This is a genomic window from Rhizobium aouanii, from assembly GCF_037002925.1.
In the GTDB taxonomy this organism is placed as follows: Bacteria; Pseudomonadota; Alphaproteobacteria; order Rhizobiales; family Rhizobiaceae; genus Rhizobium; species Rhizobium aouanii.
Map to the genome: position 1 here is coordinate 55764 of NZ_JBAMYD010000019.1, position 54550 is coordinate 110313.

At 62.0% G+C, this 54550-nt stretch carries 59 protein-coding genes, 2 pseudogenes and 1 riboswitch (2 of these 62 only partly in view); of the genes and pseudogenes, 27 read left to right on the forward strand and 34 right to left on the reverse strand.

Features of this window, described 5'->3' with window-relative positions; all coding sequences use genetic code 11:
* The 4 genes from V8P77_RS28225 to V8P77_RS28240 form a co-directional block, all read right to left on the reverse strand.
* A protein-coding gene (locus V8P77_RS28225) for an ABC transporter ATP-binding protein (RefSeq protein WP_335915379.1) crosses the window boundary here: on the reverse strand, positions 1-266 show its 5' portion. 841 nt of this gene lie to the left of the window's left edge; the window shows 266 of its 1107 coding nt (coding positions 1-266); it begins with the start codon at positions 264-266; the stop codon falls past the left edge of the window.
* A gap of 2 nt (positions 267-268) precedes the next feature.
* A complete protein-coding gene (locus tag V8P77_RS28230) occupies positions 269-1186 on the reverse strand; it encodes an ABC transporter permease subunit (protein WP_335915381.1) in 918 nt (305 codons plus the stop codon).
* Between the two features lie 4 nt (positions 1187-1190).
* Positions 1191-2081: a carbohydrate ABC transporter permease gene (locus V8P77_RS28235; protein WP_017961110.1), complete on the reverse strand. Its 891-nt coding sequence runs from the start codon at positions 2079-2081 to the stop codon at positions 1191-1193.
* 133 nt (positions 2082-2214) lie between these two features.
* Entirely contained in the window at positions 2215-3522 is a 1308-nt protein-coding gene (locus tag V8P77_RS28240) for an extracellular solute-binding protein (protein ID WP_335915382.1), read from the reverse strand.
* 208 nt (positions 3523-3730) lie between these two features.
* Here V8P77_RS28240 and V8P77_RS28245 point away from each other — a divergent pair, with 208 nt between their 5' ends.
* The 6 genes and pseudogenes from V8P77_RS28245 (at position 3731) to V8P77_RS28270 (ending at position 8905) form a co-directional block, all read left to right on the forward strand.
* Positions 3731-4882, forward strand: a complete 1152-nt coding sequence (locus V8P77_RS28245; protein WP_335915384.1) for an ROK family transcriptional regulator — start codon at positions 3731-3733, stop codon at positions 4880-4882.
* Between the two features lie 279 nt (positions 4883-5161).
* Positions 5162-5875 (forward strand): DNA helicase, encoded by a 714-nt coding sequence (locus tag V8P77_RS28250; RefSeq protein WP_151517963.1) that lies wholly within the window; start codon positions 5162-5164, stop codon positions 5873-5875.
* 81 nt (positions 5876-5956) lie between these two features.
* Complete coding sequence (locus V8P77_RS28255; RefSeq protein WP_335915386.1) at positions 5957-6838, forward strand: transglutaminase-like domain-containing protein; 882 nt, start codon at positions 5957-5959, stop codon at positions 6836-6838.
* A 38-nt stretch (positions 6839-6876) separates the two neighbouring features.
* Positions 6877-7059, forward strand: a pseudogene (locus V8P77_RS28260) (IS66 family transposase); the annotation flags it as partial.
* Between the two features lie 146 nt (positions 7060-7205).
* Positions 7206-7583 (forward strand): hypothetical protein, encoded by a 378-nt coding sequence (locus V8P77_RS28265; protein ID WP_335915388.1) that lies wholly within the window; start codon positions 7206-7208, stop codon positions 7581-7583.
* 299 nt (positions 7584-7882) lie between these two features.
* Positions 7883-8905, forward strand: coding sequence for an LLM class flavin-dependent oxidoreductase (locus V8P77_RS28270; protein ID WP_335915390.1), 1023 nt, complete (start codon positions 7883-7885; stop codon positions 8903-8905).
* 40 nt (positions 8906-8945) lie between these two features.
* Here V8P77_RS28270 and V8P77_RS28275 read toward each other — a convergent pair whose 3' ends face one another.
* The 3 genes from V8P77_RS28275 to V8P77_RS28285 all read right to left on the reverse strand — a co-directional run bounded on the left by V8P77_RS28275 (position 8946) and on the right by V8P77_RS28285 (position 11520).
* The gene (locus V8P77_RS28275) at positions 8946-9395 is read right to left on the reverse strand and encodes a potassium channel family protein (RefSeq protein WP_335915391.1); all 450 of its coding nucleotides are present in this window, start codon (positions 9393-9395) and stop codon (positions 8946-8948) included.
* Positions 9392-10498, reverse strand: coding sequence for an AI-2E family transporter (locus V8P77_RS28280; RefSeq protein ID WP_335915392.1), 1107 nt, complete (start codon positions 10496-10498; stop codon positions 9392-9394). The genes V8P77_RS28275 and V8P77_RS28280 overlap by 4 nt, the downstream gene beginning before the upstream one ends.
* 197 nt (positions 10499-10695) lie before the next feature.
* The gene (locus tag V8P77_RS28285; RefSeq protein WP_335915393.1) at positions 10696-11520 is read right to left on the reverse strand and encodes a helix-turn-helix transcriptional regulator; all 825 of its coding nucleotides are present in this window, start codon (positions 11518-11520) and stop codon (positions 10696-10698) included.
* 97 nt (positions 11521-11617) lie between these two features.
* Here V8P77_RS28285 and V8P77_RS28290 point away from each other — a divergent pair, with 97 nt between their 5' ends.
* On the forward strand, positions 11618-12541 hold the full coding sequence (locus V8P77_RS28290) for a phytanoyl-CoA dioxygenase family protein (protein WP_335915394.1): 924 nt from the start codon (positions 11618-11620) through the stop codon (positions 12539-12541).
* A 276-nt stretch (positions 12542-12817) separates the two neighbouring features.
* Positions 12818-13717, forward strand: coding sequence for a LysR family transcriptional regulator (locus V8P77_RS28295; protein WP_335915395.1), 900 nt, complete (start codon positions 12818-12820; stop codon positions 13715-13717).
* Here the strand turns inward: V8P77_RS28295 and V8P77_RS28300 are convergent.
* Together V8P77_RS28300 and V8P77_RS28305 are read right to left on the reverse strand one after the other, a co-directional pair.
* The gene (locus V8P77_RS28300; RefSeq protein WP_335915397.1) at positions 13680-14954 is read right to left on the reverse strand and encodes an MFS transporter; all 1275 of its coding nucleotides are present in this window, start codon (positions 14952-14954) and stop codon (positions 13680-13682) included. The two genes, V8P77_RS28295 and V8P77_RS28300, sit on opposite strands and share 38 nt — an antisense overlap.
* Complete coding sequence (locus V8P77_RS28305; RefSeq protein WP_335915398.1) at positions 14951-15601, reverse strand: winged helix-turn-helix domain-containing protein; 651 nt, start codon at positions 15599-15601, stop codon at positions 14951-14953. The genes V8P77_RS28300 and V8P77_RS28305 overlap by 4 nt, the downstream gene beginning before the upstream one ends.
* A gap of 158 nt (positions 15602-15759) precedes the next feature.
* Between V8P77_RS28305 and V8P77_RS28310 the strand changes: the two genes are divergently transcribed.
* Entirely contained in the window at positions 15760-16443 is a 684-nt protein-coding gene (locus V8P77_RS28310) for a class I SAM-dependent methyltransferase (protein WP_335915399.1), read from the forward strand.
* On the opposite strand, the gene V8P77_RS28315 is transcribed toward V8P77_RS28310, so the two are convergent.
* From V8P77_RS28315 to V8P77_RS28335, 5 genes are all read right to left on the reverse strand, one after another.
* Positions 16424-17242, reverse strand: coding sequence for an ABC transporter ATP-binding protein (locus V8P77_RS28315; RefSeq protein ID WP_335915401.1), 819 nt, complete (start codon positions 17240-17242; stop codon positions 16424-16426). The genes V8P77_RS28310 and V8P77_RS28315 overlap by 20 nt on opposite strands.
* Positions 17243-17250: 8 nt before the next feature.
* A complete protein-coding gene (locus tag V8P77_RS28320) occupies positions 17251-18243 on the reverse strand; it encodes a FecCD family ABC transporter permease (protein ID WP_373694616.1) in 993 nt (330 codons plus the stop codon).
* Positions 18244-18284: 41 nt separating this feature from the next.
* Entirely contained in the window at positions 18285-19289 is a 1005-nt protein-coding gene (locus tag V8P77_RS28325; RefSeq protein ID WP_335915403.1) for a FecCD family ABC transporter permease, read from the reverse strand.
* A gap of 19 nt (positions 19290-19308) precedes the next feature.
* Positions 19309-20277: an ABC transporter substrate-binding protein gene (locus V8P77_RS28330; RefSeq protein ID WP_335915404.1), complete on the reverse strand. Its 969-nt coding sequence runs from the start codon at positions 20275-20277 to the stop codon at positions 19309-19311.
* Positions 20278-20433: 156 nt separating this feature from the next.
* Entirely contained in the window at positions 20434-21537 is a 1104-nt protein-coding gene (locus V8P77_RS28335; RefSeq protein ID WP_335915405.1) for an adenylate/guanylate cyclase domain-containing protein, read from the reverse strand.
* A gap of 217 nt (positions 21538-21754) precedes the next feature.
* On the opposite strand from V8P77_RS28335, the gene V8P77_RS28340 reads away from it, so the two are divergent.
* Complete coding sequence (locus tag V8P77_RS28340) at positions 21755-21979, forward strand: hypothetical protein (RefSeq protein WP_003541104.1); 225 nt, start codon at positions 21755-21757, stop codon at positions 21977-21979.
* Positions 21980-22094: 115 nt separating this feature from the next.
* Here the strand turns inward: V8P77_RS28340 and V8P77_RS28345 are convergent, their stop codons facing one another.
* Together V8P77_RS28345 and V8P77_RS28350 are read right to left on the reverse strand one after the other, a co-directional pair.
* Positions 22095-22403: a GCG_CRPN prefix-to-repeats domain-containing protein gene (locus V8P77_RS28345; protein ID WP_027668710.1), complete on the reverse strand. Its 309-nt coding sequence runs from the start codon at positions 22401-22403 to the stop codon at positions 22095-22097.
* Positions 22404-22589: 186 nt separating this feature from the next.
* Positions 22590-23036, reverse strand: coding sequence for an SRPBCC family protein (locus V8P77_RS28350; RefSeq protein ID WP_180694672.1), 447 nt, complete (start codon positions 23034-23036; stop codon positions 22590-22592).
* Positions 23037-23282: 246 nt separating this feature from the next.
* Positions 23283-23425: riboswitch (FMN riboswitch) on the forward strand.
* A gap of 81 nt (positions 23426-23506) precedes the next feature.
* On the opposite strand from V8P77_RS28350, the gene V8P77_RS28355 reads away from it, so the two are divergent.
* On the forward strand, positions 23507-23941 hold the full coding sequence (locus tag V8P77_RS28355) for a 6,7-dimethyl-8-ribityllumazine synthase (protein ID WP_077978672.1): 435 nt from the start codon (positions 23507-23509) through the stop codon (positions 23939-23941).
* A 259-nt stretch (positions 23942-24200) separates the two neighbouring features.
* Positions 24201-24890, forward strand: a complete 690-nt coding sequence (locus V8P77_RS28360; RefSeq protein WP_017961134.1) for a VOC family protein — start codon at positions 24201-24203, stop codon at positions 24888-24890.
* A 93-nt stretch (positions 24891-24983) separates the two neighbouring features.
* On the opposite strand, the gene V8P77_RS28365 is transcribed toward V8P77_RS28360, so the two are convergent.
* Both V8P77_RS28365 and V8P77_RS28370 read right to left on the reverse strand, forming a co-directional pair.
* Complete coding sequence (locus tag V8P77_RS28365) at positions 24984-25517, reverse strand: cytochrome b (protein ID WP_335915409.1); 534 nt, start codon at positions 25515-25517, stop codon at positions 24984-24986.
* Entirely contained in the window at positions 25498-25974 is a 477-nt protein-coding gene (locus V8P77_RS28370; protein ID WP_335915410.1) for a MarR family winged helix-turn-helix transcriptional regulator, read from the reverse strand. The genes V8P77_RS28365 and V8P77_RS28370 overlap by 20 nt, the downstream gene beginning before the upstream one ends.
* A gap of 98 nt (positions 25975-26072) precedes the next feature.
* On the opposite strand from V8P77_RS28370, the gene V8P77_RS28375 reads away from it, so the two are divergent.
* Positions 26073-26432 carry an antibiotic biosynthesis monooxygenase family protein gene (locus V8P77_RS28375; protein ID WP_373694614.1) on the forward strand — a complete coding sequence of 120 codons (360 nt, stop codon included), beginning with the start codon at positions 26073-26075 and terminating at the stop codon, positions 26430-26432.
* Between the two features lie 95 nt (positions 26433-26527).
* Here V8P77_RS28375 and V8P77_RS28380 read toward each other — a convergent pair whose 3' ends face one another.
* Positions 26528-27412 carry a LysR family transcriptional regulator gene (locus tag V8P77_RS28380; protein WP_222259066.1) on the reverse strand — a complete coding sequence of 295 codons (885 nt, stop codon included), beginning with the start codon at positions 27410-27412 and terminating at the stop codon, positions 26528-26530.
* A gap of 123 nt (positions 27413-27535) precedes the next feature.
* Between V8P77_RS28380 and ampC the strand changes: the two genes are divergently transcribed.
* A complete protein-coding gene (gene ampC, locus V8P77_RS28385) occupies positions 27536-28693 on the forward strand; it encodes a class C beta-lactamase (protein ID WP_335915412.1) in 1158 nt (385 codons plus the stop codon).
* Between the two features lie 123 nt (positions 28694-28816).
* On the opposite strand, the gene V8P77_RS28390 is transcribed toward ampC, so the two are convergent.
* Both V8P77_RS28390 and V8P77_RS28395 read right to left on the reverse strand, forming a co-directional pair.
* Positions 28817-29593 carry a DUF1194 domain-containing protein gene (locus tag V8P77_RS28390; protein ID WP_335915413.1) on the reverse strand — a complete coding sequence of 259 codons (777 nt, stop codon included), beginning with the start codon at positions 29591-29593 and terminating at the stop codon, positions 28817-28819.
* A 113-nt stretch (positions 29594-29706) separates the two neighbouring features.
* Positions 29707-30609 carry a LysR family transcriptional regulator gene (locus tag V8P77_RS28395; RefSeq protein ID WP_335915414.1) on the reverse strand — a complete coding sequence of 301 codons (903 nt, stop codon included), beginning with the start codon at positions 30607-30609 and terminating at the stop codon, positions 29707-29709.
* 193 nt (positions 30610-30802) lie between these two features.
* Between V8P77_RS28395 and V8P77_RS28400 the strand changes: the two genes are divergently transcribed.
* The gene (locus V8P77_RS28400) at positions 30803-31528 is read left to right on the forward strand and encodes an SDR family NAD(P)-dependent oxidoreductase (RefSeq protein WP_335915415.1); all 726 of its coding nucleotides are present in this window, start codon (positions 30803-30805) and stop codon (positions 31526-31528) included.
* The gene (locus V8P77_RS28405) at positions 31522-32010 is read left to right on the forward strand and encodes a RidA family protein (protein WP_335915416.1); all 489 of its coding nucleotides are present in this window, start codon (positions 31522-31524) and stop codon (positions 32008-32010) included. Before V8P77_RS28400 ends, V8P77_RS28405 begins: the two co-directional genes overlap by 7 nt.
* An 80-nt stretch (positions 32011-32090) precedes the next feature.
* On the opposite strand, the gene V8P77_RS28410 is transcribed toward V8P77_RS28405, so the two are convergent.
* Positions 32091-32630 (reverse strand): Pycsar system effector family protein, encoded by a 540-nt coding sequence (locus V8P77_RS28410; protein WP_335915417.1) that lies wholly within the window; start codon positions 32628-32630, stop codon positions 32091-32093.
* A gap of 130 nt (positions 32631-32760) precedes the next feature.
* On the opposite strand from V8P77_RS28410, the gene V8P77_RS28415 reads away from it, so the two are divergent.
* Entirely contained in the window at positions 32761-36477 is a 3717-nt protein-coding gene (locus V8P77_RS28415; RefSeq protein ID WP_335915418.1) for a FecR domain-containing protein, read from the forward strand.
* Complete coding sequence (locus V8P77_RS28420; protein WP_335915419.1) at positions 36477-38447, forward strand: CHASE2 domain-containing protein; 1971 nt, start codon at positions 36477-36479, stop codon at positions 38445-38447. Before V8P77_RS28415 ends, V8P77_RS28420 begins: the two co-directional genes overlap by 1 nt.
* A 48-nt stretch (positions 38448-38495) precedes the next feature.
* Here the strand turns inward: V8P77_RS28420 and V8P77_RS28425 are convergent, their stop codons facing one another.
* A complete protein-coding gene (locus V8P77_RS28425) occupies positions 38496-39035 on the reverse strand; it encodes a GNAT family N-acetyltransferase (RefSeq protein ID WP_335915421.1) in 540 nt (179 codons plus the stop codon).
* Between the two features lie 45 nt (positions 39036-39080).
* Complete coding sequence (locus V8P77_RS28430) at positions 39081-39833, reverse strand: nucleotidyltransferase domain-containing protein (RefSeq protein WP_335915422.1); 753 nt, start codon at positions 39831-39833, stop codon at positions 39081-39083.
* On the opposite strand from V8P77_RS28430, the gene V8P77_RS28435 reads away from it, so the two are divergent.
* The 3 genes from V8P77_RS28435 to V8P77_RS28445 are packed head-to-tail and all read left to right on the forward strand — an operon-like array spanning position 39813 to position 41356.
* A complete protein-coding gene (locus tag V8P77_RS28435; RefSeq protein WP_335915423.1) occupies positions 39813-40079 on the forward strand; it encodes a hypothetical protein in 267 nt (88 codons plus the stop codon). The two genes, V8P77_RS28430 and V8P77_RS28435, sit on opposite strands and share 21 nt — an antisense overlap.
* Positions 40080-40119: 40 nt before the next feature.
* Positions 40120-40815 carry a fumarylacetoacetate hydrolase family protein gene (locus tag V8P77_RS28440; RefSeq protein ID WP_335915425.1) on the forward strand — a complete coding sequence of 232 codons (696 nt, stop codon included), beginning with the start codon at positions 40120-40122 and terminating at the stop codon, positions 40813-40815.
* Positions 40816-40825: 10 nt separating this feature from the next.
* Positions 40826-41356 (forward strand): gamma carbonic anhydrase family protein, encoded by a 531-nt coding sequence (locus V8P77_RS28445; protein WP_335915426.1) that lies wholly within the window; start codon positions 40826-40828, stop codon positions 41354-41356.
* 228 nt (positions 41357-41584) lie between these two features.
* On the opposite strand, the pseudogene V8P77_RS28450 reads toward V8P77_RS28445, so the two are convergent.
* Both V8P77_RS28450 and V8P77_RS28455 read right to left on the reverse strand, forming a co-directional pair.
* Positions 41585-42291, reverse strand: a pseudogene (locus V8P77_RS28450) (isoprenylcysteine carboxylmethyltransferase family protein).
* Positions 42292-42380: 89 nt separating this feature from the next.
* Complete coding sequence (locus tag V8P77_RS28455) at positions 42381-42782, reverse strand: hypothetical protein (protein ID WP_032992104.1); 402 nt, start codon at positions 42780-42782, stop codon at positions 42381-42383.
* A 441-nt stretch (positions 42783-43223) separates the two neighbouring features.
* Here V8P77_RS28455 and V8P77_RS28460 point away from each other — a divergent pair, with 441 nt between their 5' ends.
* Entirely contained in the window at positions 43224-43595 is a 372-nt protein-coding gene (locus V8P77_RS28460) for a hypothetical protein (protein ID WP_335915427.1), read from the forward strand.
* Between the two features lie 95 nt (positions 43596-43690).
* Here the strand turns inward: V8P77_RS28460 and V8P77_RS28465 are convergent, their stop codons facing one another.
* From V8P77_RS28465 to V8P77_RS28485, 5 genes are all read right to left on the reverse strand, one after another.
* Positions 43691-44083, reverse strand: a complete 393-nt coding sequence (locus V8P77_RS28465) for a DUF5071 domain-containing protein (RefSeq protein ID WP_335915428.1) — start codon at positions 44081-44083, stop codon at positions 43691-43693.
* Between the two features lie 5 nt (positions 44084-44088).
* Positions 44089-44505, reverse strand: a complete 417-nt coding sequence (locus tag V8P77_RS28470; protein WP_335915429.1) for an ester cyclase — start codon at positions 44503-44505, stop codon at positions 44089-44091.
* Positions 44506-44817: 312 nt separating this feature from the next.
* Positions 44818-45216 carry a Fur family transcriptional regulator gene (locus V8P77_RS28475; protein ID WP_011652680.1) on the reverse strand — a complete coding sequence of 133 codons (399 nt, stop codon included), beginning with the start codon at positions 45214-45216 and terminating at the stop codon, positions 44818-44820.
* Positions 45213-46025, reverse strand: a complete 813-nt coding sequence (znuB, locus tag V8P77_RS28480; protein WP_131628601.1) for a zinc ABC transporter permease subunit ZnuB — start codon at positions 46023-46025, stop codon at positions 45213-45215. The genes V8P77_RS28475 and znuB overlap by 4 nt, the downstream gene beginning before the upstream one ends.
* Entirely contained in the window at positions 46018-46920 is a 903-nt protein-coding gene (locus tag V8P77_RS28485; RefSeq protein WP_335915430.1) for an ATP-binding cassette domain-containing protein, read from the reverse strand. The genes znuB and V8P77_RS28485 overlap by 8 nt, the downstream gene beginning before the upstream one ends.
* A 102-nt stretch (positions 46921-47022) precedes the next feature.
* Between V8P77_RS28485 and znuA the strand changes: the two genes are divergently transcribed.
* From znuA to V8P77_RS28500, 3 genes are all read left to right on the forward strand, one after another.
* Positions 47023-48108 carry a zinc ABC transporter substrate-binding protein ZnuA gene (gene znuA, locus V8P77_RS28490; RefSeq protein ID WP_335915432.1) on the forward strand — a complete coding sequence of 362 codons (1086 nt, stop codon included), beginning with the start codon at positions 47023-47025 and terminating at the stop codon, positions 48106-48108.
* A 147-nt stretch (positions 48109-48255) separates the two neighbouring features.
* Positions 48256-49461: a zinc metallochaperone GTPase ZigA gene (gene zigA, locus V8P77_RS28495; protein WP_335915433.1), complete on the forward strand. Its 1206-nt coding sequence runs from the start codon at positions 48256-48258 to the stop codon at positions 49459-49461.
* Positions 49458-49637, forward strand: coding sequence for a hypothetical protein (locus V8P77_RS28500; RefSeq protein ID WP_335915434.1), 180 nt, complete (start codon positions 49458-49460; stop codon positions 49635-49637). The genes zigA and V8P77_RS28500 overlap by 4 nt, the downstream gene beginning before the upstream one ends.
* A gap of 114 nt (positions 49638-49751) precedes the next feature.
* On the opposite strand, the gene V8P77_RS28505 is transcribed toward V8P77_RS28500, so the two are convergent.
* A complete protein-coding gene (locus V8P77_RS28505; protein WP_335915435.1) occupies positions 49752-50078 on the reverse strand; it encodes an RcnB family protein in 327 nt (108 codons plus the stop codon).
* Positions 50079-50563: 485 nt separating this feature from the next.
* Between V8P77_RS28505 and V8P77_RS28510 the strand changes: the two genes are divergently transcribed.
* Positions 50564-50947: a VOC family protein gene (locus V8P77_RS28510; RefSeq protein ID WP_335915436.1), complete on the forward strand. Its 384-nt coding sequence runs from the start codon at positions 50564-50566 to the stop codon at positions 50945-50947.
* Between the two features lie 244 nt (positions 50948-51191).
* Positions 51192-52523 (forward strand): hemolysin family protein, encoded by a 1332-nt coding sequence (locus tag V8P77_RS28515; protein ID WP_335915437.1) that lies wholly within the window; start codon positions 51192-51194, stop codon positions 52521-52523.
* Here V8P77_RS28515 and chrA read toward each other — a convergent pair.
* Positions 52520-53941 (reverse strand): chromate efflux transporter, encoded by a 1422-nt coding sequence (chrA, locus tag V8P77_RS28520; protein WP_335915438.1) that lies wholly within the window; start codon positions 53939-53941, stop codon positions 52520-52522. The genes V8P77_RS28515 and chrA overlap by 4 nt on opposite strands.
* Position 53942: 1 nt before the next feature.
* Positions 53943-54550 carry the 3' portion of a chromate resistance protein ChrB domain-containing protein gene (locus V8P77_RS28525; RefSeq protein ID WP_335915439.1) on the reverse strand. Its footprint extends 208 nt past the window's final position, so 608 of the gene's 816 nt are visible here — the last part of the coding sequence; the start codon falls outside the window, past its right edge; its stop codon occupies positions 53943-53945.

Below are 54550 nucleotides of genomic sequence, written 5' to 3' on the forward strand. Positions count from 1 at the left end.
CAGCCGCGATGTTTCGGCTCCAGATCCTGCACCTGCCGGCCGCCGATGGCGATCGTGCCGCCGCTCACCCGCTCCAGCCCGGCGATCATCTGCAGCAGCGTGGACTTGCCGCAGCCGGAGGGACCGAGCACGACGGTGAATTCGCCGGCCCTGAGCTCGACATCCATCGGCGGGATGACGACGGTCTCGGCGTCATAGGCCTTGGTGACGCCTGACAGCGCGATGTCGGCGGCAGCGGCGCGGATGGCCATGTCGATGGCGTTCATGGCTATTTCTCCGTGAGAGTAAGGCCCTGGACCAGATAGCGCTGCAGCAGCGCGATCATCGCGAGCGGAATGATGGAAACGATGACGGCGCCGGCCATGATCATCGGGAAGTCGGGGATCTCTCCCTCCGAATCCGGCACGAGCCGCGCCAAGCCGACGACGGCGGTCTGCATGTCTGACGTCGAGGCGGCGACCAGCGGCCAGAGATATTGCGTCCAACCGCTGAGGAAGGTCAGCACGAAGAGCGCGGCGAAGCTGGTGCGCGACAGCGGCAGCAGGATGTCGAAGAGGAAACGGATCGGCCCTGCCCCGTCCATGCGCGCCGCTTTGAACAGATCCCTGGGCAGGGTCAGGAAGAACTGTCGAAACAGGAAGGTGCCGGTGCCATGCGCCACAAGCGGCGCGATCAGTCCGAAATGCGTGTTCAGCACGCTCCATTCGAGCTTCACCGGCGCGCCGAAATATTCGGCGATCAGCCCGTTCAAACCGGTGATATCGAGCAGCGCGTTGACCGGCGAAAACACGTTCGACGCCACTTGGTAGGTGGTGATGACGCGGATCTCGATCGGCAGCATGATGGTCGCGAGAATCAGCGCAAAAGCCACGCCCGCCCAGCGAACCCTGAAATAGACGATGGCATAGGCCGACAGAAGCGACAGGACGCAGGTCGCCAATGCATCGCCAAAGGCGACCACCAGACTGTTGAACATCTGGATTGGGATTGATGTCTCGGTGAAGATGTGCGCCGCATTGGTGAAAAACTGGTCGCCGGGATACCAGGCGAGCCCGTTGCGCAGCATGAATTCATAGGATTGCGAGGCCGTCGCCACCGTCAAATAGAGCGGCCCGAGGATATAGACGATGCCGACCATGAGCACGAGGCCGGCTGCGATGTTTAGGGAACGTGCGTTTTCGATCATGGGGTCACCGCTCGTAGTTGATGCGCCGGCCGAGGAAGAGGAACTGGGCGGCGGTGAGGAGAACGACGAAGACCATCAGGATGGCCGTCTGGGTCGAGGCGCCGGAGAGGTCGTAGCCGCTGAAGCCGTCGGTATAGATCTTGTAGACGAGCAGCGTCGTGGCGCCGCCAGGACCGCCATCGGTGATCGTATCGATCAGCGCGAAGGCCGAGGTGACGCTTTCGGTGAACTCGAGCACCAGCGTCAGGAAGAGCTGCGGCATGATGAGCGGCAGTTGCACGTCGAAGATGCGCCGCCATGGCCCTGCCCCATCCATCGCGGCTGCCTGGTGCATGGTCTTCGGGATCGACTGCAGGCCGGCGAGCAGGATGACGAAATTGAACGGGATACCACCCCAGACATGCGCTGCAATCAGCGTGATGAAGGCGTCTGTACCGTCGATGCCGGGCGCCCAGATGCCAGGAAAGGCTGAGTTGAGTGGCGCGAGCACGCCGACGAAGGGATTGAAGATGAAGGCGAAGACGACGCCGATCGAGGCGCCGGCAACCCCCTTCGGCCACACGAGCACATTGCGCGCCGGCTGCGACATGCGGATCTTCCGGTCGGCCGCGACCGCAAGGATCAGCGGGACCGCGACCGCAAGCGCTGAGGCAGTGACCATGAAGACGATAGTGCGCCAACAGCTCTTCCAGAACTCCGGATCGGAAAACACGCGGGCAAAATTATCCCAGCCGACGAACATCGAGCCACCGCCGAAGGGGCGCTCGAGGAAGAATGACCAGTAGAAGGCCTGAAAAACAGGCACGTAGAAGAAGAGTGCGATCAGCAGCATGAGCGGCGCTACCAGCAGAAGCGGCAGCCAGCGGTGGCTGAAGAGAGAAGATTCCGACGTCATGGAGAAGCCCTGCATTGGGGAGGACCGCACTGGCGTATGGGGTCCCATGCCTGACGCACGGGAGCGCTTGGGACGCGCGCCCGTGCGTGGGACGCGCGGGACGTTCAAACGTCCCGCGCGTGAGATGTCGGGATCACTGCATCCTCACGCCCTTGTAGGTCTGCTCGAAGCGGCGCAGCAGCTCGTCGCCACGCCTCTTGGCATTGTCGAGCGCCACCTGCATGGTCTCCTGGCCTGCAAAGGCCTTCTGCGTCTCTTCCACGAAGACTTGACGGAACTGCACATAGAAGCCCAGACGGATGCCGCGGGTATCCGGGGTGCGCGGCTGGTTCATCGACTCGATGCCGACGGCGGCCGTCGCATATTTCGGCGAATTCGCCTCGCCGCTCTTGGCGATCGCATCCATCACGTCGTTGGTGACGGGGACGTAGCCGGTGGCGGCGGTCAAGAACATCTGCTGTTCGGGACGGCGCACGAAGTCGAGGAAGGCCTTGGCGCCTTCGACCTCGGCCTTGTCGTGACCCTTCATGATGTAGATCGAGGCACCGCCGACAAAGGTGTTGTGGCGCTCGTAACCCTCATACATCGGCGCCATACCGACTGACAGTTCGTATTTGCCTTCGAACGCCTTGGCCGAGGCAGTATAGGAACCCGAGGAATTCTCCATCATCGCGCATTCGCCGGTGTTGAAGGCGGCAGTGAAGTTGCCGGCCTTGGTATCGGCATTGAGCTTGACCAAGCCTTCTTTGCGCCAATCGACCAGATTCTCAAGATGCTTGGCGGCGAAGGTCGTGTTGAACACATATTCGGCGTCGAGACCATCATAGCCGTTATGCTTTGAGGCGATCGGCAGGCCATGGCGGGCGGAAAACTGTTCGAGCACGCGCCAAGTGTCGCCATCGGTGGTGAAGGGGCAGGCATGACCCGAAGCCTTCAACTTGCGGGCGGCCTCGATGATCTCCTCCCAGGTCGCCGGCGTCTTCGTGATGCCGGCTTTCTCGAGTTCGGTCTTGTTGGTGTAGAACAGCAGCGTCGAGGAATTGTAAGGCTGCGCGAAAAGCGCGCCGCCAGAGGTTTCGTAATAGGCCCGGGCGCCGGCGATATAATTGCCCCACTTGACCTCGGGCAGCGCCTCCTGGACTGGCACGACGGCATCAGACAGCATCAGGTCGAGCGTGCCGGCGTCGAAGAACTGGATGAGGACGGGATGCTTTTTAGCGCGGAAGGCGGCTATCGCCTTTTGCATCGATACTTCGTAGCTGCCTTGGCCGACGCAGGTGATGTGATGCTCGGATTGTGCGGCATTGAAAGCGGCGCACTGGTCCTGGATCGCCTTTTCGACGACGCCCGTATTGCCGTACCAGAATTCGATATTGGCGGCCTGCGCGGAACATGCGCCCGCCACCAGCGCGGCCGCAGCCGCCAGAATGGAAATCTTCATCTTGTCCTCGCCTGATTTGATCGGCCGGCTTCAAGCGCCGACGCCGTGACGGCGGATTACTACACGCTACGTGTAACAATTTAGTGACGAACGCAAGCGCTTGTAGCGCGGTGAGGCTGCTGCTATAGGCTGCATATCGGATATGCCGGCGGAGGCGACACTAATTACTACACGCCTATGGTAATTATTGACGGCAGAGGTGTTGGATATGGCCTATTTCCCGGAGCCGCTGATTGCGCCACGTTTCCTGCGCGAAGGCGGCGGCGTTGTCTCCTCTAACGAACGCGATCTCCTGCGGCTGATCTGGCGCAATCCCGGCCTCTCACGCTCCGAAGTCACCAGCCACACCGACCTCACCCAGCAATCCGTCTATCGCATCATCGACCAGTTGGAGGAGCGCGGCATCATTTCCTTCGGCTCGCCGAAACCCGGCGCCGGCCGCGGCCAGCCGAGCCCGACGCTCCGGCTCGACGGCCGCTACGCCTATTCCTGCGGCATCTCGGTCAATACCGACGTGATCGGCATCTGCCTGATGGATCTCGCCGGCAACGTACTGGCCGAGAGTAGCGTCGCCTTGCGGGAACGTTCGATGGCCCAGGCGCTCGATCTCGTTCGCCAACAGCTCATCGAACATCAAAGGATGAACAACCTCTCGGAAGAGACTTTCTTCGGGATCGGCTTTGCCATCGCCGGCTTCCACGTCAGCGGCACCCGCTACAATGCCCCGCTGCCGCTGCACGAGTGGTCGCTCATCGAACTCGGACCGCTACTGTCGGAATTTTTCGGCAAGCCGGTCTGGGCGCATAATGGCGGCAAGGCGGGAACGGTCGCCGAATCCATGTTCGGCGCCGGCCGCTACATCAGGCACTTCGCCTATCTGAGCTTCAACTACGGCTTCGGCGGCGGCCTGATCAGCAACGGCGAGCTGCTGCATAACGGCATCGGCAATGCCGGCGAATTCTCGGGCATCTACGACGTCGAGGAGAATAAGCGCCGGCCGGCTTTGCAATATCTGATCGAAAATCTCAACCGCAATGGCATCGACGTCCCCTCGATCAGCTATATGCGCAAGCATTTCGACCCGAAATGGCCGGGCGTCGTGGAATGGGTGGACGAGGTGACGCCCGCCTATAACCGCCTCATCAATGCGATCTGGGCGATCTTCGATCCGCAGGGGATCGTTTTCGGCGGCCAGATTCCGCCGGCCCTGGCGCAGATGCTGATCGATCGCACCGAGATCTACGACCGCCCCCGCTACGGCGTGCCACGCCCCCGCCCGAAGCTGATCATCTCCGAGATAGCAAGCGACGCATCGGCCATGGGGGCCGCTATCGCCCCGTTCAAATCGGCCTATTATTGATCCGAACGCCGTCCGTCGCGCGAAATCGACTGCCTCTCAGCCGCTTATGGCAATTCCCTGTGCTTCCGCTTGAGGACATCGGGCATTTTTTGCTTTGAACTACGCAGGCGATTTTCGCCCGGCCGTTCCTGCGCTATGATCTGATTCTGGCGCAGCCCACGCCTCCCCCCTCCATCGGGAAAGCAGACTTCATGTGGGGCCACCTGAAACCGAACCGACTGTTCGAGCATCTTGCATAAGGAGGGATTGCGGAAACCGCTCGCAATAGGAGGTTTATGAATGAAGATGTCTGCGCCTATCTATCACCTGAAGCGTAAAGCCAGAAAGCTTTCCCGAGCCGAGGACATACCCTTGCACCAGGCGCTCGACCGCATAGCCCAAAACGAGGGTTACAGCGGCTGGAGCCTGCTTGCGGCAAAAGCAGCGGCGGAAGCACCCGCCGGCAAGCTGTTTGCGCACTTACTGCCCGGCGACCTCCTGCTCGTCGGCGCCCGGCCCGGCCACGGCAAGACCCTGATGGGCCTCGAACTCGCCGTCGAGGCGATGAAATCAGGCCGTCCCGGTGTGTTCTTCTCGCTGGAATATACGGAAGAGGATATTGCCGATCGCTTCCGCGCCATCGGCGTCGACCGGGCGCAATTCGAGCGTCTGTTCGAATTCGATGGCTCCGACGCGATCAGCGCCGGCTATATCGCCGAGAGACTGGCCTCCGCCTCGCGCGGCACGCTCGTCGTCATCGACTATCTCCAGTTGCTCGACCAGAAGCGGGAGAACCCCGAACTCTCCGTCCAGGTCCGCACCCTGAAGGCTTTCGCACGCGAGCGCGGCCTGATCGTGGTCTTCATCTCCCAGATCGACCGATCCTACGAGCGATCGCAAAAGCCCCTGCCTGATATCGCCGATATCAGGCTGCCGAACCCGCTCGACTTGAAACTGTTCGACAAGACGTGCTTCCTGAACAACGGCCAGGTGGCGTTTCAGGCTGCGCGATAAGGACCCGTGATCCGCTCGCGGGCCTCACGCATGGCCCGCGGGACCTTGCTCCGTTGGTCTGGTTTTATCATACTGCCCGGCATGAGCGGATATGAGAGCCCTGTCGATTTCTACACGCGCCCCGGCCAGATGACATCGGCCGGGTCGCATGCCCCCACCCTTGCAGCGCTCAAGAGCGTCGAAACCGTTGCTGCGGCCGTGCAAGGCACGCTGCTGCATGAAGCCTGGGCTCCGCGCTACAATCAGCCGCTCACCCCGACGCGAAGGGCGCAGTCACACACGCGGCCGGCGCGAGAGATACTCGATACGATCATGGGGATCGATCCCGCCCCGCTCGACATGCCGCGCCCACCGGAGCAGCGCAGCATCGGCGTGTGCCGCCATTTCACCGTGCTCGCCTGCGCTGCACTCAAAGCCCAGGGCGTCCCGGCACGTGCCCGCTGCGGCTTCGGCATGTATTTCGAGGCCGGCAAGGGCATCGATCACTGGATCGCCGAATATTGGGACGGAGAGCGCTGGGTATCCGCGGATTTCCAGATCGACGATCTTCAGCGCGCCGCCTTGCAGCTCGATTTCGATCCCCTCGACCAGCCGCCGGGCAAATTCCAGAGCGCCGGCGAAACCTGGCAGCGCTGTCGCGCCGGCGCCGCCGACCCTGGGAAATTCGGCATCTTCGACGAGTCCGGTTTGTGGTTCATTGCCATGAACCTCGTGCGCGACTTCGCCGCCCTCAACAACATGGAGATGCTTCCCTGGGACAATTGGGGAGCGATGCCGCAGCCAGAGGAAGAAATATCTCCGGATGGCTTGGCGCGCTTCGATCGTCTCGCCGCGCTGACGGTCGACGTAGACCAACGCTTCGGCGAGCTGCAGGCCCTCTGCCAGGACGATGCCGGGCTGCGCGTGCCGGCGCAGGTCTTCAACGGCGTGCGGCAGCAGATGGAGAATGTTGGTGGCGCGTGATCACACTATGGGACTATCATCGGTCGGTCCATGACGCGTTCGCGCACGCGCGTCGCAAGCTGGTGGAGATCACACGCAATGGAGCAGCACCTATTGCCGAGGACGGCGTCAAACGGATCGGTGAACTGTGTCGGATCGAGGCCGACCTGCGACGCCTTGATCCGCAGGCTCGCCTCGCCGGGCGACAGGAACGATCTGCGCCACTGATCGCTTTTCAGAGGTAGATCGTTACGCCGCGCTAAACCGCTGACATAAATGCGTGTTACAGTATATTGGAGTTCGGTTCTGCACGGCTGGACGATGAGGAGTCGTTCTGTCGAGAGGAAATGTTCGCATGAATGCAGGACCGCCAGCAGTCGAGACGTCCATGGTCGAGCTGGAGATTATGGATCGCATCGCCGCTGCCAAGATTCGCCTGCGGTTTGACAAATCCGTTGTGCGGCTCATCAACAGCTTGAAAGTCGCTCTCGCTGAGGTCGTACCGGAAGGGCAGGCTGTAATCTTTACCGTCACCGCTCCCATAAAGCGCCGTGCAAAGACGGCCGCCGCATTGGAGATCCTGGTGCGCAGCGGCCTACCCAGCGGCGAGGTCCGCAACACGATTCAGGACAACCACGTTCGCGTGCGCCGGGTGACCAACGTCGCTGCGCACATGCCTAAAGTTGTCGGTTTCGTGCACAATCCAGAATCGGACTCGGATCTCATCCTCAAGCTAGCCGAGTCGCAACTGCTCGGGCGAAATTAGCGCCGCTTTCGTAAAGCAAGCTCAGCCGAGTGACCCGAGATAGCGGTTCACCAGGGGGTTTTCGATTCGCACCTGTTGTGCTTTCGGAGTTCGTCGCTACGTCATATCCATCAATCGCAAAAGCAAAGTGCGAACGTCATCCATGCTCCTCCGGTCCTGTGCCCATCACAAGATGAAGGAGGAGAGGTCGACGGGAGTTGATCCAATGCCGCACCCATCCCGTTCCGATTGTCTTCCGGGCCGAAACTGTGCGATGACCGGTCGACCCCAGACACAACGGATCAAGGTGCGGCATCAGCATGAAGAAGATCGGCTTCCTCTCGTTCGGGCACTGGACGCCCTCGCCCCAATCGCAGACGCGCTCAGCCGGCGATGCGCTGCTGCAGTCGATCGAGCTTGCGGTGGCGGCCGAGGAACTAGGGGCTGACGGAGCGTATTTCCGCGTGCATCATTTCGCCCGGCAGCTGGCCGCACCCTTCCCGCTGCTATCAGCCGTCGGTGCTAGAACCAACCGGATCGAGATCGGCACCGCCGTCATCGACATGCGCTACGAGAACCCGCTTTATATGGCCGAGGATGCCGGTGCGGCCGACCTCATCGCCGGCGGCCGCCTGCAGCTCGGCATCAGCCGCGGTTCGCCCGAACAGGTGATCGATGGCTGGCGCCATTTCGGCTATGCCCCGCCCGAAGGCCAGAGCGAGGCCGACATGGCTCGCCACCATGCCGAAGTCTTCCTGGAAGTGCTGCGCGGCGAAGGGTTTGCCAAGCCGAACCCGCGGCCGATGTTTCCCAATCCGCCCGGTCTCCTGCGCCTCGAGCCGCATTCCGAGGGCCTGCGCGAGCGGATATGGTGGGGCGCGAGCTCGAATGCCACCGCCGTCTGGGCAGCCAAGCTCGGCATGAACCTGCAGAGCTCGACGCTGAAGGATGATGAGACGGGAGAGCCCTTCCACGTCCAGCAGGCCGATCAGATCCGCGCATACCGCGAGGCGTGGAAAGAAGCCGGCCACACGCGCCAGCCGGGCATCTCGGTCAGCCGCAGCATCTTCGCGCTGGTCGACGACCGCGACCGCGCCTATTTCGGCTACGGCAACGACGGTGAGGACAAGATCGGCTTCATCGACGAGAAGACCCGGGCAATCTTTGGCCGCAGCTATGCCGCCGAGCCGGATGCCCTGATCAAGCAACTCGCCGAGGATGAGGCAATCGCCGAGGCGGATACCCTGTTGCTCACCGTCCCCAACCAGCTCGGCGTCGATTACAACGCCCACGTCATCGAAGCGATCCTCACCCATGTCGCCCCTGCGATGGGTTGGCGTTGATGTTCGTTCCCGGCGAGCTGTCTTCGCCGGCTCCAGCACACTACGGCTCATGCGTGGCTGGATTTGCCGCGGCCAATCTCCCCATGGCCTGCTGGATGGCCGAGAAGAAGAGCGCTGTCGTAATCCCGAACATCATCAGCCCATTGGCTGCCTGCAGCGGCGCAAGCAGCCGGATACGGCCATCAAGCACGACGTCGCCATAACCAAGCGACGTGAAGGTGACGCCGGAAAAATACATGGCCGTTTCGAAATCCTCGAAGGCGCCGAGCGCGCGATATAACAGCGCCCAGAAAGCGACTTGCAAGATATTGCCCAGCATGAGGACGATCATCAGGACCGAGAATTGCAGGAAGATCGTCCGCCGAGGCTTTCGGCCCAGGGGTTGTGTCCGCGCGTGAGCAAAATAACGCGCGGCCAACACTGAAGCCAGCGCCTGCAGTGCGAGGCACATCGACATCGCAAGCAGCCCGAGACCAATAACTGTAATCATTGGGTCGGACCTTCGATCTCGGGGCCGTCCTCGGCCGGGCGCTGATGCAGCCATTCCATCAGCAACACGAAGCCAACGGCCAGCAACACGGGACCGACAAATATGCCGAGAAGGCCGTCGGCTATCATCCCTCCGATGACACCGACCAAGATGACCGGCATTGGCACGTCCGATCCACGGCCGAGCATCAAGGGTTTGAGCAAATTGTCGCTCAGCCCGGCGACCAAAGACCATATGGCGAAGATGATTGCCGGTGTTGCCGCTTCCGTGGCAAAAACATAAGCCATAACGGGCAGCGTCAACAGCAGCGGCGGGATCTGCACGACTGCCAAGAGAAACGTGACGAGCGTCAGAGCACCGGCCGCCGGAAGGCCGATAGCGAAGAAGCCAAGACCAACGAGCATCGACTGGATCACCGCCACGCCGACCACGCCGACCGCCACTCCCCGGATCGTTGCGGCAGTCAGATGGATGAGCCGAGCACCCCGCGCCTTGCTGTTGGTGATGAGTTCCAGCAGACGGAGGGCAAATGCCGCAGCACCCTTGGCATAAGCGACAAGCACGGCGGCGATCGCGATGGAAAGAACGAAGGACAAGCCACCAGTAGCCAGCCCGCCGGCGAAAGATGCAAGCCACGCAGCAGGCTTGCTCAGCATCTGGCCGTATTGACTGAGCGCCAACGGCAGATTGGCGACAGTGAGCGACCAGCCCTCCGAGAGCTTCGCTCCGATCACCGGCAGGTCGGCAAGCCACGCTGGCGGCGGCGGGATCGTCAGGCTGTGGTTCTGCAAGCCGGAAACAAGCCAGTAAATGGAAGACCCAAGCGATGTGACCACGACGAACATGGGCACTAGCACCACGGCAATGCCGACCATCCCGATGAGAAATGCCGACCACCGATTGCCGATCCGATCGGACAGGCGCAGATGCAAGGGATTAAGCATGACCGCCAGGATCACAGACCAAAGCAGAATGCCGAGGAACGGCAACATGATCCTGGCGCAGACATAGACCAGAAGCGCGACGAGGCCCAATTGAACCGCCGCATGGATGATGGATGGTCTCGACGACGCAAGGTCGGCGTTCAATGCGCTGGACGTCATTTTCCCCTCCCGATCCGGAACGTTCGCGAACGAGCGAAGCCGGACGTTCCCAATCGGACAACGAAACCTTCCTGCCGGTAACTCGCCGTAATTGGTGGTTCGGCGAAAATTTTGCCGACGCCATGAAAGGTCGTCTCAACGCCCCGTCATCATACATGACTTCGTGAAAACGGGATACGGCCGCCGCTGCCGGTCTCTCAAACCCGCGGATATCTCGCACGGAATTCGCGAGGGCTGCAGCCCTCGCGTTCGTGAAAGAGCCGCGAAAAATAAAACGGGTCGTCCAGGCCGATCATGGCGGCTATCGTTTCGATCTTTTCGTCGGTGGTTGCCAATAGTTGTTTGGCATGATCCATGCGCGCCCGAAGCTGAAATGCCTTGGGAGGCAGTCCGGTTTCGAGCGTGAACCGCCTGCGCAGCGTGGCCGGAGACATGCCGTGCTCGGCGGCAAAGGCTGCGAGGTCCAACGGTTGCGTCGCCCGCCGCCGTAGCGTTTCCACGATGTCGGCCATATCTCGCCTTTCCTGACGCCGATCGGCCGCGCCGCTTGCCTGTCTGGCGGCTGATATGACGATGCGATGCAGCATCAATGCCGCCGAGGCCTGCCCGAGGTTGGTATCGTCGAGCAGATCGGCATGAAGTTTGCCGAAGAGCCGCACCACCTCGTCGAGATGATGCAGGCCGACGACCGGATGTCGCTCGGCGATGAGCCTCAGCCTCACGAAGTCCCGCGTGAACGACCCTTCGAAAAGCGCCCAGCACTCGTCCCAGCCGCCTTCCTCGGGGCCATAGGAATGCAGGCGGTTGGGAAACAGCCAGAACAGTGCAGGTCCGGTCAGGCTCATACGGCCGGTGGCGGCGGTTTCCAGCCAACCCTGCCCGCGCTCCACCAGCACGACGGCGAAACTCGGTAGTTTCCGGCCCGTCACCGCACGGCGGGCATGCTGCCTGCCGCTGCCGGTGACTGCCAGTCCACCAGCCGCGCCGAGCGGCGTTCGATAGATGGCCTCGGCGTCTCTCATGGTGAGCGAAAAGTCCAGCTATGAATTTTCTCTATGTCGGTTGGCATGCCGGATCAGGTAATTGGTGACAAGCCAACTCAAGCGACGGAGGAGTGAAATGTCAATTGCTGCGGAGGTCAGACAAGCTCGCAAGATGGAATTTCCTCTTGCCGCAAATGGCAGAACCTTACCCGCGGAGCGGATCGCTTGGCTCGCGCCGACCGATCCCGGCATCGGCATCGACGCCATCCGCCGCCGCTACCAGGACAATGGTTATGTCTGGCTGAAAGGCCTTCTGCCGCGGGCCGATGTGATCGATTTCCGCCGCTGGGTTTTCGAACGCCTCGCCGAAACCGGGCTGGTCGAGCCCGGAAGCGATTTTTCGCTAGGCTTGGCGGCTGCCGATGGCTTCGACAAAGGCCTGGCGGACAGGCGCCTGATGTCGCTTGTCCGCTCGGCCGCCTATGAAGGCTTCTGCGCGCAACCGCCGCTCGCCCGCTTCATGGATGATTTCCTGCAGGGCATCTCCTATCTCCACAAGCGCAAGATCATGCGTTTCGTGCAGCCGGGAACGCCGACGGCCACACCCGCCCACTACGATCTCGTCTATCTCCGCGGCGGCACCAGCCGCCTGGTGACGGCCTGGATTCCGATCGGCGACATCCCCACCGAGATGGGCGGCCTGGTCTATCTCGAAGGCTCGCACGCGCTGGGCGTCAGGATGGAGGCCGAGTTCCAGGCCGCAAGCGGCGATCTTTCTGCGGAAGAGCGGGTCAGTGCCTATAACCGCCATATGGCGGAAGGCGGCTGGATCTCGAAAGATCTGCCCGATATGGCGGAGCGCTTCGACACCCGCTGGCTCGCCGCCGATTATGAGGCCGGCGACGTGGTGCTCCACTCGCCCTACATGATCCACGCCTCGACCACCAACCAGGACCGCAGCCGGCGGCTGCGCCTCTCCACCGACATAAGATATCAGAATGTCGACGACGAGATCGACGTCCGCTGGAACAACCATTGGAGCCTCGGCGACATGCTGTAATCCGGCTTTCCAGGGCCTATTCGGCAGAGCCCGATCGTCTGACGTCGATGCCGGCCGCGCGTTAGCCGAGATTCGCGGCCATGTCCGTTTCCTTCCTTTTTGTCGTGCCCGGCCACCTTTGTTGACCGGCGGCCGGTCCGATGGCTGACGAAGGGATGTCGACACAGAAGCGAAGCGGTCGGACCTTACTACCGCGTTAGGCGTTGATGGTCGGAACCTTGAATCGACTCATGACTGACCGACTTATGGATGTAGCCGAACCGCTCGAGTTGCCTCATGCCGCGTACGAACCTGAACGATATTCTGATCTTCATGGCCGTCGTCGATGCCGGAAGCTTTATCGCCGGCGGCCAGGCCGTGGGCCTGTCCCGTTCGGCGGCAGGCAAGGCTGTCACGCGTCTGGAAGACCGGCTCGGCGCGCGCCTGCTCAACCGCACGACGAGGACGTTGAGCCTGACCGACGAAGGCCGGATGTTTTACGAGCGCGGGCTGCAGATCCTTGTGTCGGTCGAAGAGGCGGAAGCGAGCGTGGCGGGGCAGAACAGCACGCCGCGCGGCGTTCTCCGGCTTACCGTTCCCGATGCTTTCGGGCGGCTCGTCGTGCTGCCTTTGCTTGAAAAATATCTTCGGGCCTGGCCCGACATCCAGGTCGAAGTGAACTTCACCGATCGCCTGGCCGACATTGTCGAGGAGGGCTTCGATCTGGCGATCCGGGTCGGCGCAACGGCGACGGACACCCGCCTGGTCTCACGCGTGATCGCCACCTATAAGGCGCGGCTCTGCGCCTCGCCGTCCTATCTCGCCGAGCGCGGCGTGCCGGGCGAAATCGAAGATCTCGCGGCCCACGACTGCCTGATCTTCGCCGGCCGCAATCAAAGGCAGGGCTGGCGTTTTCGCGAGGAAGGCGGTTCCTGGATCAAGGCGCAGGGCCGCAGCCGCCTGCGACTCGACAGCGGCGAGGCGATCCGCGACGCCGCCTTGGCGGGGCTGGGCATCGCACTGCTTCCCGATTTTCTCGTCACCGACGATCTCGCCGCCGGCCGCCTCCGGCAGATCCTGGCCGACTTCGAAACCGACGACGCAAAGATCGTTACGCTCTATCCCGACAAGCGCCTGCTGGAACCACGTGTCCGCCGCTTCATCGATCTGATCGTCGAGGAGCTTGGGCGCGGCTAGAGCTGGACACTTCAGACGAGGCCCTGTCAAACCCGCGAAAGCTCTTCAGCGTCAGCGGCGCAAGCGTTGCCGCGAGATAGGCAATCCCCATCAGGAATAGCGCCGCGGCAAGGCCGAGCGTGCTGATCAGCGCGCCGCCGGCGAGGCCGCCGAAGGGGATGAGGGCGAAGCAGAGGGCGGCGTTCAATGCGGTGACGCGGCCGGTCAGCGGCTTGGGGATGCGCTCGAAGATGACCGCCGACAGGATCGGGTTGAGGAAGCCCGACGCGAAGCCTGCGATGGCGAGTGTCGCAAAGACGAGGCCGATCGGCGCATCCAGCGCGGGAACGAGAAAGCGCGGAAAACCGGTCAGGAGGAAGGCCACCGTATAGACCATCAGTCGCGGCATGCGCTCGCCGATCGCCGCGGCAATCGCCGCGCCTGCGATCGAGGCGCCGGCGAAGGTGGCGAACATCGCACCGAGCAGCTCCGGGCCATGGCCGGCATCCCGTGTCCAGACCGGCAGCAACACGGCATGATAGGCCTGATCGAAGAGATTGGTGATCGCCACCATGGAGGCGATGCTAATGAGCACGGCATCGCCGCGCAGAAAGCGCCAGCCTTCGCGCAGATCCTCGATATAGGAAGCCCGTTCGACCGGTCGAGTTTCGGGCGCAGGCGCGCGCCGCGTCCCCGGTATGCCCGCGGCAACAATCAGTGCGGCGGCGGCGAAGGTGGCGGCATTGACGAGCAGCGCCTGGCCGGGGCCGATCAGCCCGATCAAAGCGCCGGCGCCGGCCGCACCCGCCGTCGAGGCCAGCCGCTCGATGGCGCTCGCAACGCCAGTCACTCGTTCGAGCGGTACATTGGCGAGTGTTGCGATATCGGGAACCATCGCTTGCTTGGCCGCATCGGAGGGGCCGCGTAGCACGCCCATGGCAAAGACGAGCGGCAGCAGCACCGGCATACCGAGCATGCCGAAGAGATCGAGAAGCGGCACCAGAGCGACCACGAGCACCGAAGCGGTGTCGCAGATGATGGCGATGCTCTTGGCGCCGGCGCGGTCGATCAGCGGTCCGCCGAGCGCCTTGGCGACGACATAGGGCAGCATCTCCATCATCGCCGTCAGCCCCGTCAACACGGGGCTGCCCGTCGTGCTCAGCACCAGCCACGGAATGGCGATGGTCGAAAGCCGCGTGCCGGAGAGCGAAAACGTCTCGGCAGCCGCGAGCGCCAGGAACGGCCGGCCCCGTCTCACGGCTTGTCCTCCCCTTCGCGATGCGGAAGGCGCCCCGGATAGGGAAAGGCGTGCAGCATGACATAAAAGGGAACCATGCCGGCTTCCCGAGATGCCGCCTCCCCGAGCGCTGGGGCCGTCCGCATCGCCTCCATGATGATGTCACGCAGCCGTTTCGTCAGGGCCTCGGCCTGATCAGCCGTCATCGGGATGATGATGTCGTCGGCGGCCGTCGCCTTGCGCCATTCGGCCGGCAGCTCGGCATATTCCTCCAGCGCCTGCTGCATCTGGCCGACCTGCAGCGAGAGTGCGGCCTGGTTGAAGGCGATGTCGAGATCGAGCGCCTCCCCTTCGGCTTCGCTCGCCGGCACCGAGGTCAGCTCGTGGCTGGCGCGCCACCAGCGGTCGCGCCGCGAGGCATGCGGCGCCTCCTCGATGAAGCCGTATTGGGCAAGCTGGCGCAGATGATAGCTCGTCGCGCCGCTGTTCAGGCCGAGCCGCGCGGCAAGCTGCGTCGCCGTGGCAGGCCCATCGATCCTGAGCATGCCGAGCATGCGCAGCCGGACAGGATGCGCCAGCGCCTTCAGCGCGGTCGGCTCAGGCACGACCCGGCTGACGGTGCGGGCAGCGGCGGCATCTGCGGCAGGTTTAGTGTGCGGATGTTTCATGCCCGAAGCATATAATCGCAAACATATCTTTGCAAAGTTTTCTTTGCAAAATATCTGACGGTTGTGGAAGGCGCTCGAAAACCGGCTTTTGATCTAGCCAAGCATGACCACGCATCCTAGACCATCACCGTGATCGGCATGATGCGAGGGGCAAGAGGATGGCTGAGGACGCGCAGAAAAACATCGGCACGTGGTATATCGATCCCGACGCCGAAGACCGGATGGCCGATGGACATGCGCCCATCTGGCGCCACCTGATCGGCCTCATTCTCGAGCGGGACCTGACGGACAAGAGCGTGCTCGATTTCGGCTGCAATCAGGGCGGCCTGCTGCGCCATCTCTATGCGATCCGCCCCTTCCGCAAGGCGCTCGGCATCGACATCGCCGAAACCTCGATCGCCAAGGCGGAGACGCTGAAAGGCAATTTGCCGATCCAGCACCAGGTCGGCGGCCGGCTGGAAGGTTGGGCTGAGGAATTCGATCTGGCCATCAGCCACGAGGTCATCTACCTCGTTCCCGATATCGACTCCCACGCCTCCGAGATCTGGCGGGCACTGAAGCCAGGCGGCGTCTATTATGCGGTGACGGGATGCCATACCGACAACCCGCTCTGGCCGAAATGGCGCGAGCTCGTCGCCAACCGCACCAACACCGTCGTCCAGGACCGGTCGATCACCGATTATGGCCGCGCCTTCGAAAAGGCGGGCTTCGACGTCTCCGCCCGCAAGCTCGAATATGACGGCTTCATTCCCTTCGTCGCAGACGGCTGGACGCCTGATTTCGCCGATGCGCTGAATTACTACACGCAGACGAAAATCGTCTTCAGGCTGGTGAAGCGCTAATCTCCGTTTCGGATCGCTGAAGCCTCATGAGCTCGACGTCGAAATGCGGCGGGCTGTCCGGACCGACCTGGACGAAGCGGCCCCTGACGCGGAAGATTTGCTGGATCAGGTCGCATTCGGCCAACTCGTGCGGTGCGCCGTCAAATCTGAGCTGTCCCTTTTCGAGCAGCGAGATGCGGTCGCTGACGGCGATTGCCTGATTGATGTCGTGGATCGCCATGACGACGGTGACGCCCTTTTCCCGGCTCAGACGGTGCACCAGGTCAAGCACTTCGACCTGGTAGCCGATATCGAGGAAGGACGTCGGCTCATCGAGCAACAGGATCTCCGCTTCCTGCGCAAGGGCGGCTGATATCCACGCCCTTTGCCGCTCGCCCCCGGACAGTTCCCGAAGGCTGCGATCGGCAAGTCCTGTAAGTCCTGTGCTTTCGAGCGCCCATTCGATCGCCTTCTCGTCGCGGCTGTCATAGGAGCGGAACAGACCGACATGCGGATAGCGGCCTTGCCGGACGAGCTGGGCGACAGTCATCTCGTCCGGTGCGGCCGGCTGCTGCGGCAGGAATGCCAGCCTCCTCGCCAGCAATTGCCGCGACATCGAGGCGACGGCAACGCCATCCAGCAACGCCCTACCCTCCGCCGGTCTAATCAGGCCTGCCAGCGCGTGCAGCGCCGTGCTCTTGCCCGAGCCGTTCGGGCCGATCAGCGCGCGAATTTCGCCCTTCTCCAGCGAAAGCCTGAAATTGCTGAGGGCCTTTCGCTGGCCGTACGTGACCGAGAGGTCTGAACAGGACAATGGCATATTCGGCCTCACATGGTTTTGCGTAGCAGCGCGAGCAGAAGCGGCACGCCGAAAACGGCCGTGACCACTCCGATCGGAATTTCCTCGGCCTGCCCGAGCAGCCGGCCGATCAGATCGCCGAGCGTGACGATGATGGTGCCGAGCAGGATCGTCAGGGCAAGCGACAGCATGAAATTGCGCCCCGCCAGGAAACGCGCGAGGTGCGGCACGATGAGCCCGACGAAGACGATCGGGCCGACCGCCCCGACGGCGCTCGCCGCAAGCGCGCACGAGACGACGAGCACGGTCGAAAACTGCCGACGGTACGCAAGACCGAATGACCGGGCGACGGGCGCATCGAACTGCAGCAGCATCAAAGGTCGATAGATAATCGGCAGCACAGCCAGCCCGGCAATCGTGAACGGCAGCAGGAACAGGGCATGATCCCAGCTACGGGCGTAAAGGCTGCCCGACAGCCATTCGAGGATGATTTCGATGCGGGCCGACCCCCACCCGGCGATGAGGCCGATCGCCAGCGCATGCAGCACCGCGCCGACCGCCACGCCGCAAAGCGTGATGCGCAGCGCACTCAAGCCGAGACGAAAGGCCAGCAGGTAGATGACGCCGCCGGAGAGCATGCCGCCGGCGAGCCCGGCAGCGGGCAGCCAGGCGACCGGCAGCTCGGCAAGCGTGTTCGAGCCGGGCTGGAAGATATAGACGGTGAACAGCAGGAAGATCGTGACGGAGAGCGTCGCCCCTTGCGACACGCCCATCAGCGACGGATCGGCCAGCGGATTGCGGGTGATCGTCTGCAGCAGATATCCCGCCAGCGAAAAATGGATGCCGGCCAGAATGCCGGTGGCGATGCGCGGCAGCCGGATATCGAGGATGATCAGCCGCGCTTCCGCCGAGCCGCCGCCGGTCAGAACGGCCGCGACATCGGCTATAGGAATATCGGCGACGCCGAGGAATACCGCCGCCGCAAGCGAAAGGACCGCCAATACGGCAAGCGCGGCGGCCATGCCGAGGCTTGCCGAACCGGCCGATATCGACGCACGGGCGCTCATGGCGCCTCACCTGCAAGACTCAGCCGCCCGCGCTGGACGAGATAGATGAAGAGCGGACCACCAAGCAATGCGGTGACGATGCCGACCGGCAACTCACGCGGGATAGCGATGCTACGCGCAAAAACATCGGCGACCGTCACGATCAGCGCGCCGAGAGCGGCACTCAACCCGATCTCCCATCCCGTGCCGCCCGGTTTGAGCAGCCGGGCGATATGAGGAGCGGCAAGACCGACGAAAGCGACCGGTCCGGCGATCGGCGCGACGCCCGCGACCGGAATGACGGCAAGAATGAGAATGAGCGGCTTCCATAGGCCGAGCTGCAGGCCCATGCCGGCCGCCGCGTGATCGCTCAGCATGAACATGCCGATCACGCGCCGCAGAACCAGCGCCCCGACGACGCCGGCGACCGTCCAAGGCAGCATGTAAAGAAGATGCGACCAGGTGCGCCCCTGGAAGCCGCCAGCCAGCCAGAAGAGCAGCGATGCCGATTGCGGCCCGGTCAGTAAAAGCACATAGGTGGTGATCGCGCCGAGGAAGAGCGAGACGCTGACGCCGCCGAGCGCAAGCTGCAGTGGCCGCCCCTGCCCGCCGTGCGACACCCAGAATGTCACCGAGGCAGCCGCGAGCCCGCCGGCAAGGCCGATAAAGGGATAATAGGCCGGCGAAAGCCAGGGCAGAAAGACGAAACAGCAGACGATCGGCGCAACCGCCCCCGAGGTCACGCCGGTAATGCCGGGATCGGCCAGTGGATTGCGTGTCAACGTCTGCAGCACGTAGCCGGAAACGGCAAGCCCCGCCCCACCGGCCGCCGCCGCCAGACTGCGCGGCAGACGCAGCGTCCAGACGAGAATGGAGTCGATCTTGCCATCAGGCGCCAGCAGTACGCGCAGCACGGTCTCGACCGAAAGCGTCTTGGCGCCAACGAGCAGCCCGAGCATCGCCGCCAGCACAGCGGCGACGACAATGAGCCCTATGGCCAGGAAGGATTGCCGGGGGCTCATCGCAGATATTGTCCCGACTTTAGTTCTGCACTTCGGCCGGGATCAGCTTGGCGGCTTCCGCCTTGACGTCGACGGCCGGGAACGTGTCGGGATAGAGATAATGTGCGGCCTCGCGCAGCACGATTTGGCGGGCGATCGGGCCATTGGTCTCGACCCACTGGTCGCCGACATAGAAGACGCGGTTGTTCTTCACCGCAGACAGCTGCGACCAGATCGGGTTGCTCTCGTGCGGACGATCCGGGCCGGAATCGTAGACGAAGATAACCTCCGGGTCCTTTTCGAGCATCGTTTCCAGGCTGAGATCGATGCCGAACTCGCCGCCCGGGGTCTTCGGCCCAGGAACATTGTCGCCGCCAATCGCCGCCACGATCGAGGCCGACGTGTTTTCCGTGTGGAAAGCGAAAGGCGTTGCGCCGCCCCACATGATCATGAAGCGCGGATGAATATCCTTCGGCGCCTTGGCGGCAAATTCTGCCAGATGCTTGCGGAAATCGGCGTTCAGTTGCTCGCCGCGTTCAGGCTTGCCGAGCAGCTTCGAAAGGGCGGCGGTTTCGCTGTAGCTCTCTTCGAGCAGTTCCATGTTGTAGGCGACATAGGGTGCGATGTTCTGAAGCTGCGCCGCGTTGCCGACCGTGTAGCGGCGGATCGCAATGATGAGATCCGGCTTCGCCTCGGAGAGAAGCTCGAGATTGGGCTTGGCGCGCTGGCCGATCTGCTTCATCTCAGAGGTGAGGCCAAGCAGGAAGGCAGGCTCGCGGCCTGCCGTCATATAGGTGCTGGCGACCGGCTTGATACCGAGCGCCAGGGCGACGTCATCGGCGAAATAGGAAATCGAGGCGATCCGCTTCGGCTGTGCCGGGACTTCCACCGTAACGCCGCGGTCATCCACGATCGAGACTTTTTTGTCGTCATCGGCGTAAGTGGCCCCTGCCATCAGCAGTGCCGACAGCCCCAGGGCAGAGAAAAATGTGCGTTTGTATCGAGCCATATTTGAAACCTCCCGTCCAATGTGCGGACAGGCTTTAACCAAAAAAGCGGAGTGTTACAATCATGATTTTTGGATGCAATTTCCCGGATAGACAAAGTCGCGGCTGGGAGAAACCGTCACATATCCGGCACCATCGGGCAGTGTCCTTTTGACGGCTCAATCCTCCGGCAGGGTGAAGACCGTGCAAGGGTCGGCGATGCCGCGCAAGGTGTGCTCTCCGAGCGGTGTCAGTATCGTCGCCGTATTTGCTGCCACCGCGCCTGAGATCAGCACGCTTCGGCCGAGCGGCTTGCACTGCCCTTCCAGCCGGCTGACCAGATTGACCGCGGGGCCGATGGCGGTAAAGTCCAGCCGGTCGGCAGCACCAATATTCCCCCACAGGATCTCGCCGAAATGCAATGCTGCGCCGAAGGGCAGCGGCGCCAGCCCCTGCGCTTGGCGCACCTGGTCGAGATGGGCCATGCCGGCACGGCTCGCGGCAACCGCACGAAGGGCGGCCTCGCAGGCCTCGCGATCCCCTCGGGCAGCGTCTGCCTCGACCGACGCAGCCGTGACCGGAAAGATCGCCAGCACGCCGTCGCCCATGAACTTCAGCACCTCGCCGCCGAAAGCATGCACGGCGCCTGCGACGCGGTCGAACCATGCGTCGAGCGTCGCGATCATCGCGTGCGGCTCCGTCACCTCCGAAAGCGCGGTGAAATCGCGCAGATCGGCGCAGAGAAGAGCGGCACGTATGGTCTCGCCGGTGCCGCGGGCAAGCTCGCCGGCCTGCACCCGGGCGGCACTACGCCGGCCGAGATACGCTTCGAGCAGGGCTGCCCGCGCCTCCCGCGCCGCGAGCGCTGCGAGCGGCGCGGCGGCAAAACGCGCGACCTCGCGCAGCCGGTCGGCTTCAACCGGAGCGAATGCGCCCGCCCCTGCCCGGTTGTCGATACCCGCCCAGCCGAGCATGGGACTATCCTGCGAAGGCCCTATTCGCTCCTCCCATACCGGCCCGAGCCCGGTCAGCCAGTCGCGCCCGGCCTCGCTCTGCGGAGCCGCGGCAAAGGCCAGCGCCTCGATGACAGCACCGGTCTCGGCCCTCCACAACCAGGTGCGCCGCGCAATGATCGGATGCGGCACCGAAAGCGTCAGCGTGCCGCCGGAAAGCGGCAGTCCGTCGGCCAGCAGCCGGCGCCCGAGCTCGGCCAAAAACCGTTCGGGACCAGGCGAGGCTCCGGCCTCGTCAACCAACCAGGCAAGGGGAGACGGCAGATCCATCGCTTAACATCGCACGCCCACATGGACGTCCGCAAGGACATCCCCGGGGTGATCGTGGAGACGTTTCCAGCGACTCGGCCTGTCGCCTCGCAAAAGCCGTCCGCATCAGCTGTCGAAAACCATTCAGCGCGGTGGAAAACAAAAAATAAACACTTTAAACTTGCGCGACTTTGATTCCATTATGGGGTCGTTCGTCATCGTGTGATTGAGGGGTACGATGGGCACGATATTCTGGCCGAAAGATCCGTTGGATGGGAATGACATGACGCTGCTGACGTCGATCCTTCGGCGATGGTGCGAAAGATATCAGGTCGAGCTGACGGCGGAGGAGAGCAGCCGCAAGGCGAAGGAACTCGTCGAATGGTTCGAATTTGGCGTCAAGGATCCGGTCGAGCTCGAAGAACTGATCGACGACAAGTACTGGCTCGTCAGCAGGATCTGACCGTATCGGACAAATCAGGAGGACGCTGCCGGTCAGCGTCGCGAAGCTGTCTCATCAGAAAAGGCCGGGCGAAAAATCGCTCCGGCCTTCGTCCATCTACAACTAAGCGAGACCCTTAGTCATCATCCCGCCAACGGCGGTCGCGATCCCAACGCCGCTCATGGCGCCAGCGCGGACCATCCCAATCCCGGTGACGCCGCTCCCAGCCCCAGCGGGGCGGGCCGCCGTAAAAGGCTACCGGCGGCGGGCGTCTCCAGTTTCGTCGGCATTCGCCCCAGCGCGTCAAATGCCAGCCGCGACCGCAGGCGTAGTCGACCTTTGTGATATTGCTCTGGACATTGATTGTCCCCATCGGCATCGCCTGCGCTGTGCCGAACGAGAGGCTGCCAGCGAGCAAGGCAGCCGCGATAGAAAGTGCCTTCATCGAGAACTCCATTTCAATCCAGCCGTCCACACCTTATGACCGCCAAATTGAACTGGAGATGAACTGCGCGTTCATGTTTGCGGGAGCAAAAGGAGCGCTTCCGCACGGCTGGTCCGAGCGCTCGCCGACCGCTATTGTCGCAACGGCAAGCGCTTCAGAGATGCCCCGCCGCCCGCAAAAAATTGTTCATGTCCTGCCGTAAAAAGGATCGGGACCCGGATCGCGACCGGCGGCAACCTCTGTCAGCCGTCCGAGATAATGTGCCCAGCCTTCCGCATGGCCGGCGCATTGCTCGGCGCTCGGCAGGCCGCTATGGGTGAGCCGCAGCAGCGTTCCGCCCCCCTGCTCGATCAGGTCGATCTCGACCAGGCTCGACCCCGGCGGCACCACCTCGCTGCCGTCCCAGCCGAAGCTGTAGGCAAGGCGATGAACCGGCACCACCTCGCGAAACGAGCCGCGCGCAAAGCGCGCGCCGGTAACGTTGACGAGATAGAGCCCGCCGGGCTGCGGCTCGACCTGCGCCTCCGTTCCCATCCAGCGCAGGATCTTTTCCGGGTCGGTCATCAACGCGAACACCGCAGCCGGCGGCGCCGCGATATGCGCCTCGCGGTGGACGACAAAGGGGTCTTGCATCTCTCTCTCCCATGGTTTCCACGGCCCTGCCCGTCTCCGGTGGAGACGGCGCAGCCTGTCTTGCCGTGCTATTCTGACGTGAATGTCCTCACGCACAGCATGTAAGCGCAAGCCCATCCTCCGCAAGAGGGCTTGCCCGTTGCGATCGACGAACAAGCGAAATCGCCGCGTCGGGAGCGCTGATCCAGCATTAGTCGCGAAGCATTTCGGCCTATTGCCAGCCCGTCACCTTCCCCCTATTGTTCGCGCCGTTCTCAGGGCGGGGTGCAAGTCCCTACCGGCGGTATGCAATTTCGATTGCGAGCCCGCGAGCGCCTTCTCAGGAAGGGTCAGCAGATCAGGTGAGATGCCTGAGCCGACGGTCATAGTCCGGATGAAAGAGAACGTGCGTTCCCGCCGCCTTTGCGGCTGTCGGGGACGTTCGTGATCGCCTTGGGTGATGTGTCGTCTGTTCGCCAAAGGAGATTACCATGACACCCACCCGCTATGCCTTCGTCAAAGCCAGCTGGCACGCCGATATCGTCGACCGCGCGCTAGATGGCTTCCATCAGCTTATTCCGCCCGAGCAGATCGATGTGTTCGATGTTCCCGGCGCATTCGAGATGCCGCTGCTGTCGCGCGATCTTGCGGCAACCGGACGCTATGCCGCTGTCGTTGCCGCCGCCTTCGTCGTCGACGGCGGAATCTACCGCCACGAATTCGTCGCCCAGGCCGTCGTCGATGGGCTGATGCGCGCCGGCATGGATACCGGTGTGCCGGTGCTGTCGGTTTCGCTGACGCCGCATCAGTATCAGGAAACCGAACACCACAAGCAGATCTACCGCGCGCATTTCGTCGAGAAAGGGCGCGAGGCAGCAAAGGCGGCTCTGACGATCGGCAAAACCCGCGCCGCTCTCGCTGCGTAGGAACTTCCTGCACGCCGGCTCGACGAGCCGCAGGACGACAGACGAAGGTGGCGGGGAACCGACCCCGCCGCCTCATCGGATCGACATGACCTCACCAACCGCACGAATCGAGAGCGACGCGCCGTGTGTCGTAGCGGAATCCGCCAATACCGGCCAAATCAGACAGAATAATTGATTCGACGACCCCACCGCGCCGTGGTCAACTTGGCCCGTCACGTGTCCGCAATTCTCAAGACATCCAGAACCCAAGGAGCTTAAGATGAGCAATGCACTGCGCAGCGAAACCCCCATTGAAACCCCGAGAACACAACCCGTCGACACCAAGCTCGAAGTGGTCGTCATCCCCGTTTCCGACGTCGACCGCGCCAAACGTTTTTATGACGGCCTGGGCTGGCGGCTCGACGCCGACTTCGCCAATGATGCCGATTTCCGTGTGATCCAGTTTACCCCGCCGGGCTCCGGCTGCGCGATCATCTTCGGCAAGAACGTCACCGCCGCAGCCCCCGGCTCCGCCCAGGGGCTCTATCTTATCGTCTCCGACATCGAGGCCGCCCGCCGCGACTTGATCGCCCGCGGCGTCGAGGTCAGCGAAGTCTTCCATGACGCAGCCGGCGTCTATGCCGGCAAGGACGAACCCTATCTGTTCGGGCGGCTCCGCATTGCCGGCCGCGATCCCGATCACCGCAGCTACCGCTCCTTCGCCTCCTTCAAGGACCCCGATGGCAACGGCTGGCTGTTCCAGGAGGTCACCACGCGCCTGCCGGGGCGCATCGACGCCGACGGGACGACATTCACCACCTCGACCGATCTCGCGTCAGCCATGCGCCGCGCGGCGACCGCGCACGGCGAACACGAGAAGCGAAACGGCGGCAAACACGACGAGAACTGGCCGGACTGGTACGCCGAATACATGGTCAGCGAACAGGCCGGCAAGCAGCTACCCTTATAGGCAAGGGCGGCGCCAGACGGCGACATCATTCGAGAAAAACATCCCGACGGGTCCAGCTCCTTTGCCGGGCTCGCCGGTCTGCGGGGCTGGATCTCAGCCGCCATACCACATCCGCCGCAGCAGCTGGTCACCGCGGACGAACTGGTGGTAGAGCGCGGCGCCGGCATGGAAGACCAGCAGGCCGACAAGCAGGAAGGCGCCGAACCCATGCGGGCCACGCGGCGGATAGGCGGTGAAATCAGGCAGCGTGGCGCCGGCTGCCCCGAAGACGGCGGGAGCAGCCCCGCTGAGGATCATCATCCCGATGCCGCTGGCGACCATGGCGAGAATGAAGATGTAGAAGGCGACGTGAACAAAGCCCGCCAGGCGCGCCTGCCAGCGAGGCGATGCCGCCACCGGCGCAGGCTTGCGATCGAAACGCCACCACCAGACGATGCGAAGAGCCGTGAGAAGCAGGACGACGACCGCCACCGGAATGTGGAAACGCAGCAGCCCTGCCTTGGTCGCGGCATCCATGGCGTTGGCGGCCCGGAAGCCGGAGCCGAGCAGTGCCAGGATCAAAACCGCGCTCAGCCAGTGGATCGAGACCGCTATTGCGCCATAGCGATCAGGCCTGCTCTTCAACATCTCCATGTCCTTCCAGTTTGCTGCGCAGCGCCTTCATGACGGCATGCGCGGTTTTGAGATCCTCGACCTGAAGCCCTTCCGAGAGCATGTCGACCCAGGGCGCCTGCAGGTGCATAGCGGTTTCATATGCCTGTTTTCCCCTCTCGGTCAGCACGACGAGCTGTGCCCGTCGGTGATGCGGGTTGGGCTGGAATGCCAGAAGCCCTTCCTTTTCCAGATCGTTGACGATGCGCTGGACGTTCTGGCGATTGGCCCCCATGTCGCGCGCCAGCCAAGCGACCGGTTGTGGCCGGCCTGCTGTGACGACGGTGCCGAGGACATGCCAGCGGGCGCTGGTCAGGCCGAGCCCGTCGACGAGCTTGTCGCCCGCGTTGATCATCCGGTTGTTGAGCCGGAAGAGATCCAGAATGAGGTCGGTCAAAGCTGTTCCAGCCGGGGTCCGTTGGGGTTCTCGCATTTGTCACCATATAGCTATATTGACATCATAGTGTCAAATTGAATATGTATCTATATTACCAGATTGACATCATGTAACCAAATCAGATGGAGTCGCTCATGCGCCCGATGGACCCTGCCTTCCCGATCGATCGCCAAATCGCGATCGATGCCTTCGCGATCGTCCTCATCAACCTCTTCACCCTCGACAAGGCCGACGAGCAGGCCTTCCTTGATGCCTGGCAGGCCGATGCCGCCTTCATGAAACGGCAGCCGGGCTTCATCTCGACCCAGATGCATCGAGCCATCGGCGAAAGTCCTGCTTATCTCAATTATGCCGTCTGGGAATCGACCGCCGACTTCCGTGCGGCATTCTCGCATCCGGAGTTTCGAGCGAAGCTCTCGGCCTATCCGTCCTCGGCGGTCGCCTCCCCGCACCTCTTCCAGAAGGTCGCCGTGCCGGGCATCTGCGTGGCATAAGCAAAGCGGCAGAGGCATGGCAGGAGGAGGGAACGAGGCTTACGCTGAGTCATCGAGCGTCGGAATGATCTCGGCCTCCGGCTCGCCGGAAACTGTCACTGAGATGCGGAAGACATCTGCGACGTCATCCAATCGGAAAATGCGAGCATGGCCGCTGTTGGCGGCCTTGATTGAAGTCGGGTTAGCCAGTAGCTCCCCAACGATATGGTCGTAGGAAAAGGTTGTCTTATAGCCCCTGACGACAAATGCCTGGAAAACATCGACGGCGGCGCCAGAGCGATCCCCAGCCCTTGCAGGGCCGCCTCCATCATCGCCAGCGAAGAGTCGAAGACGATACCTGCGTTTATCTGTGCTGCCGGAGGAACGTTCGCTGCCGCGAACCACGTGCTCCATTCGTCCGCCCTGTAGCTCCGCAAAAGCGTCGCCTCGACCAGGTCTGCAGGCGACCTTAAACGCTCGGCCAATTTGGGTGTGCACAGAGGAGAGAGCGGAGCGTCGAACAGACGCAGTGCCTCTGTGCCGTGCCAGGAGCCGCTTCCGAAGCGAATGGCAAAATCCAGTCCCTCGGCCGCCATATCGACGCGATTATTGTTTGTCGAAATGCGCACATCGATGAACGGGTGCTGCCGTTGAAAATCCGAAAGCCTTGGCAACAACCAGCCGACGGCAAACGTCCCGACCACGCCCAGGAACAGCAATTCCCGAACCTGCCCGGCTTCAATCCGGTCCAGCGTAATCGCCATCTGATCGAAGGAATTGGTCAAGGTCGGCAAAAGAGCTTCGCCTTCTGCGGTGATTTTCAAGCCTCTTGGGAGGCGCTGAAAAAGCGCAGCCCCCAATCGCTTCTCCAGGCTTTTGACCTGCTGGCTGACAGCCGCCTGGGTAACACAAAGCTCGATCGCGGCACGGGTGAAGCTGAGATGTCTTGCCGATGCTTCGAAAGCTCTCAGGCCATTTAAGGGGAGGAATTGGCGAACCATCTTAGCCCTAGATTTTCTTGGATCTCCTCCGAGATATCATCGTTTGCTGCTGCAAAACAGTGCCGTTAAATGCCGTCCTCATGCGCCTTTGCGTTGATGAAGCTGCTTTTAGAGGATGAAGAAATGAAGCGTGATTGGATAGGAATTCTATCGGCCGCATTGGTCTCCACATGCATTTCCACAAGTGGCTTTGCGGCTGACGAGCTGAAACTGAAAGCCATCTCGGACGCCGCGATAAAACCAGTCATGGATAAATACGGCATTCCGGGCATGGCCGTTGCCATCACCGTTGACGGACAGAACCACATCTTCAACTACGGCGTCGAGTCGACGGACGCAGGCAGGCCCGTCACCCCTGCAACCATGTTCGAACTGGGATCGATCAGCAAAACTTTTACAGTCACCCTCACCTCTTACGCGGACGTGACCGGCCAACTTTCGCTGTCGGACAAGGCAAGCAAATATCTTCCGGCGATGAAAGGAAGACCCTTCGGCGATGTCGCGCTGATGAATTTGGGCACGCACACAGCTGGCGGATTTCCGCTGCAAGTTCCCGATGAAGTCAAAACCGAAAAACAGCTGATGGAGTATTTCGCAGGCTGGAAACCATCATATGCCGCCGGAACGCACCGAACATACGCCAATCCAAGCATCGGCGTGCTCGGATATATAACGGCGAAAAGCATGGGCAAAGATTTCGCAGCTCTTATGGAAGACCAATTGTTTCCTTCTCTCGGACTGACGAGCACCTATATCAATGTGCCGAAATCGAGAATGGCCGACTATGCCCAAGGCTACAAGCGAAGCGGCGAGCCGGCTCGGATGACACCCGCCACTCTTTCGTCCGAGGCCTATGGAGTGAAATCCACGGCAGGCGACATGATCCGGTTCATCGACGCGAATATGGGACTGGTCGAATTGGACGATAAGCTCCAGCAGGCGATCACCAATACGCACACGGCATACTTCGATGTCGGCGCGATGGCCCAGGACCTTATTTGGGAACAGTATTCCTATCCTGCGACATTGACGACGTTGATGGACAACAATTCCAGCGCGATGCTCAAGACCATTCCCGTCAAGCAACTGATGCCGGCAATGAAACCGCGCGACGATGTCTGGATCAATAAAACCGGCTCAACGAATGGTTTCGGCGCATATGTCGCGTTCGTCCCGAAAGAGCGGCTCGGTATCGTCATTCTGGCCAACAAAAACTATCCCAACGAGGACCGCGTCTCCGCCGCTTACCAGATACTGACTGATATAATTTCGGCGCGCTGATCCGGTAGAGCATGATGCCGAAAAGTGTGCGCGGTTTTCGGACGACATCATGCTCTAACTATGTAATTCAGAACAGGATTGAGATTTTAGGCCGACCCGGTCTAAGATCATCCTGTTCTGGTATCAACGGTCGAAAATATCACGCCACTGCTTCTCACCGATCAGGCAGTCGGTACCCGTCTCGGCGCCGGCTGTTTTCTGCACCGTCGCCGGCGGGGAAAAGCCGCTGATCTCCAGTACCAGCTTGCGGCGCACGGCAACGGCGAAATCCTCGATTTTGCGGACCGGCAGCACGAAGGCGCCGGGACCGCCGATCACGCAATCCGCATAATATTTATCGAGCCCGTTGGGCGCATCGGAGGGCCGCAGCATGATGGCGAGGCCATTGATGATCATGCCGGCTTCCACCGCCTTGTCGCGGACGGGGGTGACAGGATCGCCGGAATTGTTCGGCCCATCGCCGGAGACATCGATCACCTGCCGCCTGGACTGAAAGGGGCTGGAAACGATCATGCTGGCGCCCTGGGCAATCGCGGTGGAGATCGATGTGCGCCGCTGCGTGGCAATCGGCCGGGCTTCGAGTTTATCGGCAAAAGCGATCGCATCCTCTTCCGTCTCGATCACCTGCCAGTCGATGACGGAATCCTGGACGACATAGCCTGCCCATTCGAAATAGCTGATGGCGATGCGACCGGTCAGCCCGCCCTTGACCGCGTCGATGAATTCCTTGTGCTTGAGCGCTTCGACATAACCCTCGCGCTGGATGCCGATCTCCTCGAAGTCCATCGACCGCGAGGTGTCCACAGCAAGCACGAGGGTCACATCGACCTCGCTTCCCCCCGCCTGCGCGATGGGGACGAGGCCGGAAAGACCCATAAGCACCGCAAGTGTCGTCAGCATTGGCAATCCAATCCCTGCGCCATCCAAGCCAGCGAACTCTAACACAGCTTGGCGGACACTGGACGCTCGCCCACCCGCACGGCTTCAATTTTCGGTGATGGAATTGGAAGCCTTCAATGCAAGGGCAGCCACAAGGGGGTCTTCCATGCTTTCAGCGCCTCGAGAAAGACCTGCAATCGGGAGGGCAGGAAGCGGCGCGTGGGATAGACGGCGTGCACGAAAATTTCCTCGGACGACCAGTCCGGCAACAGGCGGACGAGTTCGCCTCTTCTGATCTGTTCGTCGCAATAGGTCGAAGGCAGCAGGCCGATGCCGTGTCCGCGATAGGTGAAGGCGCTCACCGCATCGAAATCCCGGCTCGATACCGGCCCCGACACATGCAGGCGAACCGATTTGCGACGGCTCACGAGATGCCATTCCGCCTCGCCGTTGCGGCCGTTCAAGAGCACGCACTGATGGTCCTTCAGGTCTTCGGGCTTCAAGGGAAGCACCCTGCCCTTCAGATAGTCCGGTGCGGCGACCAGATAGCGCACGCTCTTGCCGAGCCGCTGGGCGACGATGGAGGAATCCTTGAGTTCGCCGAAGCGGACGGCGAGATCGACATTCTCGGCGATCAGATCGAGAAACAGGTTGGTGACGAAGAGATCGACCTGGATATTGGGATAGGTCTTCAGGAAGGATGAGATGAATTCGTAGAAGACCTCCTGCCCGAAGATCACAGGCACGGAGATCTTCAGCAGACCTTCCGGTTTTCTCTGTGTCTCGGTGAGCGCCTGCTCGGCATCGAGGAGATGCGCGAGCGGTTCGCTGCACCTGTCGTAATAGGCCCGGCCCTGCGCGGTCAGGCTCAGCTTGCGGGTCGTCCGCTGCATGAGCGTCACGCCGAGCTGCTCCTCCAGCGACGTCACCTTCCGGCTGACGGTCGATACCGGCATGCTGAGGGAATGGGCAGCGCGGCTGAAGCTGCCATACTGCGCCACCTTCACGAAAACGGCGATGTCGTTCAGATCGGCCATGCGCTGATTTTTGCATGGGCGCAAAAGAGAATCCAGATATTTCCATCTAATCAGGTAATGGAGCTTTCGCCATATTCACCTTGCGAAAACAACCACAACCGATGGAGGCGCATTCGCAGCAGCCCCATCTCGAGCAACCCCGCCTTTGCAACCGCAGGGCCCGCATTGCCCGAACCAGATTATGGAGATCAGCATGACTACGAGAAAAACAGTCATCGTCACGGGCGCCTCCCAGGGTATCGGAGCCGGCCTCGTCAACGCCTTCATCCAGCGCGGCTACAATGTCGTCGCCACCTCGCGCCAGGTCAGCGCCTCGGAGGCTTTCCAAGCCTCGGACAGGCTGGCGCTTGTCGATGGCGACATTGGCGATGCCGAAACCGCAGCGCGGGTGGCAAGGACCGCAATCGACCGCTTCGGCTCGATCGACGGCCTCGTCAACAATGCCGGCATTTTCCTGGCTAAGCCGTTCGTCGATTTCACGATGGCCGACTTCCAGAAATTGTCCTCGACCAATCTCGAAGGCTTCATCCACCTGACCCAACAGGTCGTCAGGCAGATGCTCGCGCAGAAAACGGGCGGCAGCGTCGTCAGCATCACCACCCCATTGACCGATCATCCGATCGCCGGCTTCTCCGCCTCAGTCTCGATGATGACGAAGGGCGGCATCAACGCCATCTCCAAGAACCTGGCGATGGAATATGCGAGCGAGAAAATTCGCTTCAATATCGTCGCTCCCGGTGTGGTCGACACGCCGTTGCACAAAGACAACCCGAAGGACTTCCTGAGCACGCTGTCGCCGATGGCAGGCATTTCCAACGTCGAGGAGATCGCCGATGCCGTCGTCTTCCTCACCGAAGCTCCGCGCATAACCGGGGAGGTGCTGCACGTCGACGGCGGCGCACATCTGGGCAAATGGTAGGCCATGCGAAAGCTGAGGCAGCCGGCGCGGAACGGCGGCTGCGGGAACTCGGCATCGCCCTTCCCCCACCGCCGACGCCCTTGGGCGCCTATGTCGAGGCGGTCAGAACCGGCAAGCTGGTCTTCTTCAGCGGTATGCTGCCGGTCGTCGACCGCAAGCCCCGCTATATCGGCCGCGTCGGCGGCGCGCTGACGGCCGAAGACGGCAGGAAGGCCGCCGAGGCAGCGACCCTTAGCGCCCTTGCGGCCGCCAGGGAATATCTCGGTTCGCTGGACAGGGTGGCGAAGGTCGTCAAGCTCGGCGTCTATATCGCCACCGAAGGCGATTTTCGCGACCACCCAAAGGTCGCCGACGGGGCATCCGAAATGCTGCTCCAGGTCTTCGGCGAAGACAAACTCTCCGGCCGAATTGTCCTCGGCGTGGCCAGCCTGCCGTTAGGCGTGCCGATCGAGCTCGAGCTCGTTCTCGAGATCGAAGATTGAACGGGCGGGCGCGCCTCGGCGCGCCCTGCATTCTTGGCCGCCTGCGCTCAGCGCATTCGCTGGCTTCGCCGTCTACTCCCTCACACGGCAATCAACAGCAGCACATAGGCGATCACGCTTACCATCAGCCCACGAAACGCGAAGGTGACGCAGCGGTATTTGTTGCGGGCGATGGCCGAAAGAATGTTGGCGTTTTCGAGATATTGGTCGAAGAGGTAGCGCTCGTCACGGCGAAGCGCGGCCTCGAAGAACATATCGCGATGATCAGGCCAGGCGCCCCAGAATAGCGAGGTGGAGGTGCCGAGACGCCGCGGCAGCACGACAAGAATCGCCGACAGGATCGAGAAGACCGAGGCCGAGGCAAGCAGGCCGGAAAAGAGCATGCTGCCCGGTGTGCCGCCGGTGTAACGCCCCAGGCTGAACACGGCCCTCACCTCGCTGGAACTCACCAGAAAGGCGAGCATGAAAGTAAAGATATAGGCAGCCTTTTGGTCGGATATCTTGATTTGATCATAAAATATATCATTGATTTTCTTGATATGATCGAAATACTCGGTGCTAACGTCCCCGCTCGAGGGCTTGCTCAGCATAACCTCAGTGGCATTTTCGAATTCGCTCACCTGAATACTCCATCCCCTAAAGTGTTTCCCTGATATTACACTTCGCGACGAAAGCAAGAACACGTGTGCAACATGCTTGACTTTTCCACTCTACACGGACAAAGGGGAAGCGGGGTATGGGGTCGAGGACATGCGGGGTTATTCCAGTAACATCTGTCGCGTCGGGATGGCGCTGGCGTTTGCCGTGCCCGGTTTCGGGCCGCCGGCGATGGCCGATCCCGTGCCGCGCGCTACGCCGGTCGCCGGCTCTGTCATCGCACGCAAGATCGGCGAGGAAGTCCGCTTCATCGACGTGTCGAACTGGCGTGTTGTCGACATCAATCAGGATCTCCTGACCGGCGACGTGCTGCGCACCAATGCCAATGGCCAGCTCGCCATCGTCTTTTCCGACCACACTCAGGTCCGCCTCGGCCGGAATTCCTCGCTGCAGGTGAAGAAGATGGCGGCCGGCGGCGATACCGTGCTCAATCTCCAATCCGGCACCATCTGGGCGCGCGCCGAGCGTGGCGGCCAGAGCCTGACGGTGGAAACACCGGCCGCCGCCGCCGCCATCCGCGGCACGGACTGGACCATGACCGTCGAGGGCGCCAAGACATCGATGATTGTGCTCGAAGGCCGCGTGGCGCTCAGCAACCCGCAGGGCAGCGTCGAAGTGAACGAGGGCGAAGGGGCGGTCGCGACCATCGGCCAGGCGCCGACCAAAATCATCAGCGTCAATCCCGATGACCGCGAACAGATGCTCTTCTATCTGGACCTGCGCGACGGCTTCGACCTGATGCCGACTTCGCCGCTGCGGGCCGACCGCATGGCGACCGAACGCCGCCGCCTGTTAGGGCTGCCGCCGGAGCGCCGCACCACCGAAGACTGGCTTGAACTTGCCGAAGTGCAGAGCGCCTTCGATGGACGCCAGGCTGCAGCCGCAACGCTGAAGAATATCCGCGACCGCAAACTGACGGCAGCCCAGCAGGCGCGCGTCGACCTGATCGCCGCCACCATCGCCGGTTCGGAGAAGCGCTACGGCGATGCCGCCAGGCTCTTTCAGAAGGCGCTGCCGCATCTCGACCCGACACGCCGCAACATGGCCCAATATGGCGGCTATTTCGCCCGTTCGCTAGCCGACCCCGCCCATGCCGAACCGCCGCCGGCCAACACCACCGGCCCCTATGGCGCGATCATGGAGGCCTATACGACAGGCTTCCTGAAAAATCCGCGCGCAGCGCTCGAGATCATAAAGAAAGCGGAGCAGCGCTATCCCGATGATCCGACCCTGCCGGCGGTCCGCGCCCAGCTGGCGGAGCTCACCGACGACCGTGAGCAGATGAAGGAAGCGATAGAACGCTCGCTGGCGCTCGACCCCGATCATCCGATGGCGCTGTCGGCCCGTGCAGGCTACAAGGCAACCTATGAAAGCGATATCAACGGCGCGCTCGCGGACCTGAACCGCGCCATCGCGCTTGCCCCCGGCGCATCGGGCACGCTGAATTCGCTCGGCCTGCTGCAGAGTTCGCGCGATGCCAATGGCGAGGCGGAAAAGGCCTTCAAGAAGGCGATCGAGCTCGATCCGCAGGACCCGCTGCTACACGCGAACCTCGCGATCCTCTATCTCGACCAAGCGCGCATGAAGGAGGCCAAGCGCGAAATCGACACCGCGATCGCTCTCGATCCATCCTTCGATCACGCCCTGCTTGCGCGTGGCCGCTACTACCTGCAGACCGGCGAGCGCGACAAGGCGCTGGCAGATCTGCTCGCCGCCAGCACCGCCAATCCCGCGCATTCGCAGTCGCAGTTCATGCTTGCAGCCGCCCATTACGAAAAGGGCGATCGGCTTCCCTCCGAGCAGGCGCTCGATAACGCCAACCGTCTCGACGACGACGATCCTGTTATCTCGTCCTTCCGCACCGCGATCGATATCGACGATTATGATTCAGACGGCGCGATCCGCAACGCGCAGGAATTCCTGCGCCGCTCGCGCGCCCGCGGCGGCGATTACAGCTCGCTCGGCGCCAATGCGAGCGCCGGATCGACACTGAACGACGCCTTCCGCCTGCAAGGATTGGATGCCTGGGGCCGCTATTACGGCGATGCCGTTTTCGATCCTTTCAACGGCACCGGTTATATCGATCAGTCGATCAAGGGCAGCATCTTTCCTTTCGTCAACGCGACCAGCTTCAGCGACGACAATATCATCCAGAACCGCGGCAACGCGTCGAGCTATTCATCCTTCATCCAGGGCCTGCTGCTTTCGCCGCACATGCTTTCCGGCCGCTCGCGCTCGGTAACCCTGTTTGACGTGCCCTTCATCGAAGGCTCGCTCGGCGGCGGCATCAACAGCGTCGACGGCCATACGAGACGCATCGGCGAGGCCGATATCCAAGGTTATTCGAACGCGACGATCCCGATCAGCTTCTATGGCAACCTGACCTGGGAAGAGCTGGCGCTCGACCGCGACTACCAGGATTTCGGCGGTGTCCAGACGGATAACAAGCTGCTGAGCGCCAACGGTTATCTGACGGCAACGGTCACGCCTGATGATCGCGTGGTAGCCTTCATCAACCACGGCAAGAATGATGGAACACTGAACGCGTTATCGTCAAACACCGGGTTCATGGAACTCCTGTTCCGTGTCCCTATCCCGCTGCCTCTCTACACAACAGAGGAGACTGTACGAGAAAGCACATATGCCGGAATCGGCTGGAGCCACACGTTTGCGTATGAAAACGTGTTGAACGGAGCACTGCTTTATTCAGGAAGCAAATCGAATACGAACAGCGTGCTTGATGTCGACCTGGACCCAGTGTTTATCGGCAGAGGGGTTCCCTTCATCATTCCCTTTACCAACGTCACTCAGGAGACCGAATCCCAAACTTATATCGGCGCTTTGAGCCATTCCATAGGTACCGGGCCTTTGACATTTCGCTACGGCCTCGAAGGCGGCTGGTTGGATGCCAGCAGCACCGTCGATACGACGCTCCTAGGCTTGACAGCCCCTACCGATCGCACAGAGAACACGATCGATATCGGCCGCGGCTATATCGATGTGCTGCATGAGATCACGCCGGATCTCAAGGGCGAATACGCTGTGTTCGCAACCCGCCTGGAGGGCGACGGCATTGACATCACCCGGCTGGAGCCGCGCTTCGGCCTCGCCTGGGCGCCGGTTCAAAACCACTGGCTGCGTGCTGCCTTCATGCGTCAGAGCTTTGATATTGGTATTCCGACCCTTGCCCCCATCGGCGTCCTCGGGCTTCAGGCTAACCAGTTTTCCGCCAATCCGCAGGGCTACACGGATACGGTCGCCCTGCAGTGGGATGCCGAATGGACCGATCGATTCTTCACCTCGGTCGAGTATCAGCACCAGGAGCTGCATGATTTCTCGATCGATTTTCCGATGATCTCGCTTCCGTCGGATACCAGCCTGCCGATCTCGCGCGGCAGCATCGATCGCGCTGCCGTCACCGCAAACGTCGTGCTCGGCCATGGTTTCGGCCTTTCGGCTACCTATGCTTATATGGATTCGGAAAACAGGGATCCGCTCGAGCCGATCTATGGCGGCCCTCTTCCGTTCATACCGCAGAACTCAGGCCAGATTGCGCTGGCCTGGGTCAACGAAGCCAAGGTCAAGGCCACGGTGGCCGCCAACTATATCGGCGAGCGCGATGGCGATCGGTTTGGCACCAAGCTCGACGATTACTGGAGCCTCGACGCCCACCTGGTCTGGGAACCGTTCGATAAGCGCATCGAGCTGGAGGCAGCCGCCTATAACCTGCTCGATGAGGACTTCGAGATCACGCCCGGCGTGCCCGGCTGGGGCCGCGCTTTCAAGGGCACGCTCAAAGTTCGCTTCTGATGCGGCCGCAGGAGAAGTCGCGGCAGGCAGGGCAGACCGGGAGCCGCCATCTCAGGCTGCTCGTGCTGTCGCTGACGACGCTGATCGCCATCTCGTTTCTATCGCGCCTGCCCGCCTGGTCGCTGCTGGAGCTCCGAAGCTTCGACTATCTCTCGACAGTCGACGATCCCCGTCCGCCGCCCGGCGGACCCGTAATCGTCGCGATCGACGAACCCTCGCTTGCCGATATCAATGCGCAATGGCCCTGGCCGCGCAGCCTGCATGCCGAGCTCATCAGCCAGCTGCGCGCCGCCGGCGCCCGCGTCATCGGCCTCGACATCATCATGGCCGAACCCTCGAACCCTGATAATGATGCCGCAATCACCGAAGCGGTCGGCTCCGATGTCGTGCTTGCCGGCGACGAAACGCTGATCGAAACGCCACAGGCCTCGCAGCTGATCCGCGCCACACCCCTGCCGCAGCTGACCGAGGCGGGTGCGGTGACCGGCATCGCCTCCGTCGAACTCAGCGGCGACGGCACGTTCCGGCGCATCCCGGGCTATGAGGACGGCTTTGCCACCATGCTGGCCAAGGTCGCCGGCGTCGCCCCCGAGACTCTGCCGGCCGGCCGGCTCATCCAGTCCTTCGGCCCGGCCCGCTCCTATCCCACCGTCTCCTACTACCAGGCGCTCGACCCGAAGAACCTGCTGCCGCCGGATTATTTCAAGGACCGTGTCGTGCTGGTCGGCCTCAGCCTGCAGAATGCGCCGGCAATCGACAAGGGTGGCGTCGATGCCTTTGCGACGCCCTACACCGTTCATACCGGCAGGCTCGTCTCCGGCGTCGAGATCCAGGCGACGATCTACGACAATATCCGCAGCGGCCTGTCGATCGCGGAAGCCCGGCTGCCTGCTGTCGCTGCCTGCATCCTGATATCGGTGCTGCTGGCCGCCGCCACCGTCTGGCGCTCGACGGGATGGCTGACGATCGTGACAAGCGCGGCGGCCCTCCTTGCCTTCGCCGCCGTCAGTGCCGCCGGTATGCGGCTAGCCCATATCTTCGTCTCGCCGCTTGGCCCGACGGTCGCCTATATCTCTGTCGTCTTTGGCCAGGCCGCCTTCGATTTTGCCGAGGAGCGCCGCAACAAGCGCCAAATCACCCGCGCCTTTGCCCAATATATCTCGCCCGACCTCGTCAAGCGCCTGTCGAACGATCCCTCGCAGCTGAAGCTCGGCGGCGAGCGGCGCACGCTCTCGGTGCTGTTTTCGGACGTGCGCGGCTTCACCACCATCGCCGAGACGCTGAAGGACGACCCGGAGCAACTGACCGGCCTGATCAACCGGCTGCTGACGCCACTTTCCGACGTGGTGATGGATCATGGCGGGACGATCGACAAATATATGGGCGATTGCATCATGGCCTTCTGGAATGCGCCGCTCGACGATCCCGAGCATGCGCTCCACGCAGTCAAAGCCTCGCTCGCCATGCAGGCCGCGATTTCGAACCTCAACCGTGAACTGGAACGGGAAGCCGCAGCACGCGGCGGCAAGCCCCACGTCTTGAAGATGGGCGTCGGCATCAACACCGGCGAATGCATCGTCGGCAACATGGGTTCGACCCGCCGCTTCGACTATTCCTGCCTCGGCGACAGCGTCAACCTCGCCTCCCGCCTCGAAGGCGCCTCGAAGAATTATGGCGTGGCCCTGCTGCTCGGCGAGGAGACGGCAAGGCTGGTCGCCGACATCTATACCGTGGTCGAGCTCGACCGCATCATCGTCAAGGGCCGCACAGTACCCTCGCCCGTCTATACCATCGTGCACACGGCCGACGCCGAGGCCCTTGCCGCCCATCGGGCCTTCACGCAAGCGAAATACGCCGGCACGCTTGCGCCATCCAACCCCGCCTTCGACAGGCTGGCCGCCGATATCCCCGAGCTTGCCCCTTATTACGCGATCATCCGCGATGCGCTGGCCGAATCCGGCGAGGAATGACTGGCGGCGACGTCTCGTCACGCCTGATAATTGCGCACGGATGTTCGTTCATGAGCCGCTCGTTTTGCCAAAGGCGTACATGTTGGTCGGCGCGCCATGCAGCATCACCTCGCGCTTGAAAGTGAAGCCGCATTTCTCGAGAATGTGCTTCGAGGCGGCATTGACGGGACGAACCAAGCCGATCACCCAGTCGGCATGCAGATCATCAAACGCAAAGGTCAGCGTTTCCCGGACCAATTCCGTGGCATATCCCTGCCCCCAGCTTTCTGGTTGCAGATGATAGGAAAGATTGAGGCCATCAAATTCTTCCGAAACGGTCACGCCGCCGAAACCGATCAACGCACCGTTTGCCTCAATTGCCCAACGCCCGAATCCGTGGTCCTTCCAATGCCCGATGTCGCGCGCAAGCCGCGCTGTACTTTCCTCCGGCGTATCAGGCCGCGGCACCGGTCGGTGGGCGACCAATTCCGGCCGCGAAAAAAGTCGGATCAGGAAGTCGACATCCCCTTCCGCGGGAATTCTGAGGCGCAATCTGGCGGTACGCCTTGCCGCCGACGGCAAGGCACCCTTGAATTCATACTCAAGCATCTTCCCTCCAATCTTCAAAACGCGGCAATGTGACTGATACCAAAATTATTCCAGGCGGCGCGCTTCCAGCGGCGCGTCCTGTCTGAACCCCTCGAAATAGCGGCCGCCATGCAAGGCAAGCTCTCGATCGGCCAAAGCCAAAAATAGGGCGCCGTCACCCGCAGCCGCCAGACTGAACGCCGCGTCGAATTCGGCCGCCAATTGCGCGTCGAGCTCTCTCATCAGACGCGGCGCCCACTTTCCCCGGCCAGCCCACGCACCACGTCCAAGGAGCATCAGGTCGGCGAGCTTCTGATAGAGCAGCGCCGCAATGGCGGCGATCTCTTCGGGCGGTCGCGTTCCTCGCAGATCGTCGGCCAGATCGGTGACCTGATAGCGCAGCAAGTCGTAGTCTGCCCCGGCAAGAGGTTTCGGTCCTGCCGCCAGCATACTTGCCGCCTTTGCCTGGATGACGCGCGCGCTGTCGATATCCGATCCCACTATACAGCCTGTCGCGACCATGTTCGCCATGATGGGATAGCCGCTGTCGGCATCCTGATGGAGATAATGCGCCAGCGTCTGCGGATCGTGGACAAAGGCCTCGACCGGGAAACCGTCCGCGGTGAACGATTCCCGCCAGGCTCTTTCGAGCGACGCGAACACCACGACCAAGTCGATATCCGAAAAGACGGTGCCTTCGCCGCGCATGATGGAGCCGGTGACATAGGCGAATGCCGCCCCGGCATAGCGGCTGGCGATGCAGTGGCGGGCGACGGCCAGCGCCCGCTCCGCAAGAACATGTTTCTGGATATCGTCCACGATCTCGTCCTCGAATACGGGAGACGAGCGGAACAAAAAACCCGCTCGTTTCCGGCGGGTTGGTTCAGCAGCAATGAACGGAATTCAGTTCACGCGTCTACCACCCACCGCGGCGCGGTGGTCGTAGACGTCGTCGAAACTGCAAAAGTCCTGTTCATGTCGGTAACGATACCGCTGGATAATGATAGCGTCAATGCTCCAGGCGCCGGCCAAGGACGCTTCCCCGGCGCGCCGATTTCCGTCTAAGATGACCGCAAAGCAAGACTCGAACAGGAAGAGCCCGCCAATGTCCGATCCCGCCACCGTCATCCCGCTTCCGCAACCGGTGTTGTTGCCGGTCGAAAGCAGCGCCGAGCGTTTTCCGGTGCGTCGCGTCTATTGCGTCGGGCGCAACTATGCCGACCATGCGATCGAGATGGGCCATGATCCCAGTCGCGAACCGCCCTTCTTCTTCCAGAAGAATGCCGACAACCTGCTGCCGGCGGGCAATGCCTTTCCCTATCCGTCACTGTCGAACGACGTGCATTACGAGGTGGAATGCGTGCTGGCGCTGAAATCAGGCGGCGCAAACATCGAGGCTGCGGACGCGCTCCATTGCGTCTATGGCTATGCCGTCGGCATCGACTTCACCCGCCGCGACCTCCAGGGCGAGGCAAAGAAGCTTGGTCGTCCCTGGGAGATCGGCAAGGCCTTCGAACATTCCGCCCCTATCTCCCCGATCGTTCCGGCCAGCCGCCTCGGTCACCCCGCGCAGGCAAAGATCTGGCTGGAACAGAACGGCAAGCGCGTGCAGGACGGCGATCTCAACCAGATGATCTGGAAGGTGCCGGAGATCATCGCCGAACTATCGAAGCTCTTCACTCTCGCAGCCGGCGATATCATCATGACCGGCACGCCCGCCGGCGTCGGCGCGGTGGCCAGGGGCGATCGCATCACTTGCGGCATCGACGGCGTCGCCACCCTGTCGATCGAGGTCGTCTGAGGAGAAAGCAATGCCCGTCTACGCGCTTGGCGGTTCGACGCCGAAACTGCCCGCCGCCGGCCTCTATTGGATCGCACCGGATGCCAACATCATCGGCCAGATCGAGCTCGGCGAGAATGCCGGCATCTGGTTCGGCGCCGTGCTGCGTGGCGATAACGAGCCGATCACAGTAGGCGAAGGCACCAACATCCAGGAGGGCGTCATGGCCCATACGGATATGGGCTTCCCGCTGACGATCGGAAACGGCTGCACCATCGGCCATCACGCCATCCTCCACGGCTGCACCATCGGCGACAACACGCTGATCGGCATGGGCGCGACCATCCTGAATGGTGCGAAGATCGGCAACAACTGCCTCGTCGGCGCCAATGCGCTGGTCACCGAAGGCAAGGAATTCCCCGACAACTCCCTGATCGTCGGCGCACCTGCCCGCGCAGTGCGCACGCTCGACAAGGCAGCAATCGAGGCCATCCGTCGCTCGGCAGAAAACTACGTCGCCAACTGGCAACGCTTCGCCAGGGATCTCAGGCAGATCGGGTGATCGGAGAGAGTTCCTCTCCGGGAATATATCCCTCATTTGCCTTTCACTTACGCTCAAGGCGCTCGCCGCTCTTTGCTCCTCGCCCCCCTCATCCGAAGGAGGGGCGAGACGCCACCCACGATTCCGCTTCTCCCCGGCGGGGAGAAGATGCCGGCAGGCAGATGAGGGGGTGAGCGGCGAAGCCGCGAATGCACTGAGCGCAAGCGAAGGGCAGACCCGCTGAGCCGCTCACCAGACTCCCGGAATCCACCGCCACCGCACACGCTCCATGTACTCCGCATAGCCTTCGAGGCCCTTGCGCAGTTCGGCCTCCTCGCCGAGCGTGCGGCCGAAGAGGACGACGACGAGCAGGCCGGCGGGGATCAGCGCGTAGAGCGATCAAGCGACAGCGCCATGCCGGCGCTGAGCACGATGGCAGTTGCGTATCCGGGATGGCGGATTACGGCGTAGGGTCCGGTGTCGATCACCTTGTGGTCGCGGTTGGTCTGAATGCGCACCGTCGGCTCGAAATGCCGGTTGACCGATTGCGCCCAGGTCAGGCCGAGATAACCTGATGTCATCAGGAGATAGCCTATAAAGACGATCCAATCGGGCTGCGGCGCCCAGTGGAAACGTCCGTCGTCGAATGCGCCCACCGGAAGAATGGCGGCAAAGAGAATGATCGTCAGCGTCGCCACCACGGCGTCCCAGGATTTGGTACCCTTCTGGTATCGGCTGCGCGCCGCAAACAGCTCCGGATTCGTCCGCCAGATCCAGATGATTGCGACAGAAGTCAGCACAAGGAACAGGCCGAGAAAAATCCAACCGCGCGGCCAGTCGAGCGTGCCGGCCGGCCAGAACAGCGCTACAAACATCACGGCAATGGTGATGGCGAGCGATCCGAGCGATGGCGCCGCGGCGAATGAGTGACCGGGCCGAGTGTCCCGCTGCGTCATGATCGCTCTCCGTTCCATTACAGCGCCGAGCGTCCTCTTAGACGCACAGAAGGACGCTGCGCATGGCGGATTTCATTGAAAAAATCGCCTTACTCGGCGGCTTCGAGAAACTGGCTGTTTCGTGAGGATGAGGCAAGAGCCTGAACCCTGGCTTCGGCCTTGGCGATCAGCTGATAGAATTCGTCCTGCGCTTCGACATCCAGCTGAATGACGGCATTGACGTCATCAGGCGTATCGCAAACGCAGGCGACCGCAGAAATCGGACAGATGCCACCGGGATAACGCCTGCCGGCGCCCGTATAGGCGCGACGTCCCCAACGCTCGGAATAGACCGTCTCTTCCCGCTCGAGCTGCAGGATCGTTCCCTTGCAGGCGGTCACGATAGCGGCCTTGCCGTAGGCGAACCAGTGATAGTTCAGCCTCCGGAGAATATATTTGCCGGTGATATCTTCGCCAGCCAGTTCGGCAGGGTTTTCAATCATTCTGATCATGACGGCTTCCTCAACGTTTAAACAATATCCGTCATGTCTTCGCGCGCAGCAAGTCAAAAAACGCAGCTTTTGGAGACACTTAGTCACAAAGTGTTTCCGATTCTTACATTAACCACGCGCCGAGCACCCCCTTGGGCACACAATTCTTCGTCGAATTTCCCGCAAGCTGCTACCGATTTCGTCATTGTCTGAGGTGGCAGTCACGTCAATGTCCCCTTGTGTTTTTCGGCGCGGGCTCGATATGTCTCCCTGATTGGCCCGAAGACCGCGCCGTTTTCATCCCGGGAAGCGGGTGGCTGGTTCGCCGGTTCGCCATGAGCATGATGCCGAAAAGTGTAAGCGGTTTTCGGATGACATCATGCTCTAACTCTTTAATTTAGAACAGGATTCAGGTTTTAGACTGATCCGGCCTAAAACATCCTATTTCAGCTGGAGAATCTCATGGTCGATGCGATCAACCCTATCTCCGCCACGGCCGCGTCCGAGCCCACCAAGGTAGGCACCAGCACCTCGATCGGCTCCGAACCCGACAATGCCTGGGTCGCCGTCCGCCAGTCGCAGATCACCGCCGATCAGCTGGCAACGAAGAAGGCCGTGGAGAAGGAGGCCGTAAGTGGTCTCATCCCGCACGCGGATCTGATCGTCGAAAACGAGGAGCATCCGCAAAAGCCGCACCGGCATGCGGCATCGGACGACGGGGAAGAGGCAGGAGAACAGGCGGAACAGCCGGCCTTGTCAGGCGAAAGCGATCGGATCGGCACCCGCAATTTCGACGACGACACGCCCTTCGGCGAGCGCGTCGCCATCATCTGATCAAAAGCGCACCAAAATCGCGCTTCCACATCACATTGATGGCATTCATCCTCAACTTGGTCCGAGAAGACGATCAGCAAAAGCGCTGCCAGACACTATGAATGCAAGCGCTGCAGCGCTTCGCGGGCCAACTCGTCCACCCCTTCCAACTGGTCCGTCTTGCTCGGTCGATCTGCCAGCCTCTGGAGGTCGTTCTCAAGCGCTCGAAGAACTTCGACCGACAGTTTTTTGACAATCAGTTGAAAGCAGAAATACTTTTGAGAGGAGTCCTTTCCTCGGAGAACGCGCAACAGCGGATCACCAATTGGCGTTCCAAGTGTGACTAGAAAGCGAGCCATGGGTTGCGCAATAGGCCAGTTGCCGTCCGCGGTCCACGCCAACAAGTCATCCAGGATCGGAGCGATCGCAGGATAACCAGCGCTCTCGATACCAGAAAGAGCGGCAATGTCATGCTTGTCACGAGGGACAAGGCTCTCTGCATCGAACACGCCAATCACTCCATCTCGTTGGGCCTCTGCCCACCTCGAAGCTGGGCTTCGATTGCCACTTTGTCGATGATCGACCAGACCTCGACGATCTTGCCGCCGCGAAATTCGTAGATGACGTTCTCGGTGAAGGAAACGCGTCTGCCGTTCACATCGAGGCCAAGGAATTTTGCCTTCGGCCTGCAATCGAAGCCGAGCCTGCAGGCGATGTATGGCGGATCGCAAAGAAGCATCAGCACCTTGAAATAAAGATCGGGAATCTCCTCGAAGTCCCGCTCGAGCATGGCGACGTAACCCGGCAGCCCGAGCCGCCGGCCGTTATGAACCGCATCGTCGCTAACGAACTGCCCGAGATTGGGCCAGTCCTGCCTGTTCAAGCAGGCGATGTAGCCGCGGTATATCTCCGCGAGTTCGGTCTTCGTCACGCGATCGCCCCTGGCTTGGGTTCTCAGGCAAACATAGCGCCGGGATCTGCACTTGCCAGCGGCGAGAGCGCCGCCTCGAAAGTTTCAGTTCAAGAGAACTCGCCGGATGGACGCTGGCGGCCAGCCCCGTCCTTCGAGGCCCCTGCGGGGCACCTCAGGATGAGGCTGGAGAGAGGATCGCGCATCACCGTGACGGAGACCCGATCAACCTGCCAACCGCACGGCTCACCGATTAGCCCTCATCCTGAGGTGCGGAAGCCGAAGGCTGAAGCCTCGAAGGACGGGGGCGGATGGTTACGGCACCTGAACCGATTACGCCGCGCAGGCCTCGCACAAACCACGGATCTCGATCGTCGTCTTTTCAGGCTTGAACTTCTGCCCCCGCACCCATTCCATCAGTCGGTGGTCGACCTCGTGGTCGTGAAACTCCGTCACCTGGCCGCAGCTTTCGCAGATGGCGAAGGCGACGATGCCGTGGCTGTGGCAGTCGTCGCCCGGATGGGCGCAGGCGACGAAGGAGTTGATGCTTTCGAGCCGGTGTACCACGCCATATTCGAGCAGCTTCTCCAGCGCCCGGTAGACCTGTAGCGGCGCGCGAAAACCGTGGTCGCGCAGCTTGTCGAGGATGGTATAGGCGCTGAGCGGCCCTTCGGCCTTTTCGAGCACGTCGAAAACAAGCGACTGGTTCTTGGTCAATTGCGGTGTCGTCATGAGCCTTGTCCTTGCATGACCGCGCGGCGCCTGACGGGAAGCAGGCTGAGAATGAAGAGGATCAGTGCCGCGACCACGATCGAGGGGCCGGAGGGCGTGTCGTAGGTGAGCGAACCGAACAGACCGCCGACGACGGCGATAGCGCCGATCAACGAGGCGAGCACTGCCATGATCTCCGGCGTTGGCGAAAAGCGCCGCGCCGCAGCCGCCGGTATGATCAGCAGCGAGGTGATCAGCATGATGCCGACGATCTTCATGGCAATGGCAATGACGACGGCCATCAGCAGCATGAAGAACAGCCGCGCCCGCTCCGGCTTCAGTCCTTCGGCCTCGGCGAGCTCGGCATTGACGGTCGCAGCCAGGAGCGGTCGCCAGAGCCAGGCCATTGCCACGAGCACGAACAGCCCGCCGCCCCAGATCAGCGCGATGTCGGTCGTTGAAACGGCGAGGATATCGCCGAACAGGAAGGCGATGAGATCGATCCGCACCCAGCTCATGAAGGCGACCATGACGAGGCCGATCGCAAGGGTCGCATGCGAGAGGATGCCGAGCAGCGCATCGGCCGACAGCGCCTGGCGCTTCTGCAGGAAGAGCAGCAGCACCGACACGAGCGCGGCGACGGCAAAGACGGCCAGTGTCAGGTTGAGTTCGAAGAGCAGCGACAGTGCGACGCCGAGCAGCGCCGAATGGGCGATCGTATCGCCGAAATAGGCCATGCGCCGCCAGATGATGAAGCAGCCGAGCGGCCCCGTCGTCAGCGCCAGGCCGACGCCGGCAAGGATGGCGCGCACGAAGAAATCGTCAAGCATGGCGCTCTCCCGCTTCATGCGCGTGCGGATGGGCATGGTCAGGATGATCGTGACCATGTTCATGACCATGCTCATGCGCGTGATGGCCATCGTCGGGGTGGCAATGATCAGTGACCGTGCCATCGGCATGTTGCACCCGGCCGTCCGGCAGGTGCGTATGATCGTGGTGATGGCTATAGACGGCCAGCGTCTGCGCCGCCCGGCTGCCGAACAGGCGCACATATTCCGGGCTGCGGCTGACGGATTCAGGCGTGCCGCGGCAGCAGACATGGCCGTTGAGGCAGATGACCGTGTCGGTTTCGGCCATGACGACATGCAGGTCGTGCGAGATCAGCAGGATGCCGCAGCCCGTCGCATTGCGGATCGACTTGATCAGGTCGTAGAGAGCGATCTCGCCGGAAAAATCGACCCCCTGCACCGGCTCGTCGAGGACCAGCAGATCGGGCTTGCGGGCAATCGCCCGGGCCATCAGCGCCCGCTGGAATTCGCCGCCGGAGAGGTGCTGGACCTCCGCATCGAGCATATGGGCAATGCCGGCGGATTCGAGCGCCGAGAGCATATCGCGCTCCGGCAGCGGTCCTGTCAGCGTCATCAGCCGGCGCACCGAAAGCGGCAGCGTCCAGTCGATCGACAGTTTCTGCGGGACATAGCCGACCTTAAGGCCGGCTTTGCGCTCCACCCTGCCCTCGTCGGGCTTCAACACACCGATCGCCGCCTTGGCGCTGGTCGACTTGCCCGAGCCGTTCGGCCCGATCAGCGTGACGATCTCACCGCGCGCGACGGAAAAATCGACCCCGCGCACCAGCCAGCGGCCGTTGCGCAGAATGCCGACATCTTCAAGCGAAACCAGCGGTTCGGTCCTGATACCAGCGGGGGTCTTTGCGGGAGAGAGCATCAAATTTTCCGAAAGTGCTGTTGCGTCCTGCTATTGCACACGTTATAGCATAACGCAATTGATGTAATAACATAACAATTGCTATTCAAGCGGAGCATATCGATGAAACGCGCCTTGGGGCTTGTCCTTAAAATGCCGGCCTCCGTAATCCCGATGGCGGCGATCCCGGCGCTGGCGATCCCGGCCCTGCTCTTTGCCGGAACCATGCGAGCGGCCGATGCGCCTGTCGTCGTCACCTCGATCAAGCCGATCCATTCGCTGGTCGCGGCGATCATGCAGGGTGTGGGCGAACCGGAGCTGATCGTCGACGGCTCCGCCTCCCCGCATACCTATAGTCTGAAGCCCTCCAATGCCCGCGCGCTGCAGGATGCCAAAGTGATCTTCTGGGTCGGCCCCGGCCTCGAGGCCTTTCTCGAAAAGCCGCTGCAGGCGCTGGGTTCGGATGCCAGCATCGCCGCGCTCGACGACGCCCCCGGTCTGGTCAAGCTGCCCTTCCGAGAAGGCGGCGCCTTCGAAGCGCATGATGATGCCCCCGAGCACGATAGTGCTTCCCCGGAGCACGATAGTGCTTCCCCGGAGCACGATAGTGCTTCCGGTCATCATGAGGCCGAAGCCGCGCATGGCGCCGAAGCTGATCATGACCACGGGCACGACGATCACGACCATGGCGCATTCGACACCCATCTCTGGCTCGACCCGATGAATGCCAAGGCCATGGCGAGCGAGATCACCACGACGCTGGTCGCCGCCGATCCCGCCAATGCGCTGACCTATCAGGCGAACGCCAAGGCGCTGGACGACAGGCTGACGGCGCTCGACAAAGAGATCGCCGCCACCGTCGCCCCCGTCAAGGACAAGCCCTTCATCGTCTTCCACGACGCCTACCAATATTTCGAGCACCGCTACGGCATCCGGGTCGCCGGCTCGATCACCGTCAGTCCGGAAACCATTCCCGGCGCCGAGCGCGTCTCGGAAATCCGCCGCAAGGTCGGCGAACTCGGCGCCACCTGCGTCTTTGCCGAACCGCAGTTCGAGCCGCGCCTGATCGATGTCGTCATCGAGGGCACGAGCGCCAAGTCAGGCGTGCTCGATCCGGAGGCTGCCACGCTGAAGGCCGGTCCCGATCTCTACTTCACCCTCATGCGCGGCATCGCCAACAGCATGAAGGACTGCCTCTCCAGCGCATGACTCTCATGCGCCGCTCCGCGCGTCCTGCCGGACAAGCGACGCCCCTGGGAGAGCTGAGGCGGAAAAAGGCGGACAACCCCGTTCCGCCTTTTTTCGGCGCGACAAACGTAATGATATAACATTAAATAGTATCTTATGAGGGTTCCCATGAACAACAGACTTCCCGTCACGGTGCTTTCAGGCTTCCTCGGCGCCGGCAAGACGACGCTGCTCAACCACGTGCTGACCAATCGCGAGGGTCTGCGCGTCGCCGTCATCGTCAACGATATGAGCGAGGTGAATATCGACGCCGCCCTGGTGCGCGATGGCGGCGCCAATCTCTCCCGCACAGAAGAGCAGCTGGTCGAAATGACCAATGGCTGCATCTGCTGCACGCTGCGCGACGATCTGCTGAAGGAGGTGCGCCAGCTCGCCGATCAGGGTCGTTTCGATTACTTGTTGATCGAATCGACCGGCATCGCCGAGCCCCTGCCCGTCGCCACCACCTTCGAATTCCGCGACGAGAACGGCCAGAGCCATTCAGACGTCGCAAGGCTCGACACCATGGTGACCGTCGTCGATGCCGCCAACCTGCTCGCCGATTATGCCTCGGCCGATTTCCTCGCCGACCGTGGCGAAACGGCAGGCGACGGCGACAACAGAACCATCGTCGACCTGCTGGTCGAGCAGATCGAATTTGCCGACGTCGTGGTGCTGAACAAGATCGGCACGGCAACCAAGGAAGAGCGCGACACTGCGCGCAAGATCGTCACCGGTCTCAACCCGGATGCGAAGCTGATCGAGGCGGATTTCGGCAAGATCGCCCTGCAAGACGTGCTCGGCACCGGCCGCTTCGATATAGACAAGGCCGAGACCCATCCGCTCTGGTACAAGGAACTGCACGGTTTCCGCGATCACGTGCCGGAGACCGAGGAATATGGCATTCGCTCCTTCGTCTATCGCGAGAAGCGGCCCTTCCATCCGGCAAAGCTGCAGGCCTTCCTCGATCGGACATGGCCAGGCGTGGTGCGCGCCAAGGGCTTCTTCTGGCTGGCGACCCGCCCGCACCATGTCGGCGAGATCAGCCAGGCGGGCGCGATCGTGCGCACCGGCAAGATGGGTCTCTGGTGGGCGGCCGTACCCCGCGAACAATGGCCTGAGGAACCGGCCTTCATGCGCGCCATCGGCCCCTATCTCGACCCCGTCTGGGGCGACCGCCGCCAGGAAATGGTTTTCATCGGTGCCGATCCGATGGACGAAGCCTGGATCAGGAAGGAACTCGACGCCTGTCTTATCAGGACAGACGCCTTCGCGCCCGAGCGCTGGCGCGACCTGCCCGATCCTTTTGCCAGCTGGAACAGGCAGGCGGCATGAAGGCGAAGGCAATCAAACGCACTCTTTGCGTCTGTACCGAATGCGAACCGCTGCCGCCGATCGAAGGGCTTCATCCGTTTACGCATGTGGAGGATACCGACGCTGAAGTCGGAAGACCAAGAGGTTTTCTCGGCATCATTGCTGAACGGGTCATGCCGTTGCGCAGGCAACCCTGAAGCGGGTCATAACCGCCGCCAGCTGAAGAAAAGGAGGAAGGGCGCGAAACTGCTACACGCCCTCCCAGAGTCAAAAAGGCGGCCGAAGCCGCCCTTTCCTGATTTATCGACCGATCAGCGACCGGCAATAATGCTGGAGATGACGCCGCTGGTGACGCCGATCAGCAGGTAGTCGTTATCGGCCCGCACCCAGCGATAGCCGCGTGGCGGAGGCGCGAGCCGGTAGCGGCGGTAGTCGTTGACATCGGAGAACCGGCGACGCTCGCTGGCATTGACGCGGTATCCCTTCTTCCAGTGCGACCGGACGACCGTCTTCTTGACGACCACCTTCTTCTGCACGACGACAGGCGGGCGGCGATAATCGTCGGCGCTGGCATGGGAAACAACCATCGGGGCAAGAAGGAAGGAGGCGGAAAGAAGAGCTGCAAAAATCTTTTTCATTGGGGTTCCTCATGTTGGGCACGTGACCAAACTAGGACCGAAAAGATGAACAGAAACTGAAATAAAAATTAAACTTTTGTAATGAAATCCGATAACTAGGGACAGAAGCTTATATTTTAGATTAAACTTATACACTGTGACGAATATATATTCTGTCGCCATAGACGAGGTATCGGCGCCGCCGGCCAGTTTCGTCCTTTGGCAGCACCTCAAGGGCATGACCGAAGAAAAGATATCTGCGGAGCATCTGAGGATGAGGCTGGGCGACCCCCCGGTGCTCATCGCCTGGAAGGCGCCGTCGTGGAGGGATGTCCTGCTGCTGGCGGCGGCAGGTGCTCAGCGATTTGGCATAAGAGATGCATAAAAAACTTGAAACGGGCGCATAATCGAGTTTCGAAGCGACGTATCTTGGGCACAGGAGAATTCTGCATATCCGGTGAGGGGACGATCAGATCAAGACAACGAAGACCACAATGGAGGAAAACATGCCCGGTATCAGCATGCGCTACATCGTCGACGACGTCGACGCCGCGGTGGAATTCTACACAAGACATCTCGGCTTCTCCGTCGCGCTTCGTCCCGCACCGAGTTTCGCCATCCTGACCAGGGACGGTTTTCGTCTGTTCGTCAGCGGCATGACGGGACCCGGCGGAGCATCTCAAGCAATGCCAGATGGGCGAAAGCCGGAGCCCGGTGGTTGGAATCGTATCCAGATCGAGGTCAAGGACTTGGAAGCAGACGTCGCCGCGCTGCGTCAGGCCGGCGCGCGTTTCCGCAGCGACATCGTGCAGGGCATCGGTGGCAAGCAGATCCTGCTCGATGATCCGGCCGGAAACCCGATCGAACTCTTCGAAGCGCCCAAGAGGTGAATGGGAGCGACGTCGGTCATGCGGTTCACCACGCGTTTTACGCTTCGCATCGGTGAACTGCACGCATGATCCCGGTCATGCGGTTTGCCACGCATTGTGCGGCCAGCATCGCAAACCAACGCAGTACTTCCGATTACGGCAGCCCGGCTTCGGCATCTCTCGCCCCAGGACTAGCCGGAACGCCTTGCCACCGGTGTGCGAGCGTGTAGTTTCGGATTCCCATCAATTCGAAGGCAGGGAAAACATGTCCGATTCCGCCAGCGGGCTCTCCGACTATGTTGGGATACTAGCCGTGTTTCTTCTTGTCGCCGCCAATGGCTTCTTCGTTGCCGCCGAATTCGCCCTGGTGTCGGTCAGGCGTAGCCGCGTCGCCGAACTCGCTGCGGCAGGCCGCATGAACGCCTCGGCACTTCAGCGCGCCGTCGACAATCTCGACTCCAACCTTGCAGCCACCCAGCTCGGCATCACCATCTCGTCGCTCGCCCTCGGCTGGGTTGGAGAACCAGCACTTGCCCACCTGATCGAGCCGCTGCTGTCCTGGTTGCCTGGGCAATGGGCGACGGCGGGCGCGCATACCGTTGCCGTCGTCATCGCCTTCGTCATTATCACAGCACTTCATATCGTGCTCGGCGAGCTCGCGCCGAAGAGCCTGGCGCTTCAGCGCAGCGAGGCCACTTCGCTTGCCGTGGTGCGCCCGCTCGGTCTGTTCCTGGTGCTGTTCAAGCCGGCGATCTTTGTCCTGAACGGCATGGGCAACATGGTGCTGCGGGGCGTCGGTCTTCGCGCCGGAACCGGGGAATCGTCGTTCCATTCGCCGCAGGAGCTCAAGCTGCTGGTCGCCGAGAGCCAGGAGGCCGGCCTTCTCAACCAGGTGCAGCAGCAGCTCGTCGAGCGGGTGTTCAACATCGGCAACAGGCCGATTTCCGACATCATGACCCCGCGTCTCGACATCGAATGGTTCGACGCCGACGACAGCGAGGCCGAAATCCTGAAGACCATCCGCGAATGCAGCCACGAACAATTGCTGGTCGCTCGAGGCTCGATCGACGAGCCAATCGGCATGGTGTTGAAGAAGGACCTTCTCGACCAGGTTCTCGACGGCGGCAAGGTCCGGCCGATGGAGGTGATCAAGCAGCCGCTGGTGCTGCATGAGGGCACCTCGGTCGTTCGCGTGCTCGACAGTTTCAAGGCCTCACCCGTTCGCCTCGCCATCGTCATCGACGAATATGGTAGCCTCGAAGGCATCGTCACCCAGACCGACCTGCTCGAAGCCATCGCCGGCGACCTGCCGGGATCCAACGAAGAGCCCGATATCGTCGTCAGGGAAGACGGGTCGCTCTTGATCGATGCGATGATGCCGGCCTTCGACGCCTTCGAACGGCTGGGCCTGCGCGATCGTCCGGATGCCGATTTCCATACGCTGGCGGGCTTCGCGCTGCATCAGCTCCAGCACATCCCCGAAGCCGGCGAAACCTTCGTCTTCGACAACTGGCGCTTCGAAGTGCTCGACATGGACGGCATGCGCATCGACAAGATGCTCGCGACGCGCATTGCCACGGACGGGGCGGAGGCCTAATTCACCGCCAGCGTCCAGATCATCCCCGCAGCCGCGGAGGCTAGCAGCGTCGCGATCACGGAAGCCTTGAAGCGGAAGATCGCTATCGCCGCCGCGGCAGACAGCGCCATTGCCGCCGGCACGGCCGATTGCAGCACGGGAATATCGAGCCGCAAGCCGCCGAGGTGAACGGTCGCAACCTCTGCAAACAGCGTGTGCAAGGCAAACCAGATAGCGAGGTTGAGGATGACCCCGACCACCGCAGCTGTTATGGCCGACATCGCGCCGGCGAGCGCAATGTTGCCGCGCAGTTTTTCGATGAACGGCGCGCCGAGGAAGATCCAGAGGAAACAGGGCACGAAGGTCACCCAGCTCGTCAATATCGCCGCAAGGGTTGCAGCAAGCATCGGGTTCAGCGCTCCCGGATCGCGGTAGGCGCCCATGAAGCCGACGAACTGCACGACCATGATCAGCGGTCCCGGCGTCGTCTCGGCCATGCCGAGACCATCGAGCATCTCGCCGGGTTTCAGCCAGCCGAAATGCTGCACGGCCTCCTGTGCGACATAGGCAAGCACGGCATAGGCCCCGCCGAAGGTAACGACCGCCATTTTGCTGAAGAACAGGCCGATTTCGGTAAAGACGTTGTCAGCACCGAAGGTTGCGTAGAGCGCCGCGAGCGGAGCGAGCCAGAGGGCAAGCAGCACGGCCGAGATGCGCAGCGACCAGGCGAGATTCGGCCGCGCATGCGCCGGTATGCCTTCGCCGAGCGCCGACTCGGCATCCGACAGCACCGGGCCGCTCCCGGCCTTGTGGCCGCCGCCCGTCCGGAAGGCGGAAAGCCCGAACCTGCCGCCGAGGAAACCCGCAATGCCGGCGGCAAGCACGATCAGCGGGAACGGAACATGGAGAAAGAAGATGGCGATGAAGGCCGCGGCCGCGATACCGACCATGACGCGATTCTTGAGCGCGCGGCCGCCGATGCGAATGACGGCCTGCACGACGACGGCGAGCACCGCCGCCTTCAGCCCGAAGAACAGGCCGGCGACGATGCCGACGTTGCCGTAAGCCGCGTAGACATAGCTGAGACAGAGGATCGACAGGAAGCCAGGCAGTACGAACAGCAGGCCGGCGACGAGACCGCCCACTGTCCGATGCATCAGCCAGCCGATATAGATGGCGAGCTGCTGCGCCTCGGGTCCGGGAAGCAGCATGCAATAGTTCAGCGCATGCAGAAAACGATGCTCACCGATCCATCGCTTCTCGTCGACGATGATCCGGTGCATGAGGGCGATCTGTCCGGCCGGGCCCCCGAAGCTCAAGGCCGAAATGCGCAGCCATACCCTGAAGGCCTCGGCAAACGGGACGCCGTGATGATGCCCCTCTCCCGCGTCTTCCTCCGCCATTTTGCCGCCGGGCGCATTATCCGTCATCTCGACCATCTCATGCTCTCTTTTTCGGTGCCGGCCAGTTGTGGGTTTCCTCGGTCGCATCGCGGCACCAGCGGAAGAAGGCGTCGTAGAGAAGCATCCCGGCCTCGAGCTGCTCCAGATCGTCGGAATACATCCTGGAGAGGCCGAGCGAGGCGGCCAGCAGGCCCGCCGCCTCGGGCGCGAGATCGAGCCTTGCGGTATCCGCCGCCCTGACGATCCGCGCCAGGCGCAGGAGCGGCTCCGATGCCAACCCGAACTCCTCGACCATGACATCAAAGGTGCAGCGTTCGCCGCGATGGCTCCAGAACACGTCATCGATATCGAAGGGCACTGCCCCGAAGCGCTCGCTGACAGCTAAAACCTCAGGCGCCGGCACGAACAGGAATACGGCGCTCGGATCGACGAAGCGCCGGATCAGCCAGGGACAGGCGATGCGGTCGATCTTCGGCCGCGCCCGCGTCACCCAGACGGTGCGCCCCTCGGCGTCGCGGCGCGGCAGCTTGGCGTCGGGCACTGCCAATCCGCCCGCAATCCAGGCTTCGAAGCCGCCTTCGAGGCTCTCGGCGTCGATCCCGGCATGGCGCAGGTGGGCGGCGACGCCATGGCTGAGTTTGCTGC

Coding starts and splice junctions, on each gene's coding strand:
- V8P77_RS28230 (WP_335915381.1), bottom strand. CDS start 1,186: ATGATCGAAAACGCACGTTCCCTAAACATCGCAGCCGGCCTCGTGCTC.
- V8P77_RS28235 (WP_017961110.1), bottom strand. CDS start 2,081: ATGACGTCGGAATCTTCTCTCTTCAGCCACCGCTGGCTGCCGCTTCTG.
- V8P77_RS28240 (WP_335915382.1), bottom strand. CDS start 3,522: ATGAAGATTTCCATTCTGGCGGCTGCGGCCGCGCTGGTGGCGGGCGCA.
- V8P77_RS28245 (WP_335915384.1), top strand. CDS start 3,731: ATGGCCTATTTCCCGGAGCCGCTGATTGCGCCACGTTTCCTGCGCGAA.
- V8P77_RS28250 (WP_151517963.1), top strand. CDS start 5,162: ATGAAGATGTCTGCGCCTATCTATCACCTGAAGCGTAAAGCCAGAAAG.
- V8P77_RS28255 (WP_335915386.1), top strand. CDS start 5,957: ATGAGCGGATATGAGAGCCCTGTCGATTTCTACACGCGCCCCGGCCAG.
- V8P77_RS28265 (WP_335915388.1), top strand. CDS start 7,206: ATGGTCGAGCTGGAGATTATGGATCGCATCGCCGCTGCCAAGATTCGC.
- V8P77_RS28270 (WP_335915390.1), top strand. CDS start 7,883: ATGAAGAAGATCGGCTTCCTCTCGTTCGGGCACTGGACGCCCTCGCCC.
- V8P77_RS28275 (WP_335915391.1), bottom strand. CDS start 9,395: ATGATTACAGTTATTGGTCTCGGGCTGCTTGCGATGTCGATGTGCCTC.
- V8P77_RS28280 (WP_335915392.1), bottom strand. CDS start 10,498: ATGACGTCCAGCGCATTGAACGCCGACCTTGCGTCGTCGAGACCATCC.
- V8P77_RS28285 (WP_335915393.1), bottom strand. CDS start 11,520: ATGAGAGACGCCGAGGCCATCTATCGAACGCCGCTCGGCGCGGCTGGT.
- V8P77_RS28290 (WP_335915394.1), top strand. CDS start 11,618: ATGTCAATTGCTGCGGAGGTCAGACAAGCTCGCAAGATGGAATTTCCT.
- V8P77_RS28295 (WP_335915395.1), top strand. CDS start 12,818: ATGCCGCGTACGAACCTGAACGATATTCTGATCTTCATGGCCGTCGTC.
- V8P77_RS28305 (WP_335915398.1), bottom strand. CDS start 15,601: ATGAAACATCCGCACACTAAACCTGCCGCAGATGCCGCCGCTGCCCGC.
- V8P77_RS28310 (WP_335915399.1), top strand. CDS start 15,760: ATGGCTGAGGACGCGCAGAAAAACATCGGCACGTGGTATATCGATCCC.
- V8P77_RS28315 (WP_335915401.1), bottom strand. CDS start 17,242: ATGCCATTGTCCTGTTCAGACCTCTCGGTCACGTACGGCCAGCGAAAG.
- V8P77_RS28320 (WP_373694616.1), bottom strand. CDS start 18,243: ATGGCCGCCGCGCTTGCCGTATTGGCGGTCCTTTCGCTTGCGGCGGCG.
- V8P77_RS28325 (WP_335915403.1), bottom strand. CDS start 19,289: ATGAGCCCCCGGCAATCCTTCCTGGCCATAGGGCTCATTGTCGTCGCC.
- V8P77_RS28330 (WP_335915404.1), bottom strand. CDS start 20,277: ATGGCTCGATACAAACGCACATTTTTCTCTGCCCTGGGGCTGTCGGCA.
- V8P77_RS28335 (WP_335915405.1), bottom strand. CDS start 21,537: ATGGATCTGCCGTCTCCCCTTGCCTGGTTGGTTGACGAGGCCGGAGCC.
- V8P77_RS28340 (WP_003541104.1), top strand. CDS start 21,755: ATGGGCACGATATTCTGGCCGAAAGATCCGTTGGATGGGAATGACATG.
- V8P77_RS28345 (WP_027668710.1), bottom strand. CDS start 22,403: ATGAAGGCACTTTCTATCGCGGCTGCCTTGCTCGCTGGCAGCCTCTCG.
- V8P77_RS28350 (WP_180694672.1), bottom strand. CDS start 23,036: ATGCAAGACCCCTTTGTCGTCCACCGCGAGGCGCATATCGCGGCGCCG.
- V8P77_RS28355 (WP_077978672.1), top strand. CDS start 23,507: ATGACACCCACCCGCTATGCCTTCGTCAAAGCCAGCTGGCACGCCGAT.
- V8P77_RS28360 (WP_017961134.1), top strand. CDS start 24,201: ATGAGCAATGCACTGCGCAGCGAAACCCCCATTGAAACCCCGAGAACA.
- V8P77_RS28365 (WP_335915409.1), bottom strand. CDS start 25,517: ATGTTGAAGAGCAGGCCTGATCGCTATGGCGCAATAGCGGTCTCGATC.
- V8P77_RS28370 (WP_335915410.1), bottom strand. CDS start 25,974: ATGCGAGAACCCCAACGGACCCCGGCTGGAACAGCTTTGACCGACCTC.
- V8P77_RS28375 (WP_373694614.1), top strand. CDS start 26,073: ATGCGCCCGATGGACCCTGCCTTCCCGATCGATCGCCAAATCGCGATC.
- V8P77_RS28380 (WP_222259066.1), bottom strand. CDS start 27,412: ATGGTTCGCCAATTCCTCCCCTTAAATGGCCTGAGAGCTTTCGAAGCA.
- ampC (WP_335915412.1), top strand. CDS start 27,536: ATGAAGCGTGATTGGATAGGAATTCTATCGGCCGCATTGGTCTCCACA.
- V8P77_RS28390 (WP_335915413.1), bottom strand. CDS start 29,593: ATGCTGACGACACTTGCGGTGCTTATGGGTCTTTCCGGCCTCGTCCCC.
- V8P77_RS28395 (WP_335915414.1), bottom strand. CDS start 30,609: ATGGCCGATCTGAACGACATCGCCGTTTTCGTGAAGGTGGCGCAGTAT.
- V8P77_RS28400 (WP_335915415.1), top strand. CDS start 30,803: ATGACTACGAGAAAAACAGTCATCGTCACGGGCGCCTCCCAGGGTATC.
- V8P77_RS28405 (WP_335915416.1), top strand. CDS start 31,522: ATGGTAGGCCATGCGAAAGCTGAGGCAGCCGGCGCGGAACGGCGGCTG.
- V8P77_RS28415 (WP_335915418.1), top strand. CDS start 32,761: ATGCGGGGTTATTCCAGTAACATCTGTCGCGTCGGGATGGCGCTGGCG.
- V8P77_RS28420 (WP_335915419.1), top strand. CDS start 36,477: ATGCGGCCGCAGGAGAAGTCGCGGCAGGCAGGGCAGACCGGGAGCCGC.
- V8P77_RS28425 (WP_335915421.1), bottom strand. CDS start 39,035: ATGCTTGAGTATGAATTCAAGGGTGCCTTGCCGTCGGCGGCAAGGCGT.
- V8P77_RS28435 (WP_335915423.1), top strand. CDS start 39,813: ATGTTTCTGGATATCGTCCACGATCTCGTCCTCGAATACGGGAGACGA.
- V8P77_RS28440 (WP_335915425.1), top strand. CDS start 40,120: ATGTCCGATCCCGCCACCGTCATCCCGCTTCCGCAACCGGTGTTGTTG.
- V8P77_RS28445 (WP_335915426.1), top strand. CDS start 40,826: ATGCCCGTCTACGCGCTTGGCGGTTCGACGCCGAAACTGCCCGCCGCC.
- V8P77_RS28455 (WP_032992104.1), bottom strand. CDS start 42,782: ATGATCAGAATGATTGAAAACCCTGCCGAACTGGCTGGCGAAGATATC.
- V8P77_RS28460 (WP_335915427.1), top strand. CDS start 43,224: ATGGTCGATGCGATCAACCCTATCTCCGCCACGGCCGCGTCCGAGCCC.
- V8P77_RS28475 (WP_011652680.1), bottom strand. CDS start 45,216: ATGACGACACCGCAATTGACCAAGAACCAGTCGCTTGTTTTCGACGTG.
- znuB (WP_131628601.1), bottom strand. CDS start 46,025: ATGCTTGACGATTTCTTCGTGCGCGCCATCCTTGCCGGCGTCGGCCTG.
- V8P77_RS28485 (WP_335915430.1), bottom strand. CDS start 46,920: ATGCTCTCTCCCGCAAAGACCCCCGCTGGTATCAGGACCGAACCGCTG.
- znuA (WP_335915432.1), top strand. CDS start 47,023: ATGAAACGCGCCTTGGGGCTTGTCCTTAAAATGCCGGCCTCCGTAATC.
- zigA (WP_335915433.1), top strand. CDS start 48,256: ATGAACAACAGACTTCCCGTCACGGTGCTTTCAGGCTTCCTCGGCGCC.
- V8P77_RS28500 (WP_335915434.1), top strand. CDS start 49,458: ATGAAGGCGAAGGCAATCAAACGCACTCTTTGCGTCTGTACCGAATGC.
- V8P77_RS28505 (WP_335915435.1), bottom strand. CDS start 50,078: ATGAAAAAGATTTTTGCAGCTCTTCTTTCCGCCTCCTTCCTTCTTGCC.
- V8P77_RS28510 (WP_335915436.1), top strand. CDS start 50,564: ATGCCCGGTATCAGCATGCGCTACATCGTCGACGACGTCGACGCCGCG.
- V8P77_RS28515 (WP_335915437.1), top strand. CDS start 51,192: ATGTCCGATTCCGCCAGCGGGCTCTCCGACTATGTTGGGATACTAGCC.
- chrA (WP_335915438.1), bottom strand. CDS start 53,941: ATGGTCGAGATGACGGATAATGCGCCCGGCGGCAAAATGGCGGAGGAA.